This is a genomic window from Afipia sp. GW823-FHT06G09, assembly GCF_058794875.1.
In genome coordinates this window covers 1,118,019-1,174,235 of the sequence record NZ_JBXAHF010000001.1, presented here as the reverse complement: position 1 = coordinate 1,174,235, position 56,217 = coordinate 1,118,019, and the positions used below count along the sequence as shown (strand labels likewise).

The window sequence follows — 56,217 nt, the reverse complement described above, 5'->3', positions numbered from 1 at the left end:
TCTATCGAATTCGTATGTCATATCGCTAATGACGATTGTCCTGCTCTTTACATTCATGGGACAGTCGTGGAACCTGATGCTTGGCATCGGCGGACAATTGTCGATCGGTCATTCCTTGTTCGTCGGACTTGGCGCCTATTCTGTGGCCGTTCTGAACATCAAGTACGGAATCTCGCCATGGATCGGGCTCGTGGTGGGATTGACTATCGCCGGATTTGTCGGCGCGTTATTGGCGTGGCTGAGTTTTCGCTTTGAGGTTCGTGGAATCTACTTCGCGCTGCTGACCATCGCCGCAGCGGAGTTTGCCCGGATCATGTTCAGCGGCTGGGAGTTCGTCGGCGGGATGCAGGGAATGTTCTTTCAAGCGCCCACCGGAAAGACGGACATCCTGATGCTTCGCGGAGACGCGCGCTTCTACTACTTCGTCGCGCTGGGTGTCGCCGCAATCGGCGTTCTGGGAACCGAGCTGATCTCGCGGTCGTATCTTGGCTATGTCTGGCGCGCGATGAGAGACGATGACGAGGCGGCTCGCGCGCTGGGTGTCCGCACATTCCGGCACAAGATCATCGTGATCTCGATATCGGCAGGCAGCGCGGCCGTCGGCGGCGGCATTCTTGCACTTGTTCAAGGGTCAATCTTTCCGGATTCCATTATGGGAATGGGCATTTCGGTCGATGTTCTGATCGGTCCCGTGGTGGGAGGTCTGGGCACGGCCTTTGGCCCCTTTGTCGGATCGCTCGCGGCGATTCCACTGAACCACACGATGAGTGCGATCGGAGACAGCTTAGGTATTCCGGGTCTGAACAATATTGCCTACGGGATCATTCTGATCCTCGTGGTGTGGGTTCTGCCAGATGGAATCTGGCCGGCCATCGTCCGGCTCTATCGATCGATTCCGCCTCTGCCTCGGCTGAAGATTTCCCAACCGAGGAAGGTCGAGGAATGACCAATCTGCTCGAAGTCAGGAATCTTACACGATCGTTCGGTGGACTGATCGCGGTCAATGATGTGAGCTTCTCACTTCGGGGCGGGCGTATCACGGCCTTGATCGGACCCAATGGTGCCGGCAAGACGACTTGCTTCAATCTGGTCGCGGGTGCCTTGAGAACGACCAGCGGGCAGGTGTTCTTCGAGGGGCGGGCCATCGAGAACAGACGTCCGGAAGACGTGTGCAGAATGGGAATCGCGCGAACGTTCCAGATTGTGCGTCCGATGCGCGATATGACGGTGCTCGAGAATGCGATGGTCGGAGCGTTCAGTTGGACGACAAGTGTCAACGATGCGCGGGATATCGCATACGATTCGCTGGAAAGCGTGGGGCTCGCAAACAAGGCGCATGCGAAAACCGATCAATTGACGTTGCCGGATCGGAAAATGCTCGAAACGGCCAAGGCGCTGTCAACGCGGCCGAAGCTGCTTTTGCTTGACGAGGTGATGGCCGGGTTGCGGCCCACCGAGGCTGCAGGGGTCGTTCGGGTGCTTCAGAAGCTGACAGAGAACGGTCTGACAATTCTGCTCGTCGAACATGTGATGCGGATTGTTATGGAGGTGGCTTCGACAGTCGTGGTGCTGCACCACGGAGCAAAAATCGCCGAAGGCTCACCTGCTGATGTTGTCGCAGATTCGAAGGTGCTCGAAAGCTACCTGGGGGCCGGCTTCCATGCCTGATGATGCTCTTCTTTTAGTCGAAGACCTGTGTGTTGCCTATGATGGCTCGAGTGCTCTGCACGGCGTCTCGCTGGCGATCCGAAAGGGCGAGTTGATCTGTGTTGTAGGCGCCAATGGCGCGGGCAAGACTTCATTGATCCGCTCCATTGCGGGAATCGTTCCGGCGTTGAGTGGTACTGTGAAGGTAAGGGGCGTCGACATCACGAAGCAGCAGCCGTGGAAGATATGCGAACTCGGAATCGCGCAGGTTGCGGAAGGGCGTCAGATTTTTGGCGCTCTGTCGGTCGAGGAAAATCTGCTGATTGGCGGATCGCTGAAGCGCGCGAAGGCATATCAATCAACCACACTCGAGTCGGTCTATCAGCTGTTCGACAGGCTGCGTGAACGCCGCCGGCAACTGGCAGGAACGCTGTCTGGAGGCGAGCAGCAGATGCTGGCAATCGGCCGCGCGATGATGTCGAAGCCGGAAATCGTCATGTTTGACGAGCCTTCCATCGGTCTATCTCCGGCTCTGACGGACGTGATGTTCGGGGTCATCAAGTCTCTGCATCAGCACGGAACCACGGTGCTGCTGGTCGAGCAGAATGTCGCGAAATCCCTTGCATTGAGCAATCGGGGATACGTGCTGGAAAACGGCTCCGTCGTCCTTCACGGTCCGAGCGAAGAGCTGTTGAACAACCCCGACGTGCAGCGCGCCTATCTCGGAATGTGAAGCTGCGGGTCGAAAGCAGAATATGCTGCGACGCTCTGTTTTTCAGAATTCTTGTCCCGCCGTTGTCCACAAACGCGTTTTCTACGGCAAACTATTTTGAAGCCGGCTGCTTAGCTTTGTGGCATGGACAAGGACAGCATTCTCATCGTCGATCGCGAGGCCGATCTGGTCACGCTGACCATGAACCGGCCTCCGGCCAACGCCGTAAACTTCGATCTCATTTCTGCGCTGCTGAACACCCTCCGAACGCTCGCCGGCGAGAATGCGCCGCCCGGCATCGTGCTCACCGGGACCGGGGATCGCTTCTTCAGCGCGGGCGGCGATATCAGGGAAGTCGTGGGCATCGAGATCGCGGCGCCTCGCATCAGGATCTTCCACGCGCTGCTCTGCGCGCTGGAGCAGTATCCGGCTCCGATCGTTTGTGCTGTTCGAGGTTATGCGGTCGGCGGCGCGCTCGAATTTCTTCTGCATGCCGACTACGTGGTTGCCAACGATGAATGCAAGGTCGGCTTTCCCGAAATCAATCATGGCCTGTTGCCTGTAACAAAGGGCATCCGCCGCGCGGCGGAGAAGCTCGGCGTCAGAGGTGCTCAGAGGCTTCTGTACTGGGGAGACCTTGTCGATGCGCAGACGGCAAAGGACATCGGCGCCGTCAACGAGATCGTTGCGACCGCTGAGGTGTCGACGCGTGCGTTGGATGTCTGTCGGAGACTTCGGGGAAAGGACCGGAAGCTGTTTGCTGCCATCAAGCGGTCATTGAATCTGACCAGCCAGATGAGCGACCAGGCTCTCGAAGCCATGACGGTGGATGATCTCGGCGCCTATCTGACCGAGAATAGCTCCGCGGATGCGCGCGCCCGGTTTCTCTTGAAGAGCGCCAGGAAGAATTAGCATGAGCGGGCTCGGGCGAAAGGATCAGGTCCGCCTGGAGCTCATGAGCTTCGAGGACGTGTCGGAAGCTTTGGCGCGAGGTTGCAGCACCGTTGTTATCCCTTGTGGAGCCGTGGAGCAGCACGGACCGCACTTGCCCTTGTGCATGGACGCGGATCACGCTGATGCGCTTGCTGAGAGGATCGCTAGGTCGCTCGACGATGCGCTGATCGCCCCGACAATCAAGGTCGGCTGTTCGGCCCATCATCTCGCATTTCCCGGCACGATCTCGCTTCGGCCCGAGACGTTCGAGGGGATCTGTCTGGATTACTGTACTAGCCTCGTCCGACACGGATTTCGCCGTATTCTACTGTTCTCGGGCCATATCGGAAACTTTCCTGTGTTTCAGCAGATGCTTCCGGGGCTACGGCAGGCGATGCCAGCCGGTGTGGAGGTGGTTGCCTTTACGGACTCCACCGGCTGGATCGGGGCATGGCGGCGAGCGGTTGCCGGGGCAGGTGGCGATCCGGATCATGTCGGCGGCCACGCGGATATCGCGGAGACGTCGCTGATGATGGTTATCAGGCCGGAAAGTGTGCGCCCGGACCGGTTCGAGGCCGGGTATCTCGGTACACTCTCGGAGGAGCAACTCCGCGACATGTGGGCGAACGGCATCAAGTCCGTGACGCACAACGGCATCATCGGCGATCCGCATGGGTCCAGTGTTGCCATCGGCGAGCGATGCTTTGATGCGATTGCCGATCTTTTGGTCAACGCCTTCCGGAAATAATCTGGCGGCACGCATTGGCGCAAGCGACGTCGCCAGCCAGTCCGCAGCATAAAATTCGGAAAGATCGATAGCGCCCAATAGCTTTCGGCCAAAAATGTTGCCTCGCTTATGAAACGTTGTGCCTGTCAGGAATTTCCCAAAGGATAAGAAAATGGCACTTACGTTCGGGTTCTGGTCGGAGCAGGAGACCCAGGTCGGCCACAGCTACTCGCGCCGGCTTCATGAACTGGTAGACGAGGTGCGCCTCGCCGAGAAGATGGGGTTCGACTGCGTCGCACTCTCCGAGCAGCACGTCGCCCTCGGTGGTATCTCTAGCTCGGCTCCAGAAGTGGTCTACGGCTACCTCGCCGCGGTGACCTCGCGCGTGAAGCTTCGCTCCGCCGTGACGCTCATGCCGCACAGGATCAACCACGCCCTGCGAACGGCTGAACGCCTTGCCGTGACGGACATCCTGTCGAACGGTCGGATGGAATTTTATGGCGGGCGGGCCAACACCACCATCGCGATGCGTGCGTTCAATGTCGATCCCAATGAGACGCTCGAGCAGATGGAAGAAGGTCTCGCGCTTCTGAAGAAATCGATGCGGGATGACATCTTCACCTTCGAAGGCAAGTACTACCAGATTCCGCCGCGCCAGCTCGTCCCGAAACCGCTCCAGAAGCCGCACCCGGTGATTGGCATCGCGGCGACGAGCGAACGCAGCCACGGCTGGGCAGGCTCCGAAGGCTTTGCGGTGATGAGCAGCAACATCTATCAGGGTTGGGAAGTTCAGCAGAAACTGATTGATATCTATCGCAAGAGCTGGAAGCGCGACGAGCAGGGGCCGCTCGAAAGTTCCCGAATCGGAATTCCGCTGTTCATCGGCATCGGCAAGACGGACGCGCAAGCGAAGGAAGACTACGCCGGGCCGCTGATGCATTACGCAAAGATCTCCACCGACGCATATCCGCGCCTCGCGAAGATCGCCGACGACTACAAGTACATGAGCGAAAGCGTTCCTTCCATGGAGCGTGCCGCGAACGACTGGGACTATCTGGTCAACGAATCGGCCACGACGGTTTGCGGAAGCCCGGACACCATCATCCGCCAGCTTGAGAGGTTCCAGGCCATGGGTGCAGACGAAATCTTGCTGCACATGGATTCGGTGCCTCACGAAAAAATCATGGAGGCCATCGAAATGGTCGGCCGCTATGTGATCCCGCATTTCAATGATCGGAACAATGTCGTGCGTCCGACTGAGGAAATCCTTGGAAAAATCCGGGCCATGCGGCCCCAAAACTAAGATCAGAAAAAACAGAACGGAAAGACCAATGTCTCAGCTTAGCTACAAATATCTGATCGTCGAAAAGCGCGCGAGCGGCGTTGCGGTCGTGACCATGAACCGCCCGGAGATCCTGAACGCGATCAACTGGGAAATGCACGAAGAGCTCGAAGACGTTTTCATCAAGCTCGATCACGAAAAGTCGGTCAACGCTATCGTTCTGACGGGCGCCGGACGCGGTTTCTGCTCGGGGGGCGATCAGACTTCGCTGGATAAGGGGACGCTGCCGTCTCCTACCCGCAGCGGGCGTCATCTCATTCGTAATATGCTCGAAGTCGAAGTGCCGATCGTGGCGGCTGTCAACGGTGTCGCTGTCGGTCTCGGCGCGACGCTTGCGCTGTTCTGCGACGTGGTGTTCGCGAGCCCGACCGCGCGGTTCGCCGACACCCACGTCAATGCGGGCGTCGTTGCCGGTGACGGCGGCGCGGTGATCTGGCCGCTGCTGATAGGGCCAGTGCGCGCAAAGCACTACCTCATGACGGGCGATTTCCTCTCCGCCGAGAGGGCGGCTGCTATGGGCATGATAAATGAGGTCGTCTCCGACAAGGATGTCCGGGATGCTGCAATCGATTACGCGGAGCTTCTGGCGAGCGGTCCGAAAGAGTCGATCATTTGGACGAAGTACAGTGTCAACAAGATCATCAAGCAGTATACTCATCTGCTGCTCGATACCTCGGCCGCGCTTGAGATGCTGACGTTTGCGTCTCCCGAGCGTCGCGAGGCGGTTGCTGCCTTCGCGGAGAAGCGCAAGCGCTTCGCGGAGAAATAAAATGAACGTCGATTCCCTCACATCGGGAGCGCAGCTCGCCGACATCACCATTCCTCAGCTGTTCCGAGCGCGGAGAATGGAGAGGCCTGCGGTCACTGCATACTATCAGAAGCGTCATGGCGATTGGATCGCCGTGACGTGGAAGGAGTATTCGGACCGCGTTAGCATGTTGGCGACTGCGTTGCAGAGAGAGGGGCTTCAGCGCGGCGACCGTGTCGCCATCATGGGCGACGTGGCGCAGGAATGGCTGATCGCGGACATGGCAACGCTGTGTGTTGGAGCCGTCATGGTGGGGGTGTACTTCACATCGTCGCCGGAAGAGGTTGCATATTATCTCAGCGACTCCGGTTCAAGATTCGCCTTCGTCGGCGGAGAAATACAGCTGGGTATCCTTCTCGCATCCCGACAGGCCGAGAAGCTGAAGAAAATCATTGTGCTCGATCCGGATTGGACACCGCAGGGCGACGAGGCAGCGAACGTCGTTTCAATGAAGGAGTTCTGCGGGAATATCGAAGTTGATGCCGACGCGTTCCTCAAGGAGCAGGCGGCGAAAGCCAAATCCACCGATCTGGTCAGCATCGGTTACACCTCCGGCACCACCGGATTTCCGAAGGGCGCGATGCTGACGCATCTTTCGTTGCTTGCCGGCGCCCACAGCGTGACGCGATTTACGCCGCGCATCATGGAAGACAATACCGTTGTCGTTTTTCTTCCAATGTCGCACACAGTTGCGCGTGCGCAGGCAACGACACTACCCTTGATCATCAAGATGGTTCCCTACTTTGGCGAGACAAGTGCGAACTTTGCCCAGACCATCATAGAAGTGCGTCCAACATACTTTATGGCTCCGCCGCGTTTCTTCCAGCGCTATGCGACGGCCATTCTTAGCAAGGTCCATTCTGGCTCGGAAAAGCAGAAGCAGGACTACCAATTCGCGATGAAGATCGCGCGTATGGCTCTGGACAATCGCCAGTCCGGCGGAGAGCCAGATCCCTTCATTGCCGGGCTCTACAAGGTCTGCCAAGAGCAGATCTTCCGTCCACTGCTGGCCGAGGTCGGCTTCGACAGACTGTCCGTGACCTACACGTCCTCCGCTGCAATGCCATCTGAGCTGATGTCGCTGTGGCAGTTGTGGGGACTGCAGCTCAAGGAATGCTATGGTCAGACAGAGCTGGTTGGCGCAAATCTGGTGCAAATGGCCGAGTGGCCGGAGGCCGGTACTGTTGGCGTTCCTCTGCACGATCCTGCCTGGGAGACGGCGGTTCTCGAAGACGGCGAAATGATCACCCGAGGCCCCGGCCTGTTTATCGGTTACTGGAACAAACCGGAGGAGACGAAATCAGCATTACGCGATGGCTGGCTTTACACCGGCGATATTGTCGAGGTCGGTCCGACAGGGCTGTTCAAACTGGTCGATCGCAAGAAAGAGATCATCAATACCTCGAACGGAAAGTCTATCAGCCCCACTCAGATCGAGAACGAGATTCGCCGTAGCCCCTTCATCTCGGAAGCAGCCGTCATCGGCGAAGGTAAGAAGTATCTCACTGCGCTGATCGAGGTCGATGCCACAGCGACGATGGATTGGGTGAAGTCGCGCGATCTCAAGGTCAAGAAATACGCCGATCTGGCCAATTCCGAAGTCGTCGTTCGCATGATCGAGGAAGAGGTTTCAAAGGCCAACAGCCGACTGGCGCGGGCCGAGCAGATCAAGGCCTTTCGTATTCTTCCAGAGGAACTGTCGCCTGATACGGGCGTGATGACTGCGACGCGGAAGAAGCGTCGCAAGCAGCTTCACGAGAGATACCGATCACTGATCGACACGCTCTATGACGAGACCGAGGAGGAAATGATCAAATCGGAGATGGGGGGCTGACGGCGTGCCGAAAGGCAAGGCAAGCCGGCGGGAGACAAGCCCTACCGCGCATTCGTTTAAAGGAGTTGCCAAGGATCAACTCAATCGCAATTGCAGACAATGGAAGGGGAGTAATATGACGATTCGAAACGGAAAAGGTCTTACGCGGCGTACCGTTCTCGGCAGCGGCGTTGGTGTCGCAGCGGCCGGACTAATGTCGTGGCCTGTGAAGGCAACGCCGACTAAGGTGAAGATTGGAGCGATCATGCCGAGCAGCGGCGTCCTTGCGTTCCCGGGACAGGCGTGTGTGCGCGGCATCGATCTCGGAGCGAAATTTGCGCGTGAGAAATACGGTCTCGATATCGAAATTGTTCATGCTGACACGCAGAGCCGTCCTGAAAACGGCCGTATCGCAGCCGAGGGTCTGATCCGGCAAGGCTGCACGGTGCTCATCGGCGCGTGGGACTCCGGCGCGACGATCTCCGCGCTTCAGGCCTGCGAGGCGGCAAAAGTGCCTATGGTCGTGCACATCGCGAGCGCGACGCAGGTGACTTCGCAGGGCTTCACGCAGGTCTTCCGTTACTACCCGACATCCCTGACAATTGTCAGACAGTCGCTTGTCGAACTGAAGTCGGTGCTTGCCACGCTGAAGGCTCCGCCAACCAGCGTTGCCGTGCTCCATCTCAACAACACCATGGGCCAGTCGACAGCAGCGAGCATTGATCAGGCTTGGAAGGAAGTCGGCGTTCCTCTCAAGATCGCGCAGTACGTGCCATACGATGAAAAAGCCAAGGATCTGTCGGTCGAGGTCGCTAAAGCCAAGGCGTCGGGTGCAGATGCGCTGGTCTCGGTGACGCGTGTCAACGACGCGATTATGATCGCCCGCGAGTGCATCAAGCAGGGCTGGGATCCGAAGATGGTGTTCTCGCCAAACTCGAACGGTGTTTCGGACAAGGCGTATCACGACGCTCTTGGAAAGTACGGCAACGGCCCGATCCTCGCGGCGTTGTGGCTGAATCCCAAGGGACCGAACTCCGACAAGATTATGAAGATGTTCGCGACCGACTATCCGAACGACTGGTTCGACGCGAACGCCGGATGTGCGTTCGAAGCCGTGCAGATCGTCGGTGACGCCGTGAAGCGGGCCGCTTCGGCGGAGTCGGTGGCAATTCACGGCGCGCTCAGGACGACAGACATGAAGCCTATCCTGATGTATGGCGAGAACACAAAGTTCGATGCCACGGGCCAGAACATCAACTGCTCGATGGTGATGTTGCAGGGTTTGCAGAGCAAGCCGCGGGTCGTCGCGCCGAAAGCCATTGCAGAGGCAACGCTCGAATATCCGCTGGTGCCGTACAGCAAGCGCTAAATATCACGACACGATAGAAGGCGCCCCCGCACATGCTGTCAGGGACCGTTTCCTTTAAACACAGTCCTTCGTGATGGCCTGTCAGGGGGGCGGTTCGTGATTGACGAAGCTGGACCGGTCGGCCAGGAAGCGGCGAGGGCTCTTGCCCATGGTTTTCTTGAACATGGTGATGAAGGCGCTCGGCGTCTCGTAACCCAGATCGAGCGAGACGGCCTGCACGGATGACCCGGATGACAGGCGCTTCAAGGCGACCAGAATGTGCAACCGTTGTCGCCAGCGTCCGAACGTCATTCCTGTTTCTTTTGCAACCAGACGCGCGAAGGTGCGCTCACTCATGGCATAGCGCGCGGCAAGTTCCTCAACCGTGCTGCGATCGCCGGGATCGTCGAGTAGCGATGTTGCGAGATGCTGAAGCCGGCTGTCCGCCGAGATTGGTAGATACATTTCTTCTGTCGACATCTGCACCAATTCGTCGAGGAGTACGCGCCCCAGCCTGCTGGTCGGTCCATCGATCGGATATAAAGGCGGAAAAACGGCCAGCCGATGAATGAGTTCGCGAACAAGCGAAGTAATGGTGAAGGTACAACACATGCTCGGCAACGTGCTGGCCTTCGGATCGATGAATACCACGTAAACCTTGCCGTAATCAGACACGCAGTTGCTATGTGGCACACCGGCGGGAATCCATACCGCGCCTTGCGGTGGCACTATCCATAGACCGCCAGGGGCGCGGCACATGACCGATCCATGTGACGCAACCACAAGTTGGCCCTTTTTATGGGAATGAAGCGGAAGCTCGTCATTATCCTTATTTGTCTCCAGATAAAAGGAAACGATGGGCCGATCGAACTGGTCTGGATCGACCGGATCGTAGTTAATCCGAAGATCCGGCAAATCCATTCGGACAAAGCTCGGGTCAAACTCAGCAACGGGTGACGTGCGCATCGGATCACTCGCGGATGGTTGAAGTCTGTATTCGCAGGTAGTTGTCTCGATCTTGTACCAGAATAGCTCGTTGACAAGCGATCGCCACGGTAAAGTGAGAAGGGGCGTGCGGAAAATCTGCGAAAAAACAACCGGCGCGCCCTATTCGGCCGGTCGTTAGAACCGCGCGACGCGAAGTGTTGCGGCGTGCAGAATCGGCCGCACAGACGTGCGCATCCGATTTTCGGAAAGGCCATGGCGCGGCTGCTGAGATGTATGACCGGACGTGCACCGATGCTTTGCTGCCGTTAAACGGCGTTGAAACACGTAATGTGCCATTGTTCATCGGAGCGCCATACGCGCTCCCAGCACCTGTTGGAATGGCAGGCTGCTTCGAGTTGCTATTAAACCGGGCGCAAAGGCCGCGCGAAACTGAGTTCGTGGCCGTCATGGTCTGTCAGGTGGAAGAAGCGCTCACCCCATTCGGCATCGCAGGGCGCGGTCGTTGGCTGACACCCTGCTGCGAGCGCGCGGTTGTAAAGTGCATCAACATCGGTGACGTAAAAGATCACGCGCCCCCACCAAGACCAGCGCCGCTCTGCAGGCTGGGCGATGAGGTTAAGATAGCTCTTCCCTGCTCGAAAGCTGGTGAATGACGATTCTTCGCCACCATGCAGGACCTCAAACCCCAACGCCCGGTAGAATCTGACAGCTCGCGACATTTCGTGCGTGGCCAGTGTGATTGCGCTGATCCCCTCAATCATAGACGGAGCTCTCCTGTTTCACTTCCCTGCGCCGTTTGCCGTCGATAGTGCTCCACCGGTCAGAATTAGCTCTTGATTCTAAGTAACGAGAGCCTTGCTCCGCGCGAACCCTAATGGCCGCTAGATTGTCGGTTCATCTCCTCCAATAGCTCGCGCATTGCATCAAATTGCGTGCCAAACCCTTTCCAATCGCCGGATTTCAATCGCTCCACTGCCTGATTGTAACGATCGAGCGCCTGCTGCGCTTGATTCATCGCAGAGCCCGTGCTTGGCAATTTCGCTGCATCGCTCGGCGTTGTCGGCGCGGTGCCAGCCTCTATGAATAGCGCCGACAAGGCCTCGGCAAGCGTCTCCTTCATGACGACGTTTTCGCCATAGGCCGCGATTACGCGCTTGAGCTCCGGCAAGTGTCCTTGCTCAGCCCGCAAATACAATGGCGATACATAGAGGATCGAATTATCGATTGGGATGACAAGCAAATTTCCCCGGATCACCCGCGAACCCATCTGGTTCCATAGCGAAATCTGCTGGGATATCTCGGTGTTCTGATGAATCCGGGCCTCAATCTGGAACGGTCCGTAGACGAGCTTCTCCTTGGGAAATTCATAGACGATCAGTTTGCCGTAGTCGGGCGCGTCGCATCGCGCTGCGAGCCACGCGATCATGTTGTCGCGGCGGCTTGGCACCATGGGGATCATGATAAAGAACTCGGCTTGGGTTTCTCCGGGTAGCCGCATGATGATGTAGTAAGGGACCATCAAGGCCACGCCACCATCGCCGTCCGGCTGGCGCGGAAATTGCCAAAGATCCTCGCGGTTATAAAAAACGTCGGCCGCTTCCATGTGGTAGGCCTGATAAAGCCGCGCTTGAATCAGGAAGAGGTCTTCTGGATAGCGAATATGCCTTTGCAAATCCGCCGGCATGGCCGCAAGCGGCTTGAACAACCCCGGAAAGATGCGCTGGTAGGTAGCGGCGATCGGATCTGTCGAGTCTGTCAGATAGAAATCAACTCTGCCGTTATAGGCATCAATGACGATCTTCACGGAATTGCGGATGTAGTTGAGATTGAGGTCAGGCGCAGGCTGCGCAGAAGGAAAATAGTCGCTCGTCGTATAGGCATCCTGCATCCAGAACATCCGGCCCTCGCTGATGACCAGATAGGGGTCACGATCAAGGGTCAGGAATGGGGTGATCGCGCGTACCCGCTCCTGAATACTGCGCCGGATCATTATTCTGCTGTCGTCGGTGACGTAGCTTGAGAGAAGTAGGTTCATATCGTTGAAGTGGTGGGCGAAGATGATTTTCCGCACCATTCCCGACAGGGGGACGCCACCGGCGCCGTCATAAGTTGCGTAGACGTTATCTTTGCCCTTTGGATAGTCGAACTCCGGCGTAGTTCCCTTAACGATAACGTAGTCGCTCTTGTGCTCCCCATAATAGATGCGTGGCTCGCGGATTTCAGGACCTCCGTCGGCAACTGGGGGAATATCGCGCAAATACAAGGGTGGGAGCCCCTCGCTGCTCTTTTGGGTGACCGGGCTCATCACCGCGCCGTTGCCGTGGGTAAACAGGAGGTGGAGGTTGACCCACGTCTGTGCGTTAGGTGGCAGCAGCGAGGATTTAAGTTCGCGCGCCGAAAGCATCACGCTTTGATAGGTCCCGCCAAGCCAGTAGCGATCTACATCCAGATTGTGAAGCTTGTAGTAGGTGCGAATCTCCTGCAGTTGCGCGTACGTATCCGACAACGGCCGCCAGTCCCACAGCCGTATATTGTCGATAGTCGCCTTGTTGGATTCAAGCGCCTTGAAGGTAAGGTTCTGTTCGGCCGGGAATGGTTTTGCCGCGATCTTGTCAAGATTGTAGGCCTCCCGGGTCAGCTTGATGTTGCGTTCGATGTAGGGACGCTCCAACTCCAGTTCGTTCGGTTTGACAAGCAATCGCTGGAACAATCCGGGGACCACGCCGGACAATAGGAAAACGGCGCTAAAGATGAGAATTATCGCCGCAGTTGGGAGCCGGTAGCTGAGCACTCGCAGGTTCGCCCATGCGGCGAATGCTGCGATGATCGAAAGTCCGATCAGCAACCAGAGGACAGGAAGCCCGACGTGGACGTCAGTGTAGCTTGCACCGACCACGACTCCATTGTCGCCGTAGAGCAGCAGGTAGCGGTCGAGACTATAGGACCATGCCTTCACGAAAAAAACTAATCCGAGCAGCACTGAGCCGTGGGCAATCGATGTTGGCGACATCGATCGTTGCCGAGCTTGGTATTCGATGTCGCCGTGCGCCCAATAGATCAGTCCAGTAAAAAGTGCGCTTATGAAGAGCGTGAGCAACATCCAATTCTTGACGGCGATATAAGCGGGCAAAGAAAAGAGATAGAATCCAATGTCCTTGTCGAAGAGCGGATCGTTCGCGCCATAGGGCACGCCATAGATGAACTGCAGAAAAACGATCCAGTGGCTGACCTCTCCCGAGGCGACCAGCAACGCGACAAGTCCTGCGCCAACAGCAATGGAGAGAGGCCATGGCAGCCGATCACGCAGAAATTCGAGCAGATCGGATGATGTTGTGGTGGCGGTGAGCTTCCGTGCGAAGCGAACGCGAGGCTGGACTTGCTGCCGGGCAAAATTAAGCGCGAGCCACGCGTTTGCCGATACCACGACGGCAGTCGCGGCGAAGACTGTGAAAAAAACGCCAGCCCTTGCACCGATCGTGGTCCAGAAGACGTGCAAGTAACCGATCGCGGAAAACCACATCCAGTCGACCAGAATGGCACCGGTGAGCCCCAGCAGGACTAGGCTGACAGCTCCGGCGATAGCCGCAATAAGGAGCGCCACCACCACGTTCCGCCGCGGTGCTTGCCGCTCTGGCCCGGTGATCCCGATCGTCATGGGTTTGATTATAGCAGAAGTGCGAAACGTCAGGCACCTGTTGTGGATCTGGCGTACCTGTTTTTTTGTGCGGCTCTGCCTACATTGGCGTTGATGCACCCAGCCGGAAGAGCGCGCATGAACGGCGATCTCACAATGGTGTCGCGTTGCTATGAGATTTCGGTGGTCGGGCATCTGGCGCCGGCACGCATGATGACGCCTGCATAATCCGTCGGGCGATCATTCGAGGCATGCCGAACGGTTGCTGCGCGACGTGTTTCAGCCCGGGTTTGAAGGGAGTGGCACCATGACTGATCTCTCCAGCCTCGAAGCCCGTTTCGGCGCAGGAAATTATGCGCCGTTGCCGGTTACGATCGTCCGCGGCAACGGAATTTACGTGTGGGACGAGAGCGGACGACGCTACATGGATATGATGGGGGCGTACTCGGCGGCCAGCTTCGGCCATTGCCATCCGCGTCTCGTTCAGGCACTGACCGAACAAGCGAGGCAGCTCGACACGATATCGCGCGCATATTTCAGTGATCGATTGGGGCCTTTTCTGGCGCGGGCCTGCACCCTGACCGGCGTGGATCTGGCGCTGCCGATGAACAGCGGCGCGGAAGCGGTGGAGACTGCACTCAAGGCCGCGCGCAAATGGGCCTACAAGGTCAAGGGCGTGCCAGACGGTCAGGCCGAGATCATTGCAGCAGAGGGCAATTTTCACGGCCGGACGATTTCCATCGTCGGCTTTTCATCCGTTGCCCAGTATCGTGATGGCTTTGGGCCATTCCCGCCCGGCTTCAGGCTCGTTCCGTTCGGTAACGCAGCTGCACTAAGCGCCGCGATCACACCGAATACAGCGGCCTTCCTAGTCGAGCCGATACAGGGGGAAGGCGGCATTAACGTGCCGCCGCCGGGTTACCTCGCGGAAGCCGAGCGCATCTGCCGGGCAAACAACGTGTTGCTGCTGTGCGATGAGATCCAAAGTGGCCTGGGACGCACCGGCCGACTGCTGGCGTGTCAACATGAGGGGGTCTTGCCAGACGGGTTGATGCTCGGCAAGGCGCTCGGCGGCGGGCTTCTGCCAGTGTCGCTGTTTCTCGCGCGTCGCGAGGTCATGAAGGTTTTCACACCGGGAGATCACGGCAGCACGTTCGGTGGAAATCCGATCGCTGCTGCGGTCGGATTGGCCGCTCTTGAAACGCTGATTGACGAGGGATTGATCGAGCGGGCTGCGACTGTCGGCGCCCATCTTCTCAATCGGCTCGCTTCGATCAAGAACCCGATCATCCGCGATGTGCGAGGCCGCGGCCTGTTCGCCGGGGTCGAACTGGATCGCGACTTGGCGAGTGCGGGCGCCGTGGTCATGCGCCTGTTGCGGGCGGGTGTGTTGACCAAGGATACCCACCGCAACACGATACGCTTTGCTCCGCCCTTGATCATCGATGAGTCACAAGTCGACTGGGCGGTGGATCGGCTCACCGAAGTTCTGGACGATGTCGCCAAAACGGATGCTCTTCTCAGGTAGTGATACGATCGCACGAGGTCAGCCGACGTCGAACGCCGTGGGCGAGCGGAAGGTTGTGGTCAGCCGGTTGCATCATTCTCATGATAACACCATTGATACCAAGGGGATTTTTGGCACTGAAGTTTGCACCGCGTGACTGTGCTATGCTGAGATTTATGAGAACCGCTCAAGCCGGGTTGCATAGGGTCCTAACCAGGGAGGATGATCATGGTAACGTATGTCGTGCTTGCCAAGTTCACCGATCAAGGAATCCGCAGTGCTAAGGAGTCTCCAAAGCGGGCAGATGCCTTCAAGCAATTAGCAAAGACGTTTGGAGTGACCGTGAAGGACATCTTCTGGACGCAGGGACGGTATGACGTCGTGACAATCGTCGAAGCGCCAGATGAGGCTTCCGCCATGTCGCTTAGCTTGAGTCTTGGCGCACTCGGCAACGTACGCACCGAATCGTTGCGAGCCTTCTCTGCTGCGGACATGACGACGATTGTCGGCAAGATGGTCTGACGACGGGCGCCCTTGACCGGCATCCATGGCTGCACATCAGGTTGTATGTGTGGGACTGAAATCGCTCCATACGCGCGATCAACACTGCGTCGCCGGTAGCAGGATTCGAACTACGACATTCTCCGCCAATGTTTCGCCAATGAAACGGCCGAGCGCCGCAAAGGTTGTAATGACAGCGTGTCCAACTATTCGGGCCGTAGACGCGCATACATTTCGCGCCTGCGCCGCTGCGACATACAAATTCTGACGACTCCGTTCAAAAGGAGCGTGTCAATGACGTATGCAGCGAGGGTGAAGTCCTTGCTGGGTAAGCGAAGGCCAACCGTCGAGAATTCGGTCTACTGCTTGCAGGGCTAGAAACCCGAAAACTTGAGGCCAAGCCTGAATTGAACAAGGTCCACGCTCGGTGAAATAAAGCGCGCTGCGCCGACGGTCGGGATCGCAGTTGTCTTGTGCATCTCGGTATCGAGTTCAATGTGGCGATATTCCACGCCCGCGTAGAGCCAGTTCGTAATCAGGTAGTCGATGCCGCCGCCGGCGTACCAGCCGGTCGGTCGCCTCTCTACCGTGTTCCCGGCATTAGGAAAGCCTTTGGCGAAGAAGGAGGAGTAAACGGAAGCCTGTGCGTAACCGCCAGTTGCGTAGACCGTCCACTGCGGGCTGAAAACCCAGCCGACGCGTGGCCCGGCGGTGAACAACTGAGACATCTTGATCGTGGCATCGAAAGCCGCGGCAAAAAACGGAGCGTCAAGGCAATATCATATAGCTCGGCTGAAGTGACTGCGCAGGCGTCGCTATCGCTTTTGTGCCTTCTCCGCCGCCCGGCGCAGCGCCTCGGCCATCGCCCCACCGGCGGACGAGGCGGGTTGCGGCGCCTTGCGCGGGGCCGGCGTTTTGGCAGACGGCCGGGTGTCGGCCCGGGATTCGTTCCTGCGATCTGGCTTTGCGCCGAGTTCATCGTCGAGCCTTAGCGTCAGCGCAATCCGATTTCGCGGCACGTCAACTTCCAGCACCTTGACGCGCACGATATCGCCGGGCTTCACGACCTCTCGCGGATCCTTGATGAAGGTCCTGGACATAGCCGAAATGTGCACCAGTCCGTCCTGATGCACGCCCACGTCCACGAACGCACCAAACGCGGCGACGTTTGTGACCGCACCTTCCAGCACCATGCCAGGCTTGAGGTCGCTGACTTTCTCGACGCCATCCTTAAAGACTGCGGCCTTGAAGGCTGGGCGCGGATCACGGCCGGGCTTTTCCAGCTCGCGCAGAATATCGGTCACAGTCGGCAGGCCGAATGTGTCATCGACAAACGACTGTGGTTTGACCTGCCGCAGTATCTCGGCGTTGCCGATCAGCGCCTTGATATCGCTCTTTGTGGCGGCGAGAATTCGGCGGACCACGGGATAGGCTTCCGGGTGGACACCGGATGCATCGAGCGGATCCTCACCGTTGGTGATGCGCAGAAATCCTGCGCACTGTTCGAACGCTTTCGGGCCGAGGCGCGGCACATCCTTGAGCGCCTTGCGCGACCGGAACGGCCCATTCGCATCGCGATGCTGGACGATGCTCTGCGCGAGCCCCGATCCGATACCCGATACACGCGCCAGCAACGGCGCCGAGGCAGTGTTTGCATCGACACCAACCGCGTTCACGCAATCCTCGACCACCGCATCGAGCGAACGGGACAGCTTGGCTTCGCCGAGATCGTGCTGATACTGGCCGACGCCAATCGATTTCGGATCGATTTTGACGAGTTCGGCCAGCGGGTCCTGCAATCGCCGCGCAATCGAGACGGCGCCACGCAGCGTCACGTCCAGTCCCGGAAGTTCCTCGGACGCGAATGCGGACGCCGAATAGACCGAGGCGCCGGCTTCGGACACCACGATCTTCGACATCTTCAGCTCCGGAAGCAGCTTCACAAGTTCGGTCGCGAGCTTGTCGGTTTCGCGTGATGCCGTGCCGTTACCGATTGCAATCAGTTCGACGCGATGCTCGCGCGCAAGCTTGCCGAGAATCGCGAGGGCCTCGTCCCAGCGCCGCTGCGGTTCATGCGGGAAGATTGCCGTTGTGGCGACGACCTTGCCGGTTGCATCGACAATGGCAACCTTGACGCCGGTGCGATACCCCGGATCGAGGCCCATGGTAACCCGTGCACCAGCCGGGGCCGCCAGCAGCAAATCCCGCAGGTTTGACGCGAAGACGCGGACCGCTTCCTGTTCGGCGGCGGTCCATAGCCGCATCCGCAGGTCGATGTTGAGATGCATCTGGATCTTGGTGCGCCACGCCCAGCGCACCGTTTCAGCCAGCCATCGGTCGCCGGGGCGTCCTTTGTCCGCAATGGCGAAGCGCTGCATGATCCGGAATTCGTAGGAGCTGACGGCAGCAGGCGTCGCGGCAGGTGCCTCCGGGAGCATCTGTAGATCGAGTATTTCTTCCTTCTCGCCACGAAACATCGCAAGAATTCGATGCGATGGCAGCTTGTTCAAGGGTTCATTGAAGTCGAAGTAGTCGCTGAACTTGGCACCGGCTTCCTTTTTGCCGTCGCGCAGCTTCGAGGCGAGGAGTCCATTCGACCACATGTGTTCGCGAAGGCCGCCGATCAGGTCTGCGTCTTCCGCAAAGCGCTCCACTAGAATTGAACGCGCGCCATCCAACGCCGCCGCCGCGTCCGCGACCTGTTTGTCCGCATCAATGAAAGACAGGGCGGCGACTTGCGGGTCGTTCTGCGGCTGTGTGAGCAGCAAGTCTGCGAGCGGCTCAAGCCCAGCCTCCTTGGCGATTTCCGCCTTGGTGCGGCGCTTTGGCTTGAACGGCAGATAGATGTCCTCAAGGCGGCCTTTGCTGTCCGCGGCGAGAATGGCAGCTTCAAGCGCCGCGTCGAGCTTGCCCTGTTCGCGAACCGAGTTGAGGATGGTGACACGGCGGTCTTCAAGCTCGCGGAGATAGTTCAATCGCTCTTCCAGCGTTCGCAACTGCGCGTCGTCGAGCGCGCCGGTGGCTTCCTTGCGGTAGCGCGCGATAAAAGGAACGGTGGCGCCGCCATCCAGCAGCGCAACTGCGGCCTCGACCTGTTGTTCGCGTACATCAAGTTCTTCGGCGATCCGTTGAGATATTGTCTTTGCCACGCAGTGTCTTCCTTAGCGAGAAACCGCGTTCGTGAATCGTGACCGCGGAAACGGCTTATGGACCACAGATCGGCGATTCATCAACCCCATTGCGAAGGAAAATGGATCTGTGGATGAGCTATGCCGACTTCGACCGCAGTTGTCGCACCTCTGTTGCTCACGATATAACGGGACGAAAGGATGGCGATCATGTTCCTGATGGATGGGCCGGAGCATGCCAAATTCACGCTTCTTCTTGCGCACGGCGCCGGCGCGGCGATGGATTCAGCCGCCATGACGGCGATGGCGAAGATCCTGGCTGAATCCGGTTTTCGCGTTGCGCGCTTCGAATTCGATTATATGGCGAGCCGCCGCACGTCCGTTGGCCGAAAGCCGCCCCCGCGCGCCGACAAGCTGAAGCCGGAGTTCGTCGCTGCGATTGATGCGCTCGATGTGAAAGGGCCGCTGATCATCGGCGGCAAGTCCATGGGTGGCCGCGTCGCGAGCATGGTCAGCGATGAGCTTTATGCGTCCCGGCGAATCTCAGCTCTTCTTTGTCTGGGTTATCCGTTCCACCCGCCGGGTAAACCCGACCAGCTACGGACCCAGCATCTTGCTGAGATTAGAACGCCAACCCTGATTGTGCAGGGGACACGCGATGAGTTTGGCTCTCGGGAAGAGGTCCGGTCGTACGGGTTGTCGAAGAGCATCGACATCCTCTGGCTGGAAGACGGCGATCACGATTTGAAGCCGCGAAAGAGTGTATCGGGCTTTTCAGCAGCCGATCATTTGAAGACCCTCGGTAAGGCGGTCGCGTCGTGGTCCGACAAGATCGTCAGCTGAGTGCTGGCCGATTACCGCAGCGGCATTGGCGGCCGCGGAACGCTGGTGTCGCCGGGTTGCGGCGGAAGCTGCGTAGGCGCTGGTGGCGGAATGTAGGCTTCGCGCTGTGCAGTGCCCTGCGGGTAAGGTTGCCGTTGCGAGTAGGTTGGCGGTGAATACGGCGCGGGACTTTGCTGGGCTACGGCGGGTGCACGCTGAGGTCGCGGCGGCGCTGGCTTCGATGCTTGCGTGGTGAGCTTGCGGCGCGCTTCGTGCTCCGTGGCTTTGGCGACGTCGCGGCTTAGCTGCGCCTGACCGGCCTGCAATTGCTCGACTGTTTGCTTCAGCGAAGCGATTTCACGCGTCATCGATTCGATCGACTGCGTAATCTCGGGAGGAACCACGCCCTGCGCAGGAGGTGCGTCCACCGCCGCTGTGGCGGGAGCCGTCGCCGGCTGTGGCGTCGGTGCGGTCTCCGCTGCCTCCTGCGCGGGAGCTGGATCGGCGGCCGGTTGGGACGCGGCGGCTTGAGGCGCCGTGTTTTGCGGTTCAGCGGCGCTTTGCGCCGGAGCGACCGCGCCTGGAATAAGTTGCAGCACCAGATCCGAAACTCTCTGCCTCGCTTCTCCCCCATAGGAATACCAGGCTGCAGCTACAGCGATACCCGCGCAGACGATGACCAGGATGGTGCCGCGACGGCCCCCCGTGCGTGGTGTCAGATTGCGGATGGCAGCGGTGTTGTCATTCAATGGATCTGCACGGAGCAATGGTTCAGCTGCCGGTTCGGGGGATACTGGAGACGGAACGTTGAGTCCGGATGGATCGGGCGCAAGACGTGGTGCTAGGTCACGGAGCTGCGCCACGATGACGTCGTGCGGATCGTCGATTTGTGAATCCGCGTCTTGCAACTTGAATTGCATGGGCTCTCCGTGGCGATGCGTGGCGGACATTCTGGTTTGTCCGTGCACAGGGAGGCATCGAGCTTTGACCACACCAAGGCCGTACGATGAAAAGTATGAGGCAGGGGAACCAGATTTTGCCTTAAGTGTCAGGTTCATGGGAGCCGATTTCCTGCGATTGGATCGGAGCAGGATATCTGATCCCGAAGTCAGAAATTCGCGCTCAAGCTTGCATTCCATTTCGGAATTTATGTTCTTCTAGCGGACGCCGTAGAGCATCGGCAGGATTGAAGCATCGCCGCCCGCGCGGTTGAGCCGCCTTTGGGCATCCAGCGGAGCGATACGATCTTCAGCAATGCGAAATACGTTGCGACGTCGTGACGTTAGTTCGTATTCTCGGATTTCCAGGCAGGCCAACGTGCTCCGGGAGACGGTCGTGAGAAATCCGTACGAGGTTCTTGACGTTTCCCCGACGGCTTCTTCTGCGGATATCCAGAAGGCTTATCGAAAACTGGCGAAGAAGCTGCATCCGGACCTGAATCCGGGCGACAAATCAGCCGAAGAAAAGTTCAAGGAAGTCGCCGGCGCATATGATCTTCTCAGCGATGCAGAGAAACGGAAGCGCTTTGATAGTGGCGAGGTCGATGCAACCGGGGCGGAACGCCCGCAGCACCATTATTATCGGGATTTTGCAACCTCGGACGAGGGGCATCATTACGCGGACAGTTCCGGTTTTTCCGATTACATGGACACTGACGACGCGTTCGCTGAACTCCTGAGAAGGGGCCAAAGAGCGCGGGCGAACCGGCGTGGACGTGATCTGCACTACACCTTGCTAATCGATTTTACGGATTCGATTACGGGTGCAAACAAGCGCCTGACGCTGCCGGACGGCGGCTCGCTCGACGTGAAAATTCCGCCGGGTTTGGTGGATGGACAGGTCTTGCGCCTGAAAGGCAAGGGAGCGCCAGGCACCGGCAAGGGTGAGCCCGGCGATGCCTTGATCGAGGTCGAAGTCGTGCCTGATCGGCGCTTCACACGCGAGGGGGACGACATATCTATAGAATTACCCGTCTCCCTATCCGAGGCCGTACTCGGAGGGCGGATTCGCGTCCCGACGCCGACAGGCGATGTGTCGATGTCAGTGCCAAAAGGTTCGAATACCGGAACGACCTTGCGGCTGAGAGGGAAAGGCGCCCCCCGTCGCGGCGGCGGCCAAGGCGATCAGTTCGTGAAGCTGAAGGTGGTTTTGCCTAAATCGCCGGACCCCGAACTCGAGGCATTTGTCTCGAATTGGGAGAAGGGCAGGGAGTTCAATCCACGTGAGGACAGGACGTCATGAACAAGCAGGAGTTTCTGTCTTATTCGGGTCTCCAGGCACAGACGCTGGATATTTGGCTGGATCAGCAGTGGATCATTCCCGAAGAAACCGCCGCGGGCGTTCAGTTCTCCGATGTCGACGTTGCTCGTGCCCATCTTATCCATGATCTGAAAAACGATCTGGGAGCAAACGACGAGGGTATCGACGTCATTCTTCATCTGATGGATCAGCTTCACGGACTGCGCCGCGCGTTCGCGGAGTTGCAACGGGAGATTCAGAAGTCCTCACCTTAGGTGCGAGATTTGCAGCGCAGGCTAGTCACCGAAGCTGCGAGCTAAGCCGGGAGATCCAAAATGAGCGGAAGATTGGCCACGCTGGGACACGGCGAAATCGACTCCCTCATCCTGCAGGCGTTGGTGCGCAAGCTTGTCGCGAAGAATGTCCTCTCGCCAGATGATGTTCGCGCTCTATTGTTTGAGGCGGCGACACGCCTCGATCTCGTGGGCAGCAACCAGACGCCCCAGGCTGCGCAGATCATTGTTGAGGAAGACTTGGTGCCCGCGTTTCTTGGGGGATGATTTTCAATGCACGCTAACTCAATGAGGAGGACGTTGTGATGAAAGATCAGATCAAGGAAAACATGGAAGTCATCGGCGCTGATGGTGTCCACGTCGGTACAGTTGATCGCGTCGAAGGTGATCGCATCAAGCTCAAAAGAAGTGACAGCTTCGGGAAGCACGAGGGGCATCATCATTACATCGAGAGGGGGTTTGTCGCCGGCGTAGAAGGGGACAAGGTGCGCCTGTCCGCGAATGCGGACATTGCCGTAACTCTGGAGGAGGAGTCGTCGGGTCGGCCCGTCAGGCTGTGATGGATTCCTCGAGGCAGTCACGCGGGCCGCTCGTCTTCGACCCATCGCATTTCCGTTTTGGTGTGCCAATTAGGAAAGTCACCTCGATGCAACAGTATGATCTCTACATTAACGCGAAAAAGCCAGCCATCGGCCTCTACGTGCGCAAAGGGACAAATCTTCCGGATCTCGCCGACAAGGCTGATTGGGTTTTTGATGGCAGTGCTGCACAAGACCTGCTTCCTCCGAGCGTCATAGAGGGCGTAGCAGCTTCCGGACACGCCTTTCGGGACATGGATTAGCCGGTGGCGCGATCCGGTTTGTTCTTCCAAGAGCGCGGCGCATCGAGGTTCGCCGCGATTGGCAGCGATGGACCCAATATTCTGGCGTCGCGTGCTTGGCGCGGATACGATGTGACTTGCACTTTTGCGCGCCGTTCGATGAACTGGCGATGTGTTGCAAATGGCATCGAACGGATCGAGTATGGTTTCAAATTTGCCGCCTCCCGTGTCCCAGTCGGTCGCTGTCGGGCTTACGCGTGCGGCAATCTTCCTTGTCGTGACGATCAATCCGGGGCCATCTTCTGAAGAGGCCGTTCGCGGTCTGTGCGGCGATCTTTCCAGCCTGCTGCGCGGTGTGGGATTTCGCGATTTGAACGGACAGTTGTCCTGTATCATGGGGTTTGGCTCCGACGCCTGGGACCGGCTGTTCGGAACGCCGAGACCAAAGGACCTGCATCCCTTTCGTGAAATTCGTGGTGTGCACACCGCCGTTTCGACGGCTGGCGACATCCTCTTTCACATTCGTGCGGCGAGCATGGATTTGTGCTTCGAACTGGCAACGCACATTATGTCGCGGCTCGCCGGTGCGGTCGCCGCCGTGGACGAGGTGCACGGCTTCAAGTTTTTCGACGACCGCGATCTGATCGGTTTCGTTGACGGGACTGAAAACCCGGTGGGACAGGCTGCCGAACTGGCCGCCCTTGTCGGCGATGAGGACACCGCCTTTTCCGGGGGCAGCTATGTGATCGTGCAGAAATACCTTCACGACGTGGAGCGATGGAACAAGGTGCCCGTCGAGGAGCAGGAGAACATCATCGGCCGGCACAAGCTGTCCGATATCGAACAACCCGACTCCATGAAGAAACCCTATGCGCACAATGTTCTGACCTCGATCGAAGAGAACGGTGAGCAGCTTCAGATCCTGCGCGACAACATGCCGTTCGGCGAGGTGGGCAAGGGCGAATTCGGCACCTATTTCATCGGTTACGCGCGGTCGCCTCATCGCATCGAGAAGATGCTGGAAAACATGTTTGTCGGTAACCCGCCGGGCACTTATGACCGTCTGCTTGATTTCAGCCGTGCGGTAACAGGATCTCTGTTCTTTGTGCCGACAGCGACGTTTCTGGACGACGTTGGTGCCGAGGCGCAGCCAGTTGCGAAGGGCGGGACGAAAGAGGCTCCTGAGCCTCGGCTAAAATCGGATGCTCGTCCTGGCGATGGCTCACTCGGTATAGGATCCCTGAAGAAAGAGGCTGGACATGAATAATCTCTATCGGCACCTCGCGCCCGTTTCGGAGGGAGCATGGGAGCAAATCGAGCAGGAGGCGTCCCGCACCCTCAAGCGTCATCTGGCAGCACGCCGTGTCGTTGACGTTGTCGGCCCGAAAGGATTCGATTTTTCCGCGGTCGGGACAGGTCATGTCAAGCAGATCCCGGCGCCTGGCGAGGGAATCCAGACCACGCAACGCGAGGTAAGGGCGCTCGTTGAGTTACGTGTCCCGTTCGAACTTACGCGACAGGCGATCGATGACGTAGAGCGCGGTGCAACGGATTCGGACTGGTCGCCCGTCAAGGAGGCGGCGAGGAAGATCGCATTTGCCGAAGATCGCTCCGTTTTCAATGGATATGCTGCGGCCGGAATTCAAGGCATCCGCGAAGGCAGCAGCAATGCCGTTGTGACACTTCCGGGCAGCGTAAAGGGCTATCCGGACGCTGTGGCGCAAGCCGTCAGCCAATTGCGCCTCGCGGGCTGCGATGGACCATATGCACTTGTGCTTGGGGCGGGCGCATACGCAGCCGTGTCCGGCGGAAGCGACGATGGGTATCCGGTCTTTCATCATATCGAGCGTGTGGTGGATGGCGGGATCATCTGGGCGCCTGCCATTGAGGGCGGGTTCGTGCTCACCACGCGCGGTGGGGACTTCGAACTGGATATCGGTCAGGACTTCTCCATTGGTTATCTCAGCCATTCCAGCTCAGTTGTTGATCTCTATTTGCAGGAAACCTTCACGTTTCGGCAATTGACAGCCGAGGCGGCTGTTGCGCTTGTGACGGCAAAAAAATGATTGCGTGGCTCATTGTGGAGAGGATGGTGATACATGGCCGGTCAGATGGCTGTTGATCCCTCCCGTCCCCATGTCGTCATCGTCGGAGCCGGCTTCGGCGGGCTTGAGGCAACGCGGGGTCTTGCCGACGCACCTGTGCGCATCACGATCGTTGACCAGCGCAACCATCATCTGTTTCAGCCGCTGCTTTACCAGGTCGCCACCGCAACGCTCGCCACCTCGGAAATCGCCTGGCCTGTCCGTCATCTTGTCCGCAGGCAGGAGAATGTCACGACGCTGCTCGGGAGTGTCGCCGGCGTGAACGTCGAGGCGAAGCAGGTGATGCTGGACGGCGAGGAGCCGATCGCTTTTGATGTCCTGATTTTGGCGACCGGGGCCCGCCATGCCTACTTCGGTCACGACGAATGGGAGCCATATGCACCCGGGCTCAAGACGCTGGAAGACGCCACCAAAATCAGGCGGCGTATTCTGTCCGCGTTTGAGCAGGCCGAGTGGGAGACGGACGCGGCAGAGCGTGCAAAATTTCTGACCTTTGTCGTTGTTGGCGCAGGGCCGACCGGTGTCGAACTTGCAGGCACCATCGCCGAGCTCGCGCGCGACACGTTGAGAGGTGACTTTCGCAATTTCGATACAAGAAGCGCGAGGGTTGTTCTTATCGAAGCCGGACCTCGCATCCTCTCCAGTTTCAGCGAAGATCTGTCGGGCTATGCGCAACGGGCGCTGACGCGGCTCGGAGTCGAGATCAAACTGGGGCGCGCGGTTTCAAAGTGCGGAGAAGGCGGAGTCGAGCTTGACGGCGAATTCCTTGCCGCAAAGACCATCATCTGGGCAGCGGGAGTAGCTGCTTCGCCCGCCGCGGAGTGGCTGCATACACCGGCAGATCGTGCAGGCCGGGTTCTTGTGCAGCCTGACCTGACGGTGCCGGGACATCCGAACATCTTTGTGATTGGCGATGCCGCGCATGTTGAAACGGCGGATGGAAAGCTGATACCTGGCGTGGCACCGGCGGCCAAGCAGGAGGGGCACTATGTCGCGGAGGTGATTCGAGCGCGGCTGAAGGGTGGCAGCCCAGGTGCGCCGTTCGCGTATAGGAACGCGGGCAACCTCGCCACGATTGGGAAGCGCGCAGCCATTGTCGATTTCGGCTGGATCAAGTTGAAGGGCCGCATCGCCTGGTGGATGTGGGGTATCGCTCACATCTTCTTCCTGATCGGACTGCGCAATCGTCTTGCCGTCGCGCTGAGCTGGTTGTGGATCTATGTCAGCGGACAGCGCAGCGCTCGCCTTATTACGCAGGGCAACATCAGGAAGGGCGGGAACTAGACCCGTCCTATGCGCGGTGTTAACGGGTTCGAGGCGAAGCATGAAAGTCGCAGTGATGGGCGCCGGAGCCGTCGGTTGCTATTTCGGCGCGATGCTTGCTAGGGCGGGGCATGTCGTGACCTTGATAGGTCGGTCCCAGCATGTGGAGGCAGTCAAGCAGCACGGTCTGTTACTCGAACATCGTGATTTCAAGGACCACGTGCAGGTTGCCGCGACGACTGACGCCATCGGTGTTGCGGGCGCGGATGTCGTTCTGTTCTGCGTGAAATCGGCTGATACGGAAGCTGCCGGACGGCTGATCGCTCCGCATCTGAAGCGGGGTGCGGTGATCTTGTGCCTGCAGAACGGCGTCGACAACGCGGACCGCCTGCAAACGACGGTCGATCAGATTGCCGTGCCTGCGATCGTCTACGTGGCGGCTGAAATGGCTGGACCAGGTCACGTCAAGCATCATGGCAGGGGCGAATTGATTGTAGGGGCCTCTCCATCAAGCACTGATCTCGCTGCAACCTTCACACAGGCTGGCGTACCTACTGTGGTCTCTGACAAGGTTATCGATGAACTCTGGATCAAGCTGATCACGAACTGTGCGTACAATGCGCTGTCGGCGGTGGCGCAGTTGCCTTATGGGCAGTTGTTCGAGGTCAGCGGTGTAACTGAAGTTGTCAGGAGCGTCGTCGCGGAATGCACGGCGGTCGCATCGGCCCTGGGCGTTGCCGTGCCGGGAGACATCAGTGAAACCGTTCTGGCACTGGCCAACTCGATGCCAAACCAATGCTCATCCACGGCTCAGGATCTAGCGCGCGGCAAGAAAACCGAAATTGACTATCTGAACGGATATGTCGTGCGGAGGGGCGAGGAGCTTTCGATTCCGACGCCAACCAATCGGGCGCTTCTTGTCATGGTCAGGCTGCTTGAAGAAAAAGCCCGGCGAACGCTTCGGTGAGCCGGCTGCTGCTGTGTCGCCTGGCTTCCCGTGATCTTGTCGAGGTTTGGGAAGCTGCAGCGCGACTTCTTACTGGCTGGTTGGTGCAGAAAACAGGGCTGACGATCCGCGGATATCGGCTTTCCGTTCATGGATCCTCAACGAGGCCGCGGCGTCGTGAGCATGATGATCGCCTGGTGAGAGTTTGCTGTTGTCAGATCAAGACCCTTGCTGATATTGCGCGCATCACTCCTGCTGTTAACGAGAGGCGCGCAGAATGAATCAAACTGTTGGTATCGTCGGTATCGGGATTATGGGCACCGCAATGGCGCGTAACCTGCGCGAGTCAGGCTTTACCGTCGTTGGATATGATCCCGTGCCCGCGGCCTCCGCGCGCCTGAATTCGCTGGGAGGGCAGGCGCTGGCTTCTCCGCGCGCGGTTGCCGAAGCGGCGCCGATCACCATCATGTCCTTGCCGAAAGCCGAAGCGTTGACCGAAGTCATTGGCGGCGCCGATGGCGTCGCCAATGCGACAGGCACCGGGCAGATTGTCATCGAGTGCTCCACGTTGCCGCTGGATATCAAGCAGGCTGCGTTCGATGTCATGAAGAAGAGCGGCAAGGTGCTTCTCGACTGTCCGATCAGCGGCACAGGGGCTCAGGCGGTCGCAAAGGACCTTGTGATCCTGGGCAGCGGTGACAAGGCGGCTTTTGAACGCTGCGCTCCGGTTTTTGCCGGCATGTCCCGCGTGCAGCATTATCTGGGGCCGTTCGGGCGCGGGAGTATCATGAAGTATATCGCCAACCATCTGGTGACGATCCACAACGTCGCGGCGGCTGAGGCGATGGTTCTGGGCATCAAGGCCGGAATTGACCCCGCGATTGTCTACGATACGCTGGCGGATAGCGCAGGTACATCCCGCATGTTCCAGATGCGCGGTCCGCTGATGCGCGACGAGCGTTATGATGAACCGACTGCAACGATCCGCATGCAGCTTAAGGATATTGCAATCATCGACGCCTTTGCGGCCGGTCTCGACTGTGCCTTACCGGTTTATGCGGCGGCGTCGCAAGTTTATCACGCTGGCTCGGCGCTCGGGCGCCGGGAGCAGGACACCGCTGCGGTTTGTGCCGTGCTGGAAACCATGCATGGAATTGACCGGAAGACGCTCAAGCCGTAGAGCCGTCGGCGCTTCCTCTCATCCTTGAGCTTAAGTATCTTCGAAAGGTACGGCATGGCCGATCTGACAATCATGGTTGCGCCGAACGGCGCACGCAAAGGCCATGCGGAACATCACAATCTACCCCTGACAGCCGAAGCGATCGCAGCGGATGCGCTGGCGTGCAAGACAGCCGGTGCGCAGGCTGTTCATATGCACGTTCGCGATGCGGACGGGCGTCATACGCTTGATGCGTCACGCTATCTGGCTGCGACCGAAGCGGTGCGGCGGCTCGTTGGTCCGGAATTCGTTATCCAGATCACAACCGAGGCAGTCGGCATGTTCAGGCCCGATGAGCAGATCGCGGTGGTTCGGGCCGTTCGTCCCGAGGCTGTGAGCATTGCGACCAAGGAGTTGATCCCGGACGCGAGCGCGGAAGCCGCTGCTGCGGATCTCTACCGATGGGCCCATGAGCAGAAGATTGCAGTCCAGCACATCGTTTATGCTGCGAATGAATTTGATCATCTGCTCGATCTAATGAAACGCGGGATCATCCCCGGTCGCCGGCACTCCGTTATCTTCCCGCTTGGCCGCTATGCTGTCGCGCAGGAAAGCGATCCCGCTGAACTCGCACCGTTCGTTGCGAAAGTTCGCGACAACGGGGGTACCGAGCGGTTCGACTGGTGGGTTTGCGCTTTTGGTGCGTCTGAGACAGCGTCGCTGGTTGCGGCCGCAGCCATGGGCGGGCATTGCAGGATCGGTTTCGAGAACAGCTTCATGAATGCAGATGGCAGCCGCGCCGACAGCAACGCAGAACGCGTCCAGGATTTGCAGGCAGCATTGTGCGGAATTCATCGCCCGCGTTCGTCGCGCGCGCAGATACTGCGAGCGCTGGGCAGGCCAGATTAGGCTACCGCGAGGAGCCTAAAGGCCCGCTTCGCATCAGGAAATTCGAAATTTTGCAGGACGGATTGGCGCGCTTCACGCTTTGTGCGGCGCACTGCGCAGAGCCGTGCTTGCAATTCCGGCGACGTTGCGTTATTTATCAGGTGATAAAATAAAAAGCATCAATCAGTTTACGGGAGAGCAGGCATGAAAGTCCTTGGTTTCAACCACCTTTCCATCGGCGCGAAGAACCTCGAAGAGTCCGCCCGCTTCTATCAGACCGTGCTGGGCATGGAGTTGATCCCGACCTATAATTTCGGCTTCAAAACCAAGTATCTGCGTTGCGGTGATCTTCAACTGCACCTGTTTGAACTTGAGGATAGCGTCCCAGTGTATCAGCACTTTGCGCTCGATGTGGACGACTTTCATGCGGCTTATGAGAAAGCGAAGGCTATCGGAGCGCTCGATTCCTCGGCGTTTCGCAATTCCGTCAACGAGCTCCCCGACGGGTGTGTTCAGATGTACCTGCGTGATCCCGCCGGCAATCTGGTCGAGATCGACTGGCCGGATGTGAACACGCTGGACCGGTCGCGGATTCCGGAGATGAAACTGTTGTCCGAATTTGCGACGCAGGATGACGAAGGACTGAAGGCTTCGCTCTATCTCGATCGTCCGCATATCAAGCCGAATGCTCCGAGGAAAGCATCGGCGCGATAGTTTTAGGGAGGCGAGCATGTCGGGTACCGTTCATAAGCTTGGTCTGGACCGTCGTTCAAACGGTCAGGATGATGCATATTCGGAGATGCTGGAGCGTGCGCACGCGCTGGTTCCGAAATTGCGGGAGCGTGCTGCAAAGACGGAGGAAATGCGGCGCCTTCCTCCGCAAACCGAGCGAGAGCTTCATGAAGCCGGCCTGTTCAGGATTCTTCAGCCCAAGCGGGTGGGTGGCTCCGAGCTCGATTACGTGGCGCTGGTGGATTTCGCGGACGTCGTCGCACTTGCCGATGCGTCGGTTGCGTGGAATCTCGCGAATCTGGCCAGCCATCACTGGATGCTGGGTATGTTCGATGTGCGTGCGCAGGACCTGATCTGGAACGAGAATGTCGATGCCCTGATTGCATCGTCGTTCGTATTCCCTGCCGGCCGCGCCACGAAGGTCGCCGGTGGGTATACCCTGTCAGGCCGTTGGCCGTTCTCATCGGGCGTCGATTCCAGCAGCTGGAACATGCTGGCAGGCATCGTGTCGTCCGATGATGATGCGGATGGTGTGGAATACCGGATCTTCTTGCTGAAGCAGTCTGACTACAAGATTCTCGACACATGGAGTTCGACCGGCCTCAAGGGGACTGGATCCAACGATGTCGAAGCCAAGGATGTATTTGTCCCGGATTACATGACCCTTGCGGTCAGGGACGTTGGTGGTGGAGCGACACCCGGAAGCGCAGTGAATCCCGGTGCGCTTTACGCCTTGCCAGTCTTTTCACTGTTTCCGTTCGTTCTCTCGGGAGCAGGCCTGGGTAATGCCCAGGCCTGCCTTGATGATTACGTCGGGATCGCCAAGCATCGCGCCTCGACCTACAACCGCGCGAAACTGGGTGATCTGCAGACAACACAGATCAAGATCGCTGAGGCGTCTGCAAAGGTTGATGCAGCGCGTCTGATCATGCGCCGGACCTGCATTGAGGCGATGTCCGACGCCCGTCGCGGCGTCGTCCCCGACCTTTCGGAGAAAACCAGATACCGGCGCGACGGCGCATATGCGGTCAATCTGTGCACCGAAGCGGTTTCCACATTGTTTTCGGCGAGCGGCGCGCGGGGCCTTTACACGACTGGCGCTCTGCAGCGGCAATTCCGCGATGCCCATGCGATTAATGCACACATTGCGTTTAGCTTCGATGCATCCGGAACCAACTACGGCCGCGTCGCGCTTGATCTGCCGTCCGAAAATCTGACCCTTTAAGAGGTGCGGGTCATGGTTGCTGCTTCGCAGAATCCGGCCGACTTCAGGAACGAGCTTTCGAGCGACAGTTCATCGATTGATCCGCGCGATTTCCGGAACGCGCTGGGGGCTTATGCGACCGGCGTTACTGTCATCACGGCGGCGACGCCGGACGGCAAGCAGGCAGGCTTGACCTGCAATTCGTTCGCGTCGGTTTCGCTCAACCCGCCACTCGTGCTGTGGAGTCTGGTGACCTATTCGCCAAGCATGAGCATCTTTCAGAACGCGAGCCATTTTGCGGTCAACGTGCTGGGGGCGTCGCAGCAGGAGTTGGCGAAACAATTTGCCACGCGCGCCGAGGACAAATTCGCTGGGGTCTCATGGAAGCCCGGGTTGGGGGATGCGCCGGTCCTTGCGGATGCGGTGGCAACCTTTCAGTGTCGTAGTGCCGACCGCTATTACGGGGGCGACCACGTTATTTTCCTTGGTGCGGTCGAGGCTTACGATTACAACCGGGCAGAGCCGCTGCTGTTTGCACGCGGAAGTTTTGGTCACTTTGTTCCTGGGGCATAATCCCAGCGGGTCTTATGAAAAAGAAACCGTCACCATCGGTTGCGCGCGTCAAACAGAAGCGCCTGTCTCCCGAAGACCGGCGTCAGGAATTCGTCCGCAAGGCTACTGAGTTCTTTTCCGAGGAGGGATTCAACGGCGGTACGCGTGAACTCGCGCGCCGGCTGGGTGTGACCCAGCCGTTGCTCTATCGCTATTTCCCGAGCAAGGAAGAACTGATCAAGGAAGTCTATCGCAAGGTCTATCTCGAGCCGCTCGACACCGGCTGGGAGAAGCTCCTCACCAACCGGTCGCGCCCCATTCGCGAACGTCTGGTGCAGTTCTACGAAACCTATACCAATGTGATCTTTTCGCGGAAGTGGCTGAGGATCTATCTGTTCTCGGGCCTTAAAGGTCTCGACATCAACCGCTGGTATGTCGGCGTCGTTCGCGACAAAATCCTCACGCGCATCATCAAGGAGGTCAGGTTCGAGGCGGGTTTGCCTGCGCAGGCCAAGCCGACGGCATCCGAGATCGAAATGGCGTGGGTCTTCCATGGCGGTATCTTCTATTACGGCGTCCGAAGGTACATCTATGAGATGGAGCCGCTTCAGGAAAAAGAAGAAATGATCGCCAATGCGATTGATGGATACCTGGCCGGATTCACGCGCGTGTCCGGCAATAGCGCCAAGCGGCCGTCTGTGAAGTCAAACCGGTTCAATGCCGCCGCTGGCGACTGATCGCTGAATTGCCTCGAACGCCCGAACGTTCATCAGCATTTCTTCATGTGTGACGGGATATGGGCTCCCGCCAAGCGCAGCGCGCCCGAAAGCTTCGAGGTTGTCCCGCACCGCGGGGTGAGGCTGATAGTAAGCGGTTTCCGGTGAGCGATCGCGCTGGACGCGCGTGACATCCCAGCCCGTCGGATTTTCCGGATGGGTCCGGTCGCGGATTTCCATCCAGCCCTTTGATCCCAGCAGCGCCAGACGGCCCATGAAGGGTGTTGCAAGGACCGCGTTCAGCGTAGCCGTCGTGCGGTTCTCGAAGCCGATGGTGATTGAGAGCGTGTCCCCGTTTGCGAAATGGCTGCCGAGCGTGCCGAGCCGCGCCCAGACATGGGTGGGCTTTCCAAGGATCGCGATCGAAAGATCGACCAGATGAATACCGGTCGCCGACAGTGGGCCAACGGGATTCTCCGTATTCGACAGACGCCAGTTGTCCGGCGGCAGATTAAGGAACTTGTCCTGACTGAAATTTCCCTCCAGGACGAGCGCTTTGCCGAACTCGCCGTCTGCGAAACGCTTGCGCATTTCGATGACGGCCGGTTCGAAACGCCGCTCGTGCCCGATACCGAGCTGGACTTTCGCCTTTGTGACAGCGGCTATGGCGCGCTCTGCATCGGCTCCCGTCGTGCAAAGCGGCTTTTCGCAAAACACATGACGGCCGGATTTGGCTGCGGCCTCTATCTGTGCGGCGTGGCGATCCTGCGGAGTGCAGAGGATAACGGCGTCAATATCGGAGCGTGCCAGCGCATCCTCGAAGCGAGCGGATGTCTCGAGTCCTAATGCGGAACCCTTCGCGCGCATGGGCTCCAGCGGATCGATGCCCAGTACCGGTTTGATGACCTCGCTGCTTGAAAGATTGCTGGCAATGGTCTGTCCCCACCATCCCAGTCCGACAACGGCGGCTCGGATCATGTCTGCACTCCAGTCACGATTTTAAACTTTGGCCATCTGGCCGCGATACCAGTCGCCGATTTCGCTCGCGGTCATCAAGGCGACGCCGTCGTGGCCGATCACATAGTCGAGCAGTTGCTCAAGATACTTGATGCGGTGCGGAACGCCTGTGATGTAGGGATGAATCGAGATAGCCATCACACGGGCATTCTCGGCGCCTTCGAGATAAAGCCGGTCGAACTGGTCGATACACCGGCGCATGAACTGGTCCGACGCCATGTGCTGCAGCGCGTGGACGACAATGTCATTGGTTTCGACAGTGTAAGGAATCGTGGTGATCGGGCCGTGCGGGGTCTCAATGTCCTGCGGCAGATCGTCGATGACCCAATCCGCGACGTATTCGATCCCGTTCAGCCGGAGAAGATCGAGCGTGTCGTTGGTTTCCGTCAATCCAGGGCTTTCCCACGATCGTGGCGCCTTGCCGGCGAATTTTGCGATAGTGTCCACGGCGCGCTTGATGGCGTCGCCCTGATTGTCGAGCTTGTGCATCGGCCCTTGCAGGAAGCCGTGCCCCATGAACTCGAAACCGGCATCGCGTGCCGCGGCCGCGACACGCGGATACGATGTGCAGACGTTGCCGTTGATTGCCAGCGTGCCCGGAATGTTTCGGTCGGTCAGCGCTTTCAACTGGCGCCAGAAGCCCGCGCGCATTCCGTATTCATGCCACGCCCAGTTCGGCACATCGGGGAGCAGCGGCTGACCCATCGGCGGGCTGAGAACCGTGCGCGGCATCGCATTTTCGATCCGCCATTCCTCGACATTCAAGATGATCCAGACTGCCAGCTTCTTGTCGCCAGGAAGAACAAGTTTGGGGCGATCGATGAGAGCCTGATAGGGAACGCGATCAGTGAGGGTCAATGGAGATACCTGCTTTACCAATTACTCTGCGGCTCTGGCCTGCTTCGGCGAACCTGCGTTCACCAGCGGCAGGACTTTCTCCGCCGCAAGGATCATGGACCTGCGCCCGAGTTGGCGGTCTTTCCAGTCCTTGCCGGCATAGAGCAGCGTTCCGAATGTGCCGACCTCCTCCTGAAAAGCAAGAAGCTGATCGGCAACACTGTCCGGCGTGCCGGAGATGATCAGCTTGTCGCAGATCATCTCAAGGGTCACCTCGTCGTCCGGCTGATCGCGGCGCGTCTTGAACAGCTCGATGCGCCCGTTTTTCTTCAGCTTGGTGAACAGCGACCGATAATAGCTCACATAAGGACCGTTCGGATCAGTGGCATAGGCCTTGGCTGTTGCGGCATCGTCAGCCACGAACACGCTCTTGGCGACCCGCCAGTTTGCAGCGTCCGCAAGACGCCCGCCGCGCTCGCAGCCTTCAACGTATTTCGGCCAGTGGCTTTTGACCCATGCGGGCATTAGGAAGTTTGCCGAGATCGGGTCCCAGCCGCGAACTGCAGCCTCCGTGACGCCTTTGGAAAACGGTGCGACCGCGGTCACGACGATCGGCGGATGCGGCCGTTGCAGCGGGCGAGGGATGTAACCCTGGCCGATTTCCTTGATCTGCGTTCGTTGTGTGGACACCGTCCAGTACTTGCCCTGAAGGTTGTAGGGCGGCTCTCCCGACCAGATGCCAAGCACCTGATTGATTGCTTCGAGGAACATCTCGTTGCGGTTGAAATCGAGATTGCCGAACAGTTCGGCGTCGGACAGAAGTCCGCCGGGGCTGATGCCGAAAATGAAGCGGCCGTCGAGCATGTGGTCGAGCATTGCGATGGTGGCTGCGACCGTCGCAGGGTGGGTGTTGGGCATGTTGACGGTGCCCGTACCCAGCTTGATCTGTTTGGTCGCGGCAGCGATCCATGCCAGGAACGTCACGCAGGATGTAATGTTTTCGGCCTTGTCAGTGACGTGTTCTCCGACATAAGCCTCCGTGAATCCGAGCTCGTCCGCGAGAAGGAATGCGTCGCGGTCCTCGGCCAGAGATTGTCGCCAGTCCTTATCCAGCGGATGGATCGGCATGGTGAAAAAGCCCAGCTTCATTGCGCGTTTCCCGAGAAGGTTTGTGATTGGACGCAAGAGTAGCGATTGTGGGCTATTAGAAAAATGATTATTCTTACTCTCTCACATTAAGAAAGTTGATGGATGGTTTCACTCCGCCAGATCAGGTCCTTTGTCGCGGTCTATGAGGAGGGCTCGTTCACGTCGGCCGCGAGACGGGAGGGTGCGACCCAATCGGGTATTTCGCAGCATCTCAAACAGCTTGAGTCCGAGCTTGGAGCGGTGTTGCTCGAACGCAATGGGCGTGACGTCGAACCAACGTTGGCCGGGAAACTTTACTATCGCGAGTGCGTCGATGTTCTGAAGAAACTGGAGGCCGCGCAGCAAAGTGTCGCGGTCAATCATGTTCGTGGTGCGATCCGCGTGGGCTTGATGCCGACGTTTACCAGGTCGTTGCTTGCTCCCGCGCTCGACAGGTTTCTGGCTTCTGCCCCGGGCTCGGAGATCAGCGTTATCGAGGCCTATTCGGGGGTTTTGACCGACATGATCCTGAAGGGCGAATTGGATTTCGCCATCGTGCCGGCGTTTGAGGGCGCAACCGGGATATCGCATCGCCTTCTTGCCCGTGATCGTGAGATGTTTGTCAGCGCAAAACGGACCAAAAACAATCTAAAGCCGGTCAAGCTTTCCGATCTCGGGCCGCTCAAGGTGGTATTGCCCGGCCTGCAGAATACACGTCGTCGCAATATCGAAACATACTTCAGCGCCAATGGCGTTACTGTCGCGCAGCGGCTCGAACTCGACGCGATGATGGGTACGCTGCAATTTGTCGCAGCAACTGACTGGGTCGCGATTCTGCCGTTCGTGATGATGGTTTCGGACCTCGATGAGGGACGCTTCGATGTCAGGCCGCTCGATGATCCGCCGTTTTATTCCGAGTTCGTTCTGATCGAGCCGGCGCGCAAGATGATGTCTCCGGCGGCGGCCTTGTTCGCCGAAATCCTCAAAATGGAGGCTGAGCGCTCGCGTCTTGTTTTTGAGAAACGCGCTGGTGTGCAGCAGATATTGCGACGGCGCGTTGTTCGGACAGCGGGGCGCCGCTAGAAAATTTGTGCAGCGCGATAACGGTCGTTCAAAGCATTTCCCGGTTTGGAATTCCGTAACCTTGTCGTTGATTTGTCGTGCCCCGCCGGTCTGTGCTGAACCGGCGGATCGCACGGTTCTTCAATTGCCAGTGTCGTGACCTGTTCATCACCGCGAAATAATCGTTCGATAAACAACGCTTGACCTTTGATGTCTGGCATCCTCTAATAAAATCCAAGCCCATCATAAATTGTGGCGAGTGAGGGAGGTTGCCGGAATGAAAGCTTCGGCTTTCAGCTATACGCGTGCTTCAAGCGTCGACGACGCATTAGAGATACTTGCGTTGCACGGCGATCAGGCGAAGGTTTTGTCAGGCGGCCAGAGCTTGATGCCGGCCCTGAATCTCAGACTGTCGGCGCCGGCTCTGCTGGTCGATATCGGCGCGATTGCCGAGTTGCGCGGAATTTCGGTATCCGGCGGCGTTCTCAGAATCGGAGCGCTCACCCGGCATGTCGATACGTTGAAATCTCCGGACATCGCAAAACACGCTCCGCTTCTGACCGAGGCCATCGCGCACGTTGCGCACCCTGCGATTCGCAACAAAGGCACCATCGGCGGCAGCCTTGCGCATGCCGATCCCGCATCGGAACTGCCGGCATGCTCGATCGCGCTCGGTGCAACGATCGTGGTGCGGGGCAAGGGTAATGAGCGCCGCATCCCGGCGGCCGACTTCTTTACGGGAATCTACGAGACGTTGCTGTCGCCGGAAGAATTGCTGGTGGCTGTCGAGGTTCCTGTCGCAACTCCGAGCTCCGTCCACTTCTTTCACGAATATGCGCGTCGCAAGGGCGACTACGCCATCGTGGGATTGGCGGCATCCGGGGTCCTTGAGCGGGACGTGCTCACGGATCTCAGGCTCGGCTTTTTTGCGGTGGGTGACAAGCCGATGCTTGCAGGCGCATCAAAGCATCTCATCGGAAAGCCTGTAACGGCATCGATGCTTACCGATGCACAGGCTGCCCTCGATGAAGAGCTTGATCCGCAGGAGGATCAGCAGGCTTCGGTTTCCATGCGCCGCTATCTGGCGCGTCAGCTCATGGAGCAATGTGTCGTGACGTTGCTCGGGCGGCCCGATCTCGAAACGAGAAAGCTCGCATGACTGATCTGATGCCCATCTCGCTGACCGTGAACGGCGAGCGCGTTTCTGCTCATGTGCTTCCCCGGCTAAATTTGGCGGACTTTCTGCGCGAGCATCTGTCCCTCACGGGGACGCATGTCGGTTGCGAGCATGGTGTTTGCGGTGCGTGCACAGTTCGCGTGAATGGCGACATTGTGCGCGCGTGTCTGCTGCTCGCAGTGCAGGCCGAGAATGCGTCGGTCGAAACGATCGAAGGGTTGTCGGATAGCGGCGAGATTTCCGACTTGCAGGCTGCCTTCCAGGATCGGAACGCCCTTCAGTGCGGCTATTGCACGCCCGGAATGTTGATGGCTGCGCAGGACATCCTGATCCATGAGCCGCACGCCGACCGCGAGCAAATTCGCGAACACCTGTCCGGTAACTACTGCCGTTGCACGGGCTATCATGCGATTGTCGATGCCGTGGAAGCGACGGCGCGCGCACGTGCGGGGCGGGCGTGATGAACGATAGCCGCGAAAAGCAGCCCGCTCTTTCAGTTCTTGATCGCCCGAATTCGTATATCGGGAAGACCGTGCCCCGCCCGAATCTTGCCCGGCTGATGCGGGGGCGAGGCCAGTACGTCAGCGACATGAGTCTGCCGCGCATGGCGCATGCCGTGTTTCTGCGCTCGCCCTATGCTCATGCCAAGATTCTGAAGATCGACGCGACCGAGGCGAAAGCGATGCCCGGCGTGATCGCGATCGTGACCGGCGCGGAGCTCGCGAAGGTCATCTCGCCATGGGTTGGCGTCCTGTCACATCTCAAGGGCCTGAAGTCTGCGCCCCAGCATGCAATCGCCGTCGACCGGGCTTGCTGGCAGGGCGAAGCGGTGGCCGCCATCATTGCGACCAGCCGCGCGCTCGCCGAGGATGCCGCCGAACTTGTCTCGGTGGATTATGAAGAGCTCGTTCCTGTGACGGACATGCGCACGGCGCTCGACCCCGGTACGCCGGTGATTCATTCCGACCTGGGCGATAATCTGGCTTTCGAGCGCAATCTCGATGCCGGTGCTGTCGACCAGGCGTTCAGGGACTCGGATGAGGTCGTTGAGGCTGAGTTTGTTTTCGGCCGCCACACCGGAGTCACGCTGGAGCCGCGCGCTGTCGTTGCCGACTGGAACAGCGGCGACGAACGTCTGACGGTTTATTTGGGCACCCAGGCGCCGCATATGGTGCAGAACATCGCAGCCAAGCACCTCGGTCTTGATGAAGCGCAGGTTCGGGTTGTCTGCAAAGATGTCGGCGGATCGTTCGGCATCAAGGTCCACATCTATGCCGACGAGATGGCGACTCTTGCGCTGTCGAAGCTGCTTAGTCGTCCGATCAAGTTCGTTGCGGATCGGGTCGAGAGCTTTAATACGGATATTCACGCTCGCGATCACATCTGCAAGGCGCGTATTGGTGTTAGTAAAGACGGAACCATCAACGCATTCGAGATCGATGATGTTACGGGTATTGGCCCGTATTCGATGTATCCGCGTACCAGTGCCATCGAAGCCAATCAGGTTGTCAATCTGGTCGGCGGACCGTACACGACGCAAAACTACAGGGCGCGGACCCGGGTGGTTTTCCAGAACAAGAACGTCACCTGTCAGTATCGCGGCGTCGGGCATCCGATTGCATGCTCGATCACGGAAGGGCTTGTCGATCTCGCGGCGCAACGGATCGGGATGGATCCGTTCGAGATTCGGCGGCGCAATCTGATCCCTGACGATGCCTATCCGTGCGGCTCCCCGTCGGGCCTGAAGTTCGAGGCGCTTTCTCATCACGCGTCCCTCGACAAACTGTACGCAATGATGAATTACGACGCACTGCGGACCGAGCAGGCGGAATTGCGCAAGCAGGGTATCTATCGCGGCATCGGAATCGCCAGTTTCATCGAAGTGACTAACCCCAGCGCGGCATTTTATGGCGTTGGCGGCGCGCGGATTTCATCGCAGGACGGCGTCGCGGTCCGTTTGGACGCGACTGGCCGCGTGATTTGCCAGACCAGTATCACTGAGCAGGGGCAGGGATCAGAGTCTCTTACTGCGCAGATCGTCGGCAGCGTGCTCGGCGTGTCGATGGAGCGCGTGCGCGTTATCCTCGGCGATACCGATAACACGCCCTATGGCGGTGGCACCTGGGCGTCGCGTGGTGCCGGTATTGGTGGCGAAGCCGCGCTGCAGGCGGCCAAGATCCTGCGCAAGAACATTCTCGATGTTGCAGCTGCTATCTTGCAAGCCAAGCCGGAAGATCTCGATATCGCCGGCAACGCCGTCGTTGATGCTCAAGGGGCCCAGACGCGCATTGAGTTGCACGAGCTCGCCCGTATCGTTTATTTCCGGCCTGATACCTTGCCGCCGGGCTTCCAGCCGGAGTTGATGGCGACCCGCCATTTCGTGCCGCGGGAGTACCCATTCGCCTTCACAAACGGCATTCAGGCATCGTGGCTTGAGGTCGATACCCGGACCGGCTTTATCAAGTTGCTCAGGCACTGGGTGGTGGAAGACTGCGGAACGATCATCAATCCGCAGCTTGTGGACGAACAGATTCGCGGCGGTGTGGTGCAGGGGCTTGGTGCCGCGCTTTATGAGCACTGCATCTATGATGAACGCGGGCAGCTCACCAACGCGAACATGGCGGACTATCTGGTACCGATGTCTGGTGAAATGCCGGATATCGATGTCGGGCATATCGTCTCGCCGACGCTGGAAAGCGAACTCGGTGCCAAGGGAGCCGGGGAAGCCGGGACTGCAGCGGCGGCTGCTGTTGTTGCCAACGCCGTGAATGACGCGCTTTCACCGTTCAATGTCACCGTTGCCGAAATTCCGCTCACTCCGCGCGTTATTCTCACCGCTCTCGGACGCATCTGATCAACGTCACAACAATATCAACCTCGGAGGAATACATGGCCAAGAAAACGACTGGTTCGAACTCGATTTCGCGTCGCCGTCTGCTTACTACAGCCAGCGCCGGCGCTGTTCTGGCGGCGTCGCCGTTTCGTATCAATCTTCTCCAGGCGCAGGAAGCGACCATCAAGGTCGGATTTCCCGTTCCATTGACCGGACCATACGGCACCGAAGCGCAGGATCAGGTTCGTGCGGCGGAAGTCGCTATTGCCGAGTTCAACGAAGGCGGCGGTCTTAATGGCCGCAAGGCCGAACTGCTCGTCCGCGACGACAAGCTCAATCCCGGTGAAGCGGCAACCCGCACGCTCGAGCTGATCGAAAAGGAGAAGGTCAACTTCATCGTCGGGAGTCTGTCGGCGTCGGTTCAGCTTGCGGTGAACAACGTCACCAAGGAGCGCGGGATCATCTACAATTCAATCAGCCAGTCGGACGAAATCAACGAAGCGAAAGACTTCAGCAAATACACGTTCCACGAGGCGCTCACGCCACACCTGACCGCCGGCGCTGTTGGACGCTATGCGTTCTCGAAATTCGGCAAGAAGGTCGCGTTCCTCACCGCTGACTATGCCTACGGCCACGAAATGGTGCGCGGTTTCCAGGAAGCCGGAAAGGCATTCGGAATTGAGAGCCTTGTCGATATCCGCCATCCGCTCGGCACCACGGACTTCTCCGCGCTGCTGCCGCGTATTCAGGCGCTGAAGCCGGACATTCTCGTCATCAGCAATTTCGGCCGCGATCAGCAGATCGCGCTGAAGCAGGCGACCGACTTCGGCATGAAGAAGAGCATGAAGATCGTTGCGCCGATCCTGCTTTATACCGGCCGGATTGCCGCCGGCGCACAGGCGTTCGAAGGCGTTGTCGGTGGAACCTCGTACTACTGGGGTATCGAAGACAAGGTCGCGTCCGCAAAGGCGTTCAATGATCGTTTCCGCAAGATGCATGGCGGCAAGGTGCCGTCGGATTACGGCGCGCTCGGCTATGCTGGCGTCAAGACGCTGCTGATGGGAGCGAAGGCGGCCGGAAGCCTCGATACCGACAAGGTTATCGCCGCGGTCGAGGCATTGAAGTACGATTACTACAAGGGCCCGGAATACTATCGCAAGTGCGACCACCAGGCCGTGCAGTCGGTTCTCATTATCGAGTCAAAGTCGAAGCCGGAGAAGGGCGATTCCGACGTGTTCAACGTGCTGGCGACCGAAGAGCCAAGCGAAAAGAACCTGCGCACCTGCGAAGCGCTCGGCCACAAGTCCTGATCTGTGAACTAGCAGACGCGCGTCCGCCGCGGACGCGCGTCTCACCTGGAGATATCTATGGCCGGCATGAGCTTTGATCTGATCGCCCTGCAACTCTTCACGGGGCTGGCGCTCGGCGCGATCTATGTGTTGTTCGCCATCGGCTTGTCGCTGATTTTCGGCATGCTGACCGTGGTGAACTTTGCGCATGGTGCCTTTTATATGGTCGGCGCTTATGTCGGGTTGTTCCTTCTCTCGCTGGGAGGGAATTTCTGGCTGTGTCTGGTTGCCGTCCCGCTGATTGTCGGAACCATGGGGCTTGTCGTCGAGCGGTTCCTGATCCGTCCGCTCTATGGCCGTGGCATCGACTACCCGTTGCTCCTGACGTTCGGTCTGAGCTACGTGATGGTCGAACTTGTGCGCATCGCGTTCGGCAAGAGCGGCTACCCGTTCGATACTCCGGAGCTTCTTCAGGGTGCAGTGAATATCGGCGTTGGATATTTCCCGCTGTATCGTCTGTTCGTGATCGGCATTGCGGCTGCCGTTCTGCTTGGCCTATGGCTCTTCCTCGAGCGGACAAGCTTCGGTCTGATCATTCGCGCCGGCGCTCGCGATCCACAGATCGTTCGTGTGCTTGGTGTCAATGTGGCGCGGGTCTGGCTGTTCGTATTCGGCATCGGCTCGGGAATCGCCGCGCTGGCCGGGCTTCTTGCTGCACCCTTGCAGGGTGTTATCCCCGAAATGGGAGCGACCATCCTCGCCGAGGCCTTCGTCGTCACGGTCGTCGGCGGTATGGGATCGATCGGGGGCGCGGTTATCGCCGGTCTGCTGGTTGGTGTGGTCGTCAGCATGACCTCGCTGTTCGCACCCGAGATGGCCAAGGTTTCGATTTTCGCCCTGATGGCAGTTGTTCTCCTCATCCGTCCGCAAGGCTTCTTCGGCCGTGCGGGTCTTATGAGCTGAGGCGGGTATTAAAGAGATGAATGAAATTTCTCAGACCTTGACCCAGCCGGCCGTTGCTTCGGCAAGCTGGTTCGATTTCGCCAAGCGCAACCGCGCGATTCTGGCGAGCATTTTCGTCCTGGTGTTTCCGCTGGTGATGCCGTTCACGGCACTGGCGGTGAACATCCTGATCTACGGGCTCTATGCCGTCGGCTTCAATCTGCTGTTCGGATATCTTGGCCTGCTGTCGTTCGGTCACGCCGCGCTGTTCGGCACCGGTTCCTATCTGTGCGGTATCGCCATCGTTCATTTCGGGTGGCCATGGTATGTCGCGATTGGAATGGGCGTTCTCGGCGGCACCGTTATGGCCGCCGCGATCGGTTCGCTGGCGATCCGCACCCGTGGAATCTACTTCGCCATGGTCACGATGGCGCTGTCGCAGTGTGTCTTCTATCTATTCTATCAGGCGGTGGACTGGACCGGCGGCGAAAACGGTTTGCGCGGGATCAACGTTCGCGTGGTCGATATCCTTGGCTACAAGTTCGACTTTATCAATCCGCTGACGCGCTACTATGTTGTCGCGGCATTCGTCATTATGGCGCTGTTCGTGCTATCGCGGATTCTTGCATCGCCGTTCGGCGCTGTGATCGAGGCTGTTCGCGAGAACGAGGCGCGGGCGCGGGCATCCGGTTATAACGTGACGCTGACACGGCTGATCACGTTCATCCTGTCCGGTGCGTTCTGCGGACTGGCCGGCGCCTTGATGGCGTTGCATCTGTCCATTGTGCCGATTGAAATCCTGCACATCGAGACCTCAGGCATGGTCGTCATGATGTCTCTGCTGGGCGGCATGGGTACTTTCTTCGGTCCGTTCGTGGGCGCTGCTGTTTTCCTGTTGCTGGAGAACCTGGTGTCGCTGTGGACTGTCCATTGGCAATTGATCGTTGGCGCAGTGTTCATGATCTGCGTTCTGTTTTTCCCGGCCGGTATCTGGGGCACGATCTTGAAGCGGATCAACAAATGACGACTTCGACAGATACATCGCAGGTCATCCTGCGCACCACCGGCGTGAGCAAGTCGTTCGGGAAGTTCGTGGCCCTGAACAACATTTCCGCTGAGTTTTCGCGCAATGCGATCACATCCATCATCGGCCCGAACGGCGCCGGCAAAAGTACCTACTTCAACCTCTTGTCAGGCGCGTTTCCTCCGTCCAGCGGCAAGGTCGAGTTCGAGGGGCGCGATGTGACGAACATCGCGCAGCACGAATTCGCGCATATGGGCATCGCGAAGTCGTTCCAGATTACGAACGTGTTCCCACTGCTGACGACCCGGGAGAACGTGCGCGTCGGGTTGCAGGCCTTTGTGTCCCGCTACGATATCTGGCGTCCGCGTTCCAGGCTCCCCGGTTTGATTGAAAAGGCGGATGCGCTGCTCGCGCTGGTCGGCCTTTGGGATCGCCGCGAGCGTCTGGCGAAGGAGTTGGCGCACGGCGAGCAGCGTGCGCTTGAGATCGGGATGGCGCTGGCAGCCAACCCGCGACTGCTGCTGCTCGACGAGCCGACGGCGGGAATGAGCCCGGAAGAAACCCGCGTGATGATGGATCTGATCGTCAAACTGTCGAAGGAGCGTACCGTCATTCTGGTCGAGCACAAGATGAAGCTGGTGATGGGGATCAGCGACCGGGTACTCGTGCTTCACCACGGTGAACTGCTTGCGCAGGGAACTCCGACCGAAGTCCGCCAGAATGAGCAGGTCAAGCGGGTCTATCTTGGCCAGCGGGAGCACTGAAGCGATGTTGCGCGTCGAAAATCTGAACTCCTGGTATGGCGCAAGCCACGTGCTGCAGGACATCGGCCTTGAAGTGAACAAGGGCGAGATCGTCTGCCTGATCGGCCGCAACGGCGCGGGCAAGACCACGACCCTGAAGTCGATCATTGGCTTGCTCGACAAGACACGGGGATCGGTCACGTTCAAGGGCAAGGAAGTCCTGGGCCAGCCCGCGCATGTCCGCTTCGGTCTCGGTCTGGCGTATGTGCCGGAGGAGCGCCGCATTGTGCAGGGGCTGACCGTGCGCGAGAACCTTCGGCTTGGCCTCGTTGCATCGCCGGAGAAGAAGGAAGAGGTTCGCCGCATTGCGCAGATCGCCGAGATTTTTCCGCGTCTGGCAGAGCGTCTGGATCAGGAAGCCGTCACGATGTCCGGCGGCGAACAGCAGATGCTGGCGATTGCACGCGCGATGATTTCGAAGCCCGACCTCATCATGCTGGATGAACCGTCCGAGGGCATCATGCCGGTGCTTGTCGATGAGATGTTCGAGTTGTTCCGCAAGATGAAGTCGGAAGGCACGACGATTCTGCTGGTTGAGCAAAACGTCGAGCTGGCACTCGATATCGCCGATCGCGCCTATGTGCTGGACCAGGGGTCCGTTGTCCATCACGCGACCGCAGCCGCGTTGCTGGCCGACGACGAAATCAAGGAGCGTTACTGCTCGGTGTAGCCCGGAAAGGCTACCCTGGCCTTCGCTCGTCAATTAAATTATCATTCGATAAATAAAATAAGGAACAGGAACATGAAAGTCGATAGAGCCGCTATTTACGAAGCCGCCAAGAAGCTCTCGAACTGGGGCCGTTGGGGCGCCGACGACCAGATCGGGACGCTCAACAATGTGAGCCCTGAAGACGTTGTCAACGCTGGCAAGTTGATCAGAAAGGGGAAGGTGTTTGCGCTCGGTCTTTCATTGAAGGAGCCGATTCAGTCGGGACTGTTCGGTGGCCGCTGGAATCCGATCCACACCATGCTGGCGACCGGCACTGACGCCGCAGCCGGCAACCAGGACGTTCCTTCGCCGTATCTGCGTTACGCCGACGACGCAATCAACATGCCTTGCCAGGCTTCGACGCAGTGGGATGCTCTCTGCCACATCTTCCTCGATGACAAGATGTATAACGGCTTCGATGCCAAGCTGGTCGATGCGCGCGGCGCGAAGAAGCTCGGCATCGAGCACGTGCGCGACAAGATGGCGGGCCGCGGCGTGCTACTCGATGTCGCCCGGTTCAAGGGCGTCGAGTCGCTCGATGATGGTTATGCAATCACCAATGCGGATCTGGATGCCTGCGCGAAACAGCAGGGTGTGGAGATCCGCAAGGGCGATTTTGTGATCGTTCGCACTGGTCATCAGGAGCGTTGCCTGAAGAAGAAGGACTGGTCGGGTTACGCCGGTGGCGATGCGCCGGGCATGGCGTTCGAAACCTGTTACTGGATTCGCGAGAAGGATATCGCGGCGATCTGCACCGACACCTGGGGCTGCGAGGTCCGTCCGAATGAGACCAATGAGGCCAACCAGCCGTGGCACTGGGTGGTGATCCCGGCCATCGGAATCTCCATGGGCGAGATCTTTTATCTGAAGGAACTGGCGGAAGATTGCGCGCAGGACAAGGTCTATGAGTTCTTTTTCGCGGCGCCGCCGATGCATTTGCCCGGCGCGGCCGGATCGCCGATCAATCCTCAGGCAATCAAGTAACGAGGAGATATCTGATGGCAAAGTATCTCAAGCGCAGCCGCGACGCTGCCCAGCGGGCCGAAGACGATACGAAAGTCCGTGCGGCTGTTGAAGGAATTCTCGCGGACATCGAGAAGCGCGGCGATGATGCAGTTCGTGAACTGTCGGTAAAGTTCGATCAGTGGGACCGCAAGGACTACCGGCTGACCGATGCGGAAATCAAGGATTGCGTCGGGCAGTTGTCCAAACGGAACATCGACGACATCAAGTTCGCACAGGAGCAGGTGCGCAATTTCGCGCAGCACCAGCGCGATGCGATGAAGGATGTCGAGGTCGAGACGTTGCCGGGCGTCGTCCTGGGTCACAAGAACATTCCGGTCAATTCCGTCGGATGTTATGTGCCGGGCGGCAAGTATCCGCTGCTGGCATCCGCACATATGTCGGTGATCACCGCGAAGGTTGCCGGCGTCTCGCGCATCATCACCTGTGCGCCGCCGTTCCAGGGCAAGCCGGCCCCGGCCATCGTCGCTGCGCAGCATCTGGCGGGGGCGGACGTGATCTATTGCCTCGGCGGCATTCAGGCCGTCGGTGCCATGGCGATCGGAACGGCATCGATTGCGCCGGTCGATATGCTGGTGGGGCCGGGCAATGCCTTCGTGGCGGAAGCCAAGCGGCAGCTCTATGGTCGCGTCGGCATCGACCTCTTCGCCGGACCGACTGAGACGCTTGTCATCGCCGACGACACGGTAGACGGCGAGATGTGCGCTACAGATTTGCTTGGACAGGCTGAACACGGCCCGAATTCGCCCGCAATCCTGCTCACCAACTCCGAGAAGCTTGCGCGCGAGACCATGGCGGAGATCGAGCGCCTTTTGAAGATTCTCCCGACCGGCGCCGTCGCGGCGAAGGCGTGGGAAGACTATGGTGAAGTGATCGTCTGCGAGTCCGAAGAGGAGATGGTGACGGAGGCCGATCGAATTGCCTCCGAGCATGTGCAGGTGATGACCCGTGATCCGGACTATTTCCTGAAGAACATGACCAACTATGGCGCCTTGTTCCTCGGACCGCGGACCAACGTGGCTTACGGCGACAAGGTGATTGGCACCAACCACACGCTCCCGACCAATAAGGCGGCGCGCTACACTGGCGGTCTGTGGGTCGGCAAGTTCCTCAAGACCGTGACTTATCAGCGTGTCCTGACCGACGAAGCCTCCGCCATGATCGGCGAATACTGTTCGCGCCTGTGCATGCTGGAAGGTTTCGTGGGCCATGCCGAGCAGGCCAATGTCCGCGTCCGGCGCTATGGCGGGCGAAACGTCCCGTATGCGAGCGCGGCGGAATGAGCGGCTTGCCGACAACACCAGCCTTCCGACTCGACGGGCGGCGGGCGCTGGTCACCGGGGCGGGCCGAGGTATCGGGCTCGCGGCGGCGACAGCTTTGGCGGAAGCAGGTGCACATATCACGCTGTGCGCTCGCACCGCCAGTGAGATCGATGACGTTGCCGTGGCACTTCGCAAGAAGGGCTTCTCGGCGGATGCGCTTGCGCTCGATGTGACGGACATTGTGGCATTTCGTGCGGCGGTCGAAGCTCGCGAGCCGTACCATGCCTTTGTCAACAACGCCGGCACCAACCGCCCGAATTCCTTCACCGATGTGCCGGTGGAGGACTTTGACGTTGTCATGAACCTGAATGTGCGGGCGGCTTACTTCGCTGCGCAGTCCGTTGCCCGCAAGATGATCGCGGCCGGAGTGTCAGGTTCGATCATTAACATGTCGTCCCAGATGGGCCATGTCGGTGGCGCTAACCGTTCGCTTTACTGTGCGTCGAAGTGGGCGATGGAAGGTTTCTCGAAGGCTATGGCGCTTGACCTTGCTGCCAGCAAGATCCGCGTCAACACGCTGTGTCCGACCTTCATTGAAACGCCGATGACGAGGCCTTTCTTTGAAAATGCGGCGTTCAAGGAAAGCGTATTGCAAAAGATCAAGCTCGGGCGTCTCGGTACGGTCGAGGATCTGATGGGCGCGATTGTCTTCCTCGCCAGCGATGCGTCAGCACTGATGACGGGATCGTCCTTGATGATCGACGGTGGATGGACAGCCGACTAGCCATTGGTCTGTTCACCGCGCTGCTATGGCATATGTAAAGGCGCGGCGTCGTAGATCTGAATTGTCGACGATACCGAAAGTAAGCCGCGCAGGGTTTTGACGAAGTTGCGGGACGCTGGCACCTGAAAGTGCGCCAGCAGAGCCTCTTTATCGGCCCATTGCTCGATAAACACAAAGCGAAGCGGATTGTCGCAATCGATCTGCACGGCATGCGATATGCAGCCGGGCTCTGTCCGCGAGCGGTGAACATGTTCCAGGCTCAGCCTGCGGACCTCGTCAAACGTTTCAGGCTTGGCGATCGCGTCTCCAGTCACGACAATCATGTGTCTCCCCCAAGGCGTTTTCTAACCAGAGCGGCTTTTCCCGGCGGTGGATAGCCAGGGAGCCTAATCGATTGGGGCGGGCATGGAAAAGCGGCGCGGTGTTGTTTCATCGCGCCGTCAGATTCCACCAGGGCGTGGACCGTAGATATTAAGCCTTGGCGACCTCGTGATTGGCCATTGTTTCCAAGGCTTTCACCATCGCGGAGTGATCCCAGGCCTTGCCGCCGTGGGCAACGCAGGAATTGAAGAGCTGCTGGGCTGTCGACGTATTTGGCAGAGACAGGCCGAGCGCTCGCGCTCCGTCCAGGGCGAGGTTGAGATCCTTCTGGTGCAGTTCGATGCGGAAGCCGGGGTTGAACGTGCGCTTGATCATGCGCTCCCCGTGCAATTCGAGAATGCGCGACGTGGCAAGTCCTCCCATCAGCGCCTGCCGGACCAGCGTTGGGTCTGCGCCCGCCTTGGAGGCGAACAGCAGACCCTCGGCGACGGCCTCGATAGTGAGCGCGACGATGATCTGGTTGGCGACTTTGGTGGTCTGACCGTCACCGTTACCGCCGATCAGGGTGACGTTCTTGCCCATCTTCTCGAACAGCGGTTTGACGGTATCGAATGCGCTTTGTGGCCCACCCACCATGATGGTCAGCGATGCAGCCTTCGCGCCGACTTCACCGCCGGAGACCGGCGCGTCCAGATAATCAGCGCCTTTCGCATTGACTTTTTTTGCAAATTCCTTCGTTGCGATCGGTGAGATCGAACTCATATCGACAACCACTTTGCCCTTCGAAAGCCCTTCGGCAACACCGCCTGCACTGAACAGTACAGATTCAACGTCCGGCGTATCCGGCACCATGACAATCACGACGCTGGCCTTCTCGGCGATTTCCTTGCCTGACTTGCAGGCGGTGGCACCTGTAGCAACAAGGTCTTTCGCGGCGGCGGATCTCTCCAGCACAAACAGGCGGTGTCCGGCAGCCTGAAGATGGCCCGCCATGGGCCGCCCCATGATGCCCAATCCGATAAAGCCGATATCGGTCATTCCTTATCTCCCTGCTTATTCTTGATTATGCATCGACCGTATGCGGTTCGTACCACCCAAGACCTTCGAGGGTGGTGGTCTTCGGCTTGTATTCACAGCCGATCCAGCCACGATACCCGATCTCGTCGAGATGGCGAAACAGGAAGGGATAGTTGATTTCGCCGGTGCCAGGTTCGTTCCGGCCGGGATTATCCGCCAGCTGGATGTGCGCGATACGGCCGAGGTACTTTTTCATGGTGGGGGCGAGGTCACCCTCCATGATCTGCATGTGATAGATGTCATATTGAACAAAAAGGTTCTCGGACCCGACCTCCGAAATGATCTGGATCGCCTGTTCTGTTCCCTTGAGGAAGAAACCGGGAATGTCGCGGGTGTTGATCGGTTCGATCAGCAGTTTGATACGTTGCTTTGCAAGCTCATCGGCAGCGTAGCGGAGGTTTTCCACGAACACGGCGCGAAGCTCGGATGGATCGGCGCCGGCCGGCGCAATGCCGGCAAGGCAATTCACCTGGCGGCAGTCCAGCGCCTTGGCGTATTCGATCGCTCGATTTACGCCGTCCCGGAATTCAGCGATGCGATCGGGAAGGATCGCGATCCCGCGTTCGCCTGCGCCCCAGTTCCCGGCGGGCAGATTGTGCAACACCTGGGTGAGGTCGTGCTGTTGCAATTGCTCCCCGAGCACCGCTTTTTCGAATTCATAGGGAAACAGGTACTCCACGCCCGTGAACCCGGCAGCTTTCGCTGCCGCAAAGCGTTCGATGAACGGTAACTCGTTGAAGAGCATGGTCAGGTTGGCTGCGAACTTTGGCACACGGAATGTCCTTTTTTGTTTGTCTTGTTGCTAGACCGGCAGCAGTTTGCCGCGCGATGTCTTCTCCGGACTTGGTGGCGTGTCATCAATCGGCAAGTCGAGCACTTCCTCGAATTCGACGATGTTGTCGATCTCGGTCCCCATCGCGATGTTGGTGACACGCTCGAGGATGAATTCGACCACGACCGGAACACCGTATTCCTCCATCATTTCGCGCGCCGTGGCGAACGCGGCTTGCGCATCTTCGGGATGGGTGACGCGGATCGCCTTGCAGCCGAGCCCTTCGGCGACGGCAACATGATCGACGCCGTAGACACCAAGCTCGGGCGCGTTGATGTTTTCGAACGAAAGCTGCACGTGGTAGTCCATGTCGAAGCCGCGCTGCGCCTGACGGATCAGACCCAGATAGGAATTGTTCACGACGACATGGATGTAGGGCAGCTTGAACTGCGCGCCGACGGCAAGCTCCTCGATCAGGAACTGGAAGTCGTAGTCGCCGGACAGAGCGACGATCTCCCGGTTCGGATCGGCGGCGCGAACGCCCAGCGCGGCGGGCAGCGTCCACCCGAGCGGGCCGGCCTGACCGGCGTTGATCCAGTTGCGCGGTTTATAGACGCCAAGGAATTGCGCGCCGGCGATCTGGGACAGGCCGATCACGCTGACGTAGCAGGTATCGCGGCCGAACGCCTTGCTCATCTCTTCATAAACGCGCTGCGGCTTGATCGGCACGTTATCGAAGTGGCTCTTGCGCAGCATGGTGCGCTTGCGGTCCTGAACGGCCGCGGGCCACGCCTGGCGCTCTTTGAGCTTTCCGGCCTTGCGCCACTCCTTCGCCACCGTGACGAACAATTCAAGCGCGGCTTTGGCGTCCGACACGATGCCGAAATCCGGATTGAACACGCGGCCGATTTGTGTGGGCTCGATATCCACGTGCACGAACGTGCGGCCCTTGGTGTAGGTTTCGACGGAACCGGTGTGGCGGTTGGCCCAGCGGTTGCCGATGCCGAGCACGAAATCCGCCTCCAGCATGGTCGCATTGCCATAGCGGTGGCTGGTCTGAAGGCCGACCATACCGGCCATCAAGACATGATCGTCCGGGATGGCGCCCCAGCCCATCAGCGTTGGCACCACGGGAACATTGACGATCTCGGCAAACGCCACGAGAAGGTCAGACGCGTCGGCATTGATGACGCCGCCGCCCGCCACGATCAGCGGGCGTTCGGCAGCGTTGAGCATTTCAAGTGCTTTCTCGACCTGCTTGCGCGTTGCGGCCGGCTTGTAGACGGGAAGCGGCTCATAGGTCTCGTCGTCGAATTCGATCTCGGCGAGTTGCACATCGAGCGGCAGGTCGATCAGCACCGGGCCGGGGCGCCCGGAGCGCATGATGTGAAATGCCTGACTGAAGACCCGCGGCACAAGCGCCGGTTCGCGGACGGTAACTGCCCACTTCGTAACCGGCTTGGCGATCGACTCGATGTCGACGGCCTGGAAATCTTCCTTGTAGATGCGGGCGCGGGGAGCCTGTCCGGTGATGCACAGGATCGGAATCGAGTCCGCGATGGCTGAATAGAGTCCTGTGATCATGTCGGTGCCGGCCGGACCTGAGGTGCCGATGCAGACGCCGATATTACCTGCCTTAGCCCGCGTGTAGCCTTCGGCCATGTGCGAAGCGCCCTCAACGTGGCGCGCGAGAATGTGATTGATCGATCCGCGTTTTTTGAGCGCCGAGTACAATGGATTGATCGCGGCGCCCGGAACGCCGAACGCGCACACGACGCCTTCCTTCTCAAGGATACGCACCGCCGCATCGATTGCCCGCATCTTCGCCATGTCACACCTCGAATGGTTAGGTTCGGATACGATCATCGCGACGTGTGGACGCTAGCTCAACGGCATTGAATTTGTTTCCCGCGATATGATGCCCGTGCAAAAATCTCTCGCGCGATCAAATGCCTAGGATGAAGCAAAAGTGAAAACAGCTTTGCGCAGATCGCGTGGTGCGGTCAGCTTTTGCGTGCAGCAGGCGGCATGACGCCGCCGAGGGCAACCGTCAGTTCGGCCGCCACGTCGCGCACGATGTTACCGATGACCGGCAGGCGCTCATCAGTGAAGCGGGAGGTCATGCCGGAAACTGAAATCGTGGCGAGTGGCTCACTGCAATCGTTGTAGACCACGGCGGCAACGCATCGAAGTCCAATGCGGGCTTCTTCGTCATCCACCGCATAGCCTTGCTTCCGGATCGTTTGGAGCGCCTTGAATAGTTCGCCAGGCCGCACGATGGATTTCTCCGTCAGCCTCGGCATGCCCTGGCGATGGATGATTGCGCTCACATCTTCATCGGAATAGGTCGCCAGCACAGCTTTGCCGACCCCGGAGGCCACCATGGCCACGCGACCGCCGACCTTGGTGAGCGAGCGCATGATCTCGCGGCTTTCAACGCGCGTCAGAACGATGATGGTTTCGTCATCGACCACCGCGAGATTCGCGGTTTCGCGCGTCAGGTCGCGAAGTTTACGCAGATACGGCATGGCATGGGCGACAAAATTCCGCCGCCGCGCGAACGTCGAGCCGACGGAGAAGCTGCGCACGCCGATGTGCCACTTGGCTTCGCTGCGGTCGAATTGCACGAAACGGCGCTTTTCCAGCGTCGTCAGCAAACGGTGTACGGTTGATGTGGATAAGCCGGTGCGCACCGCCAGATCGGTGAGCCGGTAGCCTTCGTCGTCTTCTGCAAGGGTTTCGATCAATGTCAAAGCGCGGTCGACGGACTGGACGCCGCCATCCCGGGCTTCGGACTCTGTCTCCATGCCGCCCCGCGGCTCGACAGATTTTCGCCGGATCACGCTTTTCTTCATCGCCTACCTACGGCCCGCGGATAGAGGTGAAGGTCGTGCTGGGAAACAAGTGAGTGCCGCCCTCCGGGGCGGCACTCGTTGGCTGAACTTAAAGCAGGCCCGCGCCGCGTGCCCACTTATATTTTGCACCGAGCACTTCGACCGGAAGTTCGGTCGAATAGGCGTAAGCCGGGATGCCGTTCTGATAGAGGTATTCAGCGGCTTCCTCGACCTCGACGTCACCAGCCAATGAGGCGACCATCGGCTTGCTGATGCCCTTGGCCTCCATTTCTTTCTTCACCTCGACCATGTTCCTGGCGAAAACCATCGGCGGCGTGACGATGGTGTGCCAGTAGCCGAGGATCAGCGAGTGAATACGGTCATCCGACAGGCCGAGCTTCACGGTGTTGACGTAGGTGATCGGCGGTTCGCCGCCGGTGATGTCCACCGGGTTGCCAGCCGCGCCGAATGGTGGGATGAACTTGCGGAACGCCGCATCGAGATCCGGCGGCATCGCCATCAGCGACAGACCATTGTCAACCACCGCGTCCGACAACAGCACGCCGGAGCCGCCGGCACCGGTGATGATGAGCACGTTCTCGCCCTTCGGGGTCGGCAGCACAGGAATGCCGCGCGCGAATTCGAGAAGCTGACGCAGCGAGCGGGCGCGAATGACGCCCGACTGCTTCAGCACGTCCTCATAAATCTTGTCGTTTCCGGCGAGCGCGCCGGTGTGCGACGAGGCCGCCTTGGCACCAGCCGAGGTGCGGCCAGCTTTGAGCACGACAACGGGCTTCTTCTTGGAGACACGCTTGGCGGCTTCCGCGAACGCGCGGCCGTCCTTCAGATCCTCGCAGTGCTGCGCGATGATCGTGGTGTTGGGGTCCTGCTCGAAGAAGGCGAGCAGATCGTCTTCGTCGATGTCGGACTTGTTGCCGAGGCCGACGATGGCCGACACGCCCATCTTGGCGGAACGCGAGAAGCCGATGATGGCCATACCGATGCCGCCGGATTGCGACGACAGCGCGGCGTGGCCCTTCACGTCATAAGCCGTACAGAAAGTCGCGCAGAGATTGGCCGGGGTGTAGTAGAAGCCGTAAATGTTCGGCCCCATCAGGCGGATATCGTACTTCTTGCCGACAGCGACGATTTCTTCCTGGAGTTCGGGTGCGCCGGCCTCGGCAAACCCCGACGGGATCAGCACGGCACCGGGGATCTTCTTCTCACCGCATTCGGCGAGTGCTGCTGCGACAAACTTCGCAGGGATCGCGAACACCGCGGTGTCGATCACACCGGGAACATCCTTGACGCTCTTGTACGCCTTGATGCCCATAATCTCATCCGCTTTTGGATGGATCGGATAAATCTGGCCCTTGTATCCGCCATTAATGAGATTCTTCATCACCGAGTTGCCGATCTTGCCAGCTTCGGACGAGGCGCCGATCACCGCGACAGCCTTCGGCTGCATGATGCGGTTCATCGCAGCGACGATTTCGTCATTTGAGCGCGGAGCAGGGCGCGGCTTGTAGTCGAAATCGACAACAATGCGGACGTCCGCGGCGATCGCATCTTTCTTGGTGGCGAAAACTGGATTGAGATCGAGTTCGATGATTTCAGGGAAGTCGCTGACGAGCTGCGAAACGTTGACGATAATGTCGGCAAGCGCCTCGCGGTTGACCGGATCGCCGCCGCGCACGCCGTTCAGCATTTCGTGGGCCTGAATTCCGTCGAGCATCGACAGCGCATCGGCATTGGTCGCCGGTGCGAGGCGGAAGGTGACATCCTTCAGAACTTCAACCAGCACGCCGCCGAGGCCGAACGCCACCAGCTTGCCGAACGAGCCATCGGTGATGGAGCCGACGATGACTTCGGTACCCCCCAGCAACATCTGCTGAACCTGGATACCCTCAATCTTGGCGTCGGCCTTGTACTTCTTGGCGTTTGCCAGAATGGTCTCATAGGCTTTTTCAGCGTCTGCGGCGGTTTTCACACCGACAATCACGCCGCCTGCTTCTGTCTTGTGAAGAATGTCCGGGGAAACGATCTTCATCACCACCGGGAACCCCATGCCGGTCGCGATCTTCGCAGCGTCGGCAGCGGACTTCGCTACACCTTCCTTCGGGACCGGAATTCCGTAGGCGTCACAGACCAGTTTGCCTTCCGGCGCCGTCAGGCTGGTGCGTTTGTCGGCCTTTACGGTGTCGAGAATCCTCCGAACTTCAGCCTTTGCCTGTTGTCCGACGTCGATCTTGCGAGCTGCGTCCTGCGAATGAGCCATTACTTCCTCCTGTCACGTCCATTTTTGAAATCTGGGTTGCGCGCGGGTTGTCGGACGGTCGTTCCCGAGCGCTTAGATCACCACATCTTGGCGTTTGCCCGCACATATAGAGTCGTGCAGAGACAAAATGTCCATCATTGGCATTTGGTATGCCAAGAACCATCTTTGTCAAGCCTATTCACGAGGCCTTTGGATATCGAGAGCCCTGCTTGACATTCTGGCATCTGGTATGCCAAGAACCTTAACACCGCTTCCGTG

The 56,217-nt window shown here is 58.9% G+C and carries 55 protein-coding genes (1 of these 55 cut by a window edge); 39 read left to right on the top strand and 16 right to left on the bottom strand.

All coding sequences use genetic code 11. The features are described 5' to 3' along the window. The 9 genes from AC1Q67_RS05805 to AC1Q67_RS05765 all read left to right on the top strand — a co-directional run. Nucleotides 1-946 carry the 3' portion of a branched-chain amino acid ABC transporter permease gene (locus AC1Q67_RS05805; protein WP_492234841.1) on the top strand. Its footprint begins 86 nt before the window's first position, so only the last 946 of its 1,032 coding nucleotides appear in the window; the start codon falls outside the window, past its left edge; it ends in the stop codon at nucleotides 944-946. Next, nucleotides 943-1,668 (top strand): ABC transporter ATP-binding protein, encoded by a 726-nt coding sequence (locus AC1Q67_RS05800; RefSeq protein ID WP_492234842.1) that lies wholly within the window; start codon nucleotides 943-945, stop codon nucleotides 1,666-1,668. The genes AC1Q67_RS05805 and AC1Q67_RS05800 overlap by 4 nt, the downstream gene beginning before the upstream one ends. Then, complete coding sequence (locus AC1Q67_RS05795) at nucleotides 1,661-2,380, top strand: ABC transporter ATP-binding protein (protein ID WP_492234843.1); 720 nt, start codon at nucleotides 1,661-1,663, stop codon at nucleotides 2,378-2,380. The genes AC1Q67_RS05800 and AC1Q67_RS05795 overlap by 8 nt, the downstream gene beginning before the upstream one ends. Nucleotides 2,381-2,503: 123 nt before the next feature. Further along, complete coding sequence (locus AC1Q67_RS05790) at nucleotides 2,504-3,271, top strand: enoyl-CoA hydratase/isomerase family protein (protein WP_492234844.1); 768 nt, start codon at nucleotides 2,504-2,506, stop codon at nucleotides 3,269-3,271. Between the two features lies 1 nt (nucleotide 3,272). Next, a complete protein-coding gene (locus AC1Q67_RS05785) occupies nucleotides 3,273-4,040 on the top strand; it encodes a creatininase family protein (RefSeq protein WP_492234845.1) in 768 nt (255 codons plus the stop codon). Between the two features lie 151 nt (nucleotides 4,041-4,191). Next, nucleotides 4,192-5,322 carry an LLM class flavin-dependent oxidoreductase gene (locus AC1Q67_RS05780; RefSeq protein WP_492234846.1) on the top strand — a complete coding sequence of 377 codons (1,131 nt, stop codon included), beginning with the start codon at nucleotides 4,192-4,194 and terminating at the stop codon, nucleotides 5,320-5,322. A 28-nt stretch (nucleotides 5,323-5,350) separates the two neighbouring features. After that, nucleotides 5,351-6,130, top strand: a complete 780-nt coding sequence (locus tag AC1Q67_RS05775) for an enoyl-CoA hydratase/isomerase family protein (protein WP_492234847.1) — start codon at nucleotides 5,351-5,353, stop codon at nucleotides 6,128-6,130. Nucleotide 6,131: 1 nt separating this feature from the next. Continuing rightward, entirely contained in the window at nucleotides 6,132-8,003 is a 1,872-nt protein-coding gene (locus tag AC1Q67_RS05770) for an AMP-dependent synthetase/ligase (RefSeq protein ID WP_492234848.1), read from the top strand. A 115-nt stretch (nucleotides 8,004-8,118) separates the two neighbouring features. Further along, on the top strand, nucleotides 8,119-9,351 hold the full coding sequence (locus AC1Q67_RS05765) for an ABC transporter substrate-binding protein (protein ID WP_492234849.1): 1,233 nt from the start codon (nucleotides 8,119-8,121) through the stop codon (nucleotides 9,349-9,351). 81 nt (nucleotides 9,352-9,432) lie between these two features. On the opposite strand, the gene AC1Q67_RS05760 is transcribed toward AC1Q67_RS05765, so the two are convergent. From AC1Q67_RS05760 to AC1Q67_RS05750, 3 genes are all read right to left on the bottom strand, one after another. Continuing rightward, nucleotides 9,433-10,296 carry a helix-turn-helix domain-containing protein gene (locus AC1Q67_RS05760; protein ID WP_492234850.1) on the bottom strand — a complete coding sequence of 288 codons (864 nt, stop codon included), beginning with the start codon at nucleotides 10,294-10,296 and terminating at the stop codon, nucleotides 9,433-9,435. 383 nt (nucleotides 10,297-10,679) lie between these two features. After that, the gene (locus AC1Q67_RS05755; protein ID WP_492234851.1) at nucleotides 10,680-11,039 is read right to left on the bottom strand and encodes a VOC family protein; all 360 of its coding nucleotides are present in this window, start codon (nucleotides 11,037-11,039) and stop codon (nucleotides 10,680-10,682) included. A 110-nt stretch (nucleotides 11,040-11,149) separates the two neighbouring features. Further along, on the bottom strand, nucleotides 11,150-13,933 hold the full coding sequence (locus tag AC1Q67_RS05750) for a UPF0182 family membrane protein (protein WP_492234852.1): 2,784 nt from the start codon (nucleotides 13,931-13,933) through the stop codon (nucleotides 11,150-11,152). A 286-nt stretch (nucleotides 13,934-14,219) separates the two neighbouring features. On the opposite strand from AC1Q67_RS05750, the gene rocD reads away from it, so the two are divergent. Together rocD and AC1Q67_RS05740 are read left to right on the top strand one after the other, a co-directional pair. Then, entirely contained in the window at nucleotides 14,220-15,440 is a 1,221-nt protein-coding gene (gene rocD, locus AC1Q67_RS05745; protein WP_492234853.1) for an ornithine--oxo-acid transaminase, read from the top strand. Between the two features lie 207 nt (nucleotides 15,441-15,647). Continuing rightward, on the top strand, nucleotides 15,648-15,941 hold the full coding sequence (locus AC1Q67_RS05740; protein ID WP_024576509.1) for a GYD domain-containing protein: 294 nt from the start codon (nucleotides 15,648-15,650) through the stop codon (nucleotides 15,939-15,941). 353 nt (nucleotides 15,942-16,294) lie between these two features. On the opposite strand, the gene AC1Q67_RS05735 is transcribed toward AC1Q67_RS05740, so the two are convergent. After that, the gene (locus AC1Q67_RS05735) at nucleotides 16,295-16,648 is read right to left on the bottom strand and encodes an outer membrane protein (protein WP_492234854.1); all 354 of its coding nucleotides are present in this window, start codon (nucleotides 16,646-16,648) and stop codon (nucleotides 16,295-16,297) included. An 87-nt stretch (nucleotides 16,649-16,735) separates the two neighbouring features. Further along, nucleotides 16,736-19,069, bottom strand: coding sequence for a Tex family protein (locus tag AC1Q67_RS05730; protein ID WP_492234855.1), 2,334 nt, complete (start codon nucleotides 19,067-19,069; stop codon nucleotides 16,736-16,738). 180 nt (nucleotides 19,070-19,249) lie between these two features. Here AC1Q67_RS05730 and AC1Q67_RS05725 point away from each other — a divergent pair, with 180 nt between their 5' ends. Next, entirely contained in the window at nucleotides 19,250-19,891 is a 642-nt protein-coding gene (locus AC1Q67_RS05725) for an alpha/beta hydrolase family protein (RefSeq protein ID WP_492234856.1), read from the top strand. 11 nt (nucleotides 19,892-19,902) lie between these two features. On the opposite strand, the gene AC1Q67_RS05720 is transcribed toward AC1Q67_RS05725, so the two are convergent. Further along, a complete protein-coding gene (locus AC1Q67_RS05720; RefSeq protein WP_492234857.1) occupies nucleotides 19,903-20,790 on the bottom strand; it encodes a hypothetical protein in 888 nt (295 codons plus the stop codon). Between the two features lie 415 nt (nucleotides 20,791-21,205). Here AC1Q67_RS05720 and AC1Q67_RS05715 point away from each other — a divergent pair, with 415 nt between their 5' ends. The 15 genes from AC1Q67_RS05715 (at nucleotide 21,206) to AC1Q67_RS05645 (ending at nucleotide 32,807) form a co-directional block, all read left to right on the top strand. Further along, on the top strand, nucleotides 21,206-22,111 hold the full coding sequence (locus AC1Q67_RS05715; protein WP_492234858.1) for a DnaJ C-terminal domain-containing protein: 906 nt from the start codon (nucleotides 21,206-21,208) through the stop codon (nucleotides 22,109-22,111). Continuing rightward, complete coding sequence (locus tag AC1Q67_RS05710; RefSeq protein WP_024576504.1) at nucleotides 22,108-22,383, top strand: chaperone modulator CbpM; 276 nt, start codon at nucleotides 22,108-22,110, stop codon at nucleotides 22,381-22,383. The genes AC1Q67_RS05715 and AC1Q67_RS05710 overlap by 4 nt, the downstream gene beginning before the upstream one ends. Before the next feature lie 72 nt (nucleotides 22,384-22,455). Continuing rightward, nucleotides 22,456-22,668: a hypothetical protein gene (locus AC1Q67_RS05705; RefSeq protein ID WP_492238141.1), complete on the top strand. Its 213-nt coding sequence runs from the start codon at nucleotides 22,456-22,458 to the stop codon at nucleotides 22,666-22,668. Nucleotides 22,669-22,706: 38 nt separating this feature from the next. Continuing rightward, nucleotides 22,707-22,961, top strand: a complete 255-nt coding sequence (locus tag AC1Q67_RS05700; RefSeq protein ID WP_492234860.1) for a DUF2171 domain-containing protein — start codon at nucleotides 22,707-22,709, stop codon at nucleotides 22,959-22,961. A gap of 86 nt (nucleotides 22,962-23,047) precedes the next feature. Further along, the gene (locus AC1Q67_RS05695; RefSeq protein ID WP_024576501.1) at nucleotides 23,048-23,242 is read left to right on the top strand and encodes a hypothetical protein; all 195 of its coding nucleotides are present in this window, start codon (nucleotides 23,048-23,050) and stop codon (nucleotides 23,240-23,242) included. Between the two features lie 181 nt (nucleotides 23,243-23,423). Beyond that, complete coding sequence (locus AC1Q67_RS05690; protein WP_492234861.1) at nucleotides 23,424-24,488, top strand: Dyp-type peroxidase; 1,065 nt, start codon at nucleotides 23,424-23,426, stop codon at nucleotides 24,486-24,488. Then, nucleotides 24,481-25,287 carry a family 1 encapsulin nanocompartment shell protein gene (locus tag AC1Q67_RS05685; protein ID WP_492234862.1) on the top strand — a complete coding sequence of 269 codons (807 nt, stop codon included), beginning with the start codon at nucleotides 24,481-24,483 and terminating at the stop codon, nucleotides 25,285-25,287. The genes AC1Q67_RS05690 and AC1Q67_RS05685 overlap by 8 nt, the downstream gene beginning before the upstream one ends. Before the next feature lie 33 nt (nucleotides 25,288-25,320). Next, nucleotides 25,321-26,610 carry an NAD(P)/FAD-dependent oxidoreductase gene (locus AC1Q67_RS05680; protein ID WP_492234863.1) on the top strand — a complete coding sequence of 430 codons (1,290 nt, stop codon included), beginning with the start codon at nucleotides 25,321-25,323 and terminating at the stop codon, nucleotides 26,608-26,610. A gap of 40 nt (nucleotides 26,611-26,650) precedes the next feature. Continuing rightward, on the top strand, nucleotides 26,651-27,556 hold the full coding sequence (locus tag AC1Q67_RS05675; protein WP_492234864.1) for a ketopantoate reductase family protein: 906 nt from the start codon (nucleotides 26,651-26,653) through the stop codon (nucleotides 27,554-27,556). Between the two features lie 256 nt (nucleotides 27,557-27,812). Continuing rightward, nucleotides 27,813-28,715 carry an NAD(P)-dependent oxidoreductase gene (locus AC1Q67_RS05670; protein ID WP_492234865.1) on the top strand — a complete coding sequence of 301 codons (903 nt, stop codon included), beginning with the start codon at nucleotides 27,813-27,815 and terminating at the stop codon, nucleotides 28,713-28,715. Between the two features lie 54 nt (nucleotides 28,716-28,769). After that, nucleotides 28,770-29,603 (top strand): beta-keto acid cleavage family enzyme, encoded by an 834-nt coding sequence (locus AC1Q67_RS05665; RefSeq protein ID WP_492234866.1) that lies wholly within the window; start codon nucleotides 28,770-28,772, stop codon nucleotides 29,601-29,603. A 183-nt stretch (nucleotides 29,604-29,786) separates the two neighbouring features. Further along, nucleotides 29,787-30,296 (top strand): VOC family protein, encoded by a 510-nt coding sequence (locus tag AC1Q67_RS05660; RefSeq protein ID WP_024576494.1) that lies wholly within the window; start codon nucleotides 29,787-29,789, stop codon nucleotides 30,294-30,296. Between the two features lie 85 nt (nucleotides 30,297-30,381). Further along, a complete protein-coding gene (locus tag AC1Q67_RS05655; protein WP_492235700.1) occupies nucleotides 30,382-31,539 on the top strand; it encodes an acyl-CoA dehydrogenase family protein in 1,158 nt (385 codons plus the stop codon). 12 nt (nucleotides 31,540-31,551) lie between these two features. Continuing rightward, nucleotides 31,552-32,091: a flavin reductase family protein gene (locus AC1Q67_RS05650; RefSeq protein ID WP_492234867.1), complete on the top strand. Its 540-nt coding sequence runs from the start codon at nucleotides 31,552-31,554 to the stop codon at nucleotides 32,089-32,091. Between the two features lie 14 nt (nucleotides 32,092-32,105). Next, complete coding sequence (locus AC1Q67_RS05645) at nucleotides 32,106-32,807, top strand: TetR/AcrR family transcriptional regulator (RefSeq protein WP_024578211.1); 702 nt, start codon at nucleotides 32,106-32,108, stop codon at nucleotides 32,805-32,807. Here AC1Q67_RS05645 and AC1Q67_RS05640 read toward each other — a convergent pair. Genes AC1Q67_RS05640 through AC1Q67_RS05630 form a run of 3 tightly spaced genes read right to left on the bottom strand, consistent with a single transcriptional unit; the run spans nucleotide 32,775 to nucleotide 35,789 of the window. Continuing rightward, nucleotides 32,775-33,764 (bottom strand): Gfo/Idh/MocA family protein, encoded by a 990-nt coding sequence (locus AC1Q67_RS05640; protein ID WP_492234868.1) that lies wholly within the window; start codon nucleotides 33,762-33,764, stop codon nucleotides 32,775-32,777. The genes AC1Q67_RS05645 and AC1Q67_RS05640 overlap by 33 nt on opposite strands. A gap of 21 nt (nucleotides 33,765-33,785) precedes the next feature. Further along, complete coding sequence (locus tag AC1Q67_RS05635) at nucleotides 33,786-34,661, bottom strand: polysaccharide deacetylase family protein (protein ID WP_492234869.1); 876 nt, start codon at nucleotides 34,659-34,661, stop codon at nucleotides 33,786-33,788. A 21-nt stretch (nucleotides 34,662-34,682) separates the two neighbouring features. After that, the gene (locus tag AC1Q67_RS05630; protein WP_492234870.1) at nucleotides 34,683-35,789 is read right to left on the bottom strand and encodes an LLM class flavin-dependent oxidoreductase; all 1,107 of its coding nucleotides are present in this window, start codon (nucleotides 35,787-35,789) and stop codon (nucleotides 34,683-34,685) included. Nucleotides 35,790-35,891: 102 nt separating this feature from the next. On the opposite strand from AC1Q67_RS05630, the gene AC1Q67_RS05625 reads away from it, so the two are divergent. Then, nucleotides 35,892-36,851: a LysR family transcriptional regulator gene (locus AC1Q67_RS05625; RefSeq protein ID WP_492234871.1), complete on the top strand. Its 960-nt coding sequence runs from the start codon at nucleotides 35,892-35,894 to the stop codon at nucleotides 36,849-36,851. Here AC1Q67_RS05625 and AC1Q67_RS05620 read toward each other — a convergent pair. Next, the gene (locus tag AC1Q67_RS05620; protein WP_492234872.1) at nucleotides 36,848-37,051 is read right to left on the bottom strand and encodes a hypothetical protein; all 204 of its coding nucleotides are present in this window, start codon (nucleotides 37,049-37,051) and stop codon (nucleotides 36,848-36,850) included. The genes AC1Q67_RS05625 and AC1Q67_RS05620 overlap by 4 nt on opposite strands. Nucleotides 37,052-37,107: 56 nt before the next feature. Here AC1Q67_RS05620 and AC1Q67_RS05615 point away from each other — a divergent pair, with 56 nt between their 5' ends. From AC1Q67_RS05615 to AC1Q67_RS05565, 11 genes are all read left to right on the top strand, one after another. Next, complete coding sequence (locus tag AC1Q67_RS05615; protein ID WP_492234873.1) at nucleotides 37,108-37,989, top strand: FAD binding domain-containing protein; 882 nt, start codon at nucleotides 37,108-37,110, stop codon at nucleotides 37,987-37,989. Next, complete coding sequence (locus AC1Q67_RS05610; RefSeq protein WP_492234874.1) at nucleotides 37,986-38,468, top strand: (2Fe-2S)-binding protein; 483 nt, start codon at nucleotides 37,986-37,988, stop codon at nucleotides 38,466-38,468. The genes AC1Q67_RS05615 and AC1Q67_RS05610 overlap by 4 nt, the downstream gene beginning before the upstream one ends. Then, on the top strand, nucleotides 38,468-40,861 hold the full coding sequence (locus tag AC1Q67_RS05605; protein WP_492234875.1) for a xanthine dehydrogenase family protein molybdopterin-binding subunit: 2,394 nt from the start codon (nucleotides 38,468-38,470) through the stop codon (nucleotides 40,859-40,861). The genes AC1Q67_RS05610 and AC1Q67_RS05605 overlap by 1 nt, the downstream gene beginning before the upstream one ends. 35 nt (nucleotides 40,862-40,896) lie before the next feature. Next, nucleotides 40,897-42,150: an ABC transporter substrate-binding protein gene (locus AC1Q67_RS05600; RefSeq protein WP_492234876.1), complete on the top strand. Its 1,254-nt coding sequence runs from the start codon at nucleotides 40,897-40,899 to the stop codon at nucleotides 42,148-42,150. A gap of 66 nt (nucleotides 42,151-42,216) precedes the next feature. Further along, nucleotides 42,217-43,092, top strand: a complete 876-nt coding sequence (locus AC1Q67_RS05595; protein ID WP_492235701.1) for a branched-chain amino acid ABC transporter permease — start codon at nucleotides 42,217-42,219, stop codon at nucleotides 43,090-43,092. Nucleotides 43,093-43,108: 16 nt separating this feature from the next. After that, nucleotides 43,109-44,095, top strand: coding sequence for a branched-chain amino acid ABC transporter permease (locus AC1Q67_RS05590; RefSeq protein WP_492234877.1), 987 nt, complete (start codon nucleotides 43,109-43,111; stop codon nucleotides 44,093-44,095). Further along, nucleotides 44,092-44,859, top strand: coding sequence for an ABC transporter ATP-binding protein (locus tag AC1Q67_RS05585; protein ID WP_492234878.1), 768 nt, complete (start codon nucleotides 44,092-44,094; stop codon nucleotides 44,857-44,859). The genes AC1Q67_RS05590 and AC1Q67_RS05585 overlap by 4 nt, the downstream gene beginning before the upstream one ends. Nucleotides 44,860-44,863: 4 nt before the next feature. Beyond that, nucleotides 44,864-45,568, top strand: coding sequence for an ABC transporter ATP-binding protein (locus AC1Q67_RS05580; RefSeq protein ID WP_024576479.1), 705 nt, complete (start codon nucleotides 44,864-44,866; stop codon nucleotides 45,566-45,568). Between the two features lie 72 nt (nucleotides 45,569-45,640). Continuing rightward, nucleotides 45,641-46,591 (top strand): cyclase family protein, encoded by a 951-nt coding sequence (locus tag AC1Q67_RS05575; protein WP_492234879.1) that lies wholly within the window; start codon nucleotides 45,641-45,643, stop codon nucleotides 46,589-46,591. A gap of 14 nt (nucleotides 46,592-46,605) precedes the next feature. Beyond that, the gene (hisD, locus tag AC1Q67_RS05570; RefSeq protein WP_492234880.1) at nucleotides 46,606-47,913 is read left to right on the top strand and encodes a histidinol dehydrogenase; all 1,308 of its coding nucleotides are present in this window, start codon (nucleotides 46,606-46,608) and stop codon (nucleotides 47,911-47,913) included. After that, nucleotides 47,910-48,677: an SDR family NAD(P)-dependent oxidoreductase gene (locus tag AC1Q67_RS05565; RefSeq protein WP_492234881.1), complete on the top strand. Its 768-nt coding sequence runs from the start codon at nucleotides 47,910-47,912 to the stop codon at nucleotides 48,675-48,677. Before hisD ends, AC1Q67_RS05565 begins: the two co-directional genes overlap by 4 nt. Nucleotides 48,678-48,700: 23 nt before the next feature. Here AC1Q67_RS05565 and AC1Q67_RS05560 read toward each other — a convergent pair whose 3' ends face one another. From AC1Q67_RS05560 to AC1Q67_RS05535, 6 genes are all read right to left on the bottom strand, one after another. Next, on the bottom strand, nucleotides 48,701-49,000 hold the full coding sequence (locus AC1Q67_RS05560; protein WP_492234882.1) for a putative quinol monooxygenase: 300 nt from the start codon (nucleotides 48,998-49,000) through the stop codon (nucleotides 48,701-48,703). A gap of 148 nt (nucleotides 49,001-49,148) precedes the next feature. Then, on the bottom strand, nucleotides 49,149-50,036 hold the full coding sequence (locus tag AC1Q67_RS05555; protein ID WP_492234883.1) for a 2-hydroxy-3-oxopropionate reductase: 888 nt from the start codon (nucleotides 50,034-50,036) through the stop codon (nucleotides 49,149-49,151). A gap of 25 nt (nucleotides 50,037-50,061) precedes the next feature. Beyond that, the gene (gene hyi, locus AC1Q67_RS05550) at nucleotides 50,062-50,847 is read right to left on the bottom strand and encodes a hydroxypyruvate isomerase (RefSeq protein ID WP_492234884.1); all 786 of its coding nucleotides are present in this window, start codon (nucleotides 50,845-50,847) and stop codon (nucleotides 50,062-50,064) included. Nucleotides 50,848-50,877: 30 nt separating this feature from the next. After that, entirely contained in the window at nucleotides 50,878-52,677 is a 1,800-nt protein-coding gene (gcl, locus tag AC1Q67_RS05545; protein ID WP_492234885.1) for a glyoxylate carboligase, read from the bottom strand. Between the two features lie 173 nt (nucleotides 52,678-52,850). Further along, nucleotides 52,851-53,702 carry an IclR family transcriptional regulator gene (locus tag AC1Q67_RS05540; protein ID WP_492234886.1) on the bottom strand — a complete coding sequence of 284 codons (852 nt, stop codon included), beginning with the start codon at nucleotides 53,700-53,702 and terminating at the stop codon, nucleotides 52,851-52,853. Between the two features lie 88 nt (nucleotides 53,703-53,790). Next, a complete protein-coding gene (locus AC1Q67_RS05535) occupies nucleotides 53,791-55,959 on the bottom strand; it encodes an acetate--CoA ligase family protein (protein WP_492234887.1) in 2,169 nt (722 codons plus the stop codon). Nucleotides 55,960-56,217: the final 258 nt, after the last annotated feature.

Bases quoted from the DNA above. Each gene is read 5' to 3' on its own strand.
- AC1Q67_RS05590 (WP_492234877.1), top strand. From the start codon at position 43,109: ATGAATGAAATTTCTCAGACCTTGACCCAGCCGGCCGTTGCTTCGGCA.
- AC1Q67_RS05655 (WP_492235700.1), top strand. From the start codon at position 30,382: ATGCTGGAGCGTGCGCACGCGCTGGTTCCGAAATTGCGGGAGCGTGCT.
- AC1Q67_RS05665 (WP_492234866.1), top strand. From the start codon at position 28,770: ATGGCCGATCTGACAATCATGGTTGCGCCGAACGGCGCACGCAAAGGC.
- hisD (WP_492234880.1), top strand. From the start codon at position 46,606: ATGGCAAAGTATCTCAAGCGCAGCCGCGACGCTGCCCAGCGGGCCGAA.
- AC1Q67_RS05720 (WP_492234857.1), bottom strand. From the start codon at position 20,790: ATGCAATTCAAGTTGCAAGACGCGGATTCACAAATCGACGATCCGCAC.
- AC1Q67_RS05645 (WP_024578211.1), top strand. From the start codon at position 32,106: ATGAAAAAGAAACCGTCACCATCGGTTGCGCGCGTCAAACAGAAGCGC.
- AC1Q67_RS05640 (WP_492234868.1), bottom strand. From the start codon at position 33,764: ATGATCCGAGCCGCCGTTGTCGGACTGGGATGGTGGGGACAGACCATT.
- AC1Q67_RS05595 (WP_492235701.1), top strand. From the start codon at position 42,217: ATGAGCTTTGATCTGATCGCCCTGCAACTCTTCACGGGGCTGGCGCTC.
- AC1Q67_RS05555 (WP_492234883.1), bottom strand. From the start codon at position 50,036: ATGACCGATATCGGCTTTATCGGATTGGGCATCATGGGGCGGCCCATG.
- AC1Q67_RS05740 (WP_024576509.1), top strand. From the start codon at position 15,648: ATGGTAACGTATGTCGTGCTTGCCAAGTTCACCGATCAAGGAATCCGC.
- AC1Q67_RS05670 (WP_492234865.1), top strand. From the start codon at position 27,813: ATGAATCAAACTGTTGGTATCGTCGGTATCGGGATTATGGGCACCGCA.
- AC1Q67_RS05695 (WP_024576501.1), top strand. From the start codon at position 23,048: ATGCAACAGTATGATCTCTACATTAACGCGAAAAAGCCAGCCATCGGC.
- AC1Q67_RS05735 (WP_492234854.1), bottom strand. From the start codon at position 16,648: ATGTCTCAGTTGTTCACCGCCGGGCCACGCGTCGGCTGGGTTTTCAGC.
- AC1Q67_RS05585 (WP_492234878.1), top strand. From the start codon at position 44,092: ATGACGACTTCGACAGATACATCGCAGGTCATCCTGCGCACCACCGGC.
- AC1Q67_RS05660 (WP_024576494.1), top strand. From the start codon at position 29,787: ATGAAAGTCCTTGGTTTCAACCACCTTTCCATCGGCGCGAAGAACCTC.
- AC1Q67_RS05800 (WP_492234842.1), top strand. From the start codon at position 943: ATGACCAATCTGCTCGAAGTCAGGAATCTTACACGATCGTTCGGTGGA.
- AC1Q67_RS05625 (WP_492234871.1), top strand. From the start codon at position 35,892: ATGGTTTCACTCCGCCAGATCAGGTCCTTTGTCGCGGTCTATGAGGAG.
- AC1Q67_RS05620 (WP_492234872.1), bottom strand. From the start codon at position 37,051: ATGCCAGACATCAAAGGTCAAGCGTTGTTTATCGAACGATTATTTCGC.
- AC1Q67_RS05610 (WP_492234874.1), top strand. From the start codon at position 37,986: ATGACTGATCTGATGCCCATCTCGCTGACCGTGAACGGCGAGCGCGTT.
- AC1Q67_RS05795 (WP_492234843.1), top strand. From the start codon at position 1,661: ATGCCTGATGATGCTCTTCTTTTAGTCGAAGACCTGTGTGTTGCCTAT.
- AC1Q67_RS05775 (WP_492234847.1), top strand. From the start codon at position 5,351: ATGTCTCAGCTTAGCTACAAATATCTGATCGTCGAAAAGCGCGCGAGC.
- AC1Q67_RS05710 (WP_024576504.1), top strand. From the start codon at position 22,108: ATGAACAAGCAGGAGTTTCTGTCTTATTCGGGTCTCCAGGCACAGACG.
- AC1Q67_RS05755 (WP_492234851.1), bottom strand. From the start codon at position 11,039: ATGATTGAGGGGATCAGCGCAATCACACTGGCCACGCACGAAATGTCG.
- AC1Q67_RS05750 (WP_492234852.1), bottom strand. From the start codon at position 13,933: ATGACGATCGGGATCACCGGGCCAGAGCGGCAAGCACCGCGGCGGAAC.
- AC1Q67_RS05560 (WP_492234882.1), bottom strand. From the start codon at position 49,000: ATGATTGTCGTGACTGGAGACGCGATCGCCAAGCCTGAAACGTTTGAC.
- AC1Q67_RS05565 (WP_492234881.1), top strand. From the start codon at position 47,910: ATGAGCGGCTTGCCGACAACACCAGCCTTCCGACTCGACGGGCGGCGG.
- rocD (WP_492234853.1), top strand. From the start codon at position 14,220: ATGACTGATCTCTCCAGCCTCGAAGCCCGTTTCGGCGCAGGAAATTAT.
- AC1Q67_RS05725 (WP_492234856.1), top strand. From the start codon at position 19,250: ATGGCGATCATGTTCCTGATGGATGGGCCGGAGCATGCCAAATTCACG.
- AC1Q67_RS05765 (WP_492234849.1), top strand. From the start codon at position 8,119: ATGACGATTCGAAACGGAAAAGGTCTTACGCGGCGTACCGTTCTCGGC.
- AC1Q67_RS05630 (WP_492234870.1), bottom strand. From the start codon at position 35,789: ATGAAGCTGGGCTTTTTCACCATGCCGATCCATCCGCTGGATAAGGAC.
- AC1Q67_RS05680 (WP_492234863.1), top strand. From the start codon at position 25,321: ATGGCCGGTCAGATGGCTGTTGATCCCTCCCGTCCCCATGTCGTCATC.
- AC1Q67_RS05540 (WP_492234886.1), bottom strand. From the start codon at position 53,702: ATGAAGAAAAGCGTGATCCGGCGAAAATCTGTCGAGCCGCGGGGCGGC.
- AC1Q67_RS05605 (WP_492234875.1), top strand. From the start codon at position 38,468: ATGAACGATAGCCGCGAAAAGCAGCCCGCTCTTTCAGTTCTTGATCGC.
- AC1Q67_RS05685 (WP_492234862.1), top strand. From the start codon at position 24,481: ATGAATAATCTCTATCGGCACCTCGCGCCCGTTTCGGAGGGAGCATGG.
- AC1Q67_RS05675 (WP_492234864.1), top strand. From the start codon at position 26,651: ATGAAAGTCGCAGTGATGGGCGCCGGAGCCGTCGGTTGCTATTTCGGC.
- AC1Q67_RS05580 (WP_024576479.1), top strand. From the start codon at position 44,864: ATGTTGCGCGTCGAAAATCTGAACTCCTGGTATGGCGCAAGCCACGTG.
- AC1Q67_RS05575 (WP_492234879.1), top strand. From the start codon at position 45,641: ATGAAAGTCGATAGAGCCGCTATTTACGAAGCCGCCAAGAAGCTCTCG.
- AC1Q67_RS05790 (WP_492234844.1), top strand. From the start codon at position 2,504: ATGGACAAGGACAGCATTCTCATCGTCGATCGCGAGGCCGATCTGGTC.
- AC1Q67_RS05760 (WP_492234850.1), bottom strand. From the start codon at position 10,296: ATGCGCACGTCACCCGTTGCTGAGTTTGACCCGAGCTTTGTCCGAATG.
- AC1Q67_RS05770 (WP_492234848.1), top strand. From the start codon at position 6,132: ATGAACGTCGATTCCCTCACATCGGGAGCGCAGCTCGCCGACATCACC.
- AC1Q67_RS05700 (WP_492234860.1), top strand. From the start codon at position 22,707: ATGAAAGATCAGATCAAGGAAAACATGGAAGTCATCGGCGCTGATGGT.
- gcl (WP_492234885.1), bottom strand. From the start codon at position 52,677: ATGGCGAAGATGCGGGCAATCGATGCGGCGGTGCGTATCCTTGAGAAG.
- AC1Q67_RS05615 (WP_492234873.1), top strand. From the start codon at position 37,108: ATGAAAGCTTCGGCTTTCAGCTATACGCGTGCTTCAAGCGTCGACGAC.
- AC1Q67_RS05600 (WP_492234876.1), top strand. From the start codon at position 40,897: ATGGCCAAGAAAACGACTGGTTCGAACTCGATTTCGCGTCGCCGTCTG.
- AC1Q67_RS05785 (WP_492234845.1), top strand. From the start codon at position 3,273: ATGAGCGGGCTCGGGCGAAAGGATCAGGTCCGCCTGGAGCTCATGAGC.
- AC1Q67_RS05690 (WP_492234861.1), top strand. From the start codon at position 23,424: ATGGTTTCAAATTTGCCGCCTCCCGTGTCCCAGTCGGTCGCTGTCGGG.
- AC1Q67_RS05535 (WP_492234887.1), bottom strand. From the start codon at position 55,959: ATGGCTCATTCGCAGGACGCAGCTCGCAAGATCGACGTCGGACAACAG.
- AC1Q67_RS05650 (WP_492234867.1), top strand. From the start codon at position 31,552: ATGGTTGCTGCTTCGCAGAATCCGGCCGACTTCAGGAACGAGCTTTCG.
- AC1Q67_RS05780 (WP_492234846.1), top strand. From the start codon at position 4,192: ATGGCACTTACGTTCGGGTTCTGGTCGGAGCAGGAGACCCAGGTCGGC.